This is a genomic window from Paraurantiacibacter namhicola, assembly GCF_001687545.1.
Lineage (GTDB): Bacteria > Pseudomonadota > Alphaproteobacteria > Sphingomonadales > Sphingomonadaceae > Paraurantiacibacter > Paraurantiacibacter namhicola.
In genome coordinates this window covers 1973343-2027905 of the sequence record NZ_CP016545.1, presented here as the reverse complement: position 1 = coordinate 2027905, position 54563 = coordinate 1973343, and the positions used below count along the sequence as shown (strand labels likewise).

General features: G+C 64.5%; 57 protein-coding genes, 3 tRNA genes and 1 other RNA gene. 41 read left to right on the top strand and 20 right to left on the bottom strand.

All coding sequences use genetic code 11. From position 1 onward, the window contains the following. Positions 1 to 204 precede the first annotated feature (204 nt). Both A6F65_RS09910 and A6F65_RS09905 read left to right on the top strand, forming a co-directional pair. On the top strand, positions 205 to 669 hold the full coding sequence (locus tag A6F65_RS09910; protein ID WP_067788299.1) for an Lrp/AsnC family transcriptional regulator: 465 nt from the start codon (positions 205 to 207) through the stop codon (positions 667 to 669). Beyond that, entirely contained in the window at positions 669 to 1028 is a 360-nt protein-coding gene (locus A6F65_RS09905) for a hypothetical protein (protein WP_067788297.1), read from the top strand. The genes A6F65_RS09910 and A6F65_RS09905 overlap by 1 nt, the downstream gene beginning before the upstream one ends. Here A6F65_RS09905 and A6F65_RS09900 read toward each other — a convergent pair whose 3' ends face one another. From A6F65_RS09900 to A6F65_RS09875, 6 genes are all read right to left on the bottom strand, one after another. Continuing rightward, a complete protein-coding gene (locus tag A6F65_RS09900) occupies positions 1029 to 2156 on the bottom strand; it encodes a DUF3616 domain-containing protein (RefSeq protein WP_067788295.1) in 1128 nt (375 codons plus the stop codon). Positions 2157 to 2200: 44 nt separating this feature from the next. Then, on the bottom strand, positions 2201 to 3550 hold the full coding sequence (gene accC, locus A6F65_RS09895; protein ID WP_067788294.1) for an acetyl-CoA carboxylase biotin carboxylase subunit: 1350 nt from the start codon (positions 3548 to 3550) through the stop codon (positions 2201 to 2203). 1 nt (position 3551) lies between these two features. Continuing rightward, the gene (accB, locus tag A6F65_RS09890; protein WP_067788292.1) at positions 3552 to 4046 is read right to left on the bottom strand and encodes an acetyl-CoA carboxylase biotin carboxyl carrier protein; all 495 of its coding nucleotides are present in this window, start codon (positions 4044 to 4046) and stop codon (positions 3552 to 3554) included. Positions 4047 to 4142: 96 nt separating this feature from the next. Further along, positions 4143 to 4577 carry a type II 3-dehydroquinate dehydratase gene (aroQ, locus tag A6F65_RS09885; protein ID WP_067788290.1) on the bottom strand — a complete coding sequence of 145 codons (435 nt, stop codon included), beginning with the start codon at positions 4575 to 4577 and terminating at the stop codon, positions 4143 to 4145. A 116-nt stretch (positions 4578 to 4693) separates the two neighbouring features. Next, positions 4694 to 5107, bottom strand: coding sequence for a holin family protein (locus A6F65_RS09880; RefSeq protein ID WP_067788287.1), 414 nt, complete (start codon positions 5105 to 5107; stop codon positions 4694 to 4696). Positions 5108 to 5328: 221 nt separating this feature from the next. Next, a tRNA-Pro gene (locus tag A6F65_RS09875) sits at positions 5329 to 5405 on the bottom strand. Positions 5406 to 5597: 192 nt separating this feature from the next. Here A6F65_RS09875 and yajC point away from each other — a divergent pair. The 3 genes from yajC to secF are packed head-to-tail and all read left to right on the top strand — an operon-like array spanning position 5598 to position 8535. Next, positions 5598 to 5912, top strand: a complete 315-nt coding sequence (yajC, locus tag A6F65_RS09870; RefSeq protein WP_067788285.1) for a preprotein translocase subunit YajC — start codon at positions 5598 to 5600, stop codon at positions 5910 to 5912. Positions 5913 to 5946: 34 nt separating this feature from the next. Continuing rightward, the gene (gene secD / locus A6F65_RS09865) at positions 5947 to 7539 is read left to right on the top strand and encodes a protein translocase subunit SecD (protein WP_067788283.1); all 1593 of its coding nucleotides are present in this window, start codon (positions 5947 to 5949) and stop codon (positions 7537 to 7539) included. Positions 7540 to 7557: 18 nt separating this feature from the next. Further along, on the top strand, positions 7558 to 8535 hold the full coding sequence (gene secF, locus A6F65_RS09860) for a protein translocase subunit SecF (RefSeq protein WP_067788281.1): 978 nt from the start codon (positions 7558 to 7560) through the stop codon (positions 8533 to 8535). Between the two features lie 21 nt (positions 8536 to 8556). On the opposite strand, the gene A6F65_RS09855 is transcribed toward secF, so the two are convergent. Both A6F65_RS09855 and A6F65_RS09850 read right to left on the bottom strand, forming a co-directional pair. After that, the gene (locus A6F65_RS09855) at positions 8557 to 9738 is read right to left on the bottom strand and encodes a glycosyltransferase (protein ID WP_205631873.1); all 1182 of its coding nucleotides are present in this window, start codon (positions 9736 to 9738) and stop codon (positions 8557 to 8559) included. Beyond that, a complete protein-coding gene (locus A6F65_RS09850) occupies positions 9735 to 10307 on the bottom strand; it encodes a helix-turn-helix domain-containing protein (protein WP_067788277.1) in 573 nt (190 codons plus the stop codon). The genes A6F65_RS09855 and A6F65_RS09850 overlap by 4 nt, the downstream gene beginning before the upstream one ends. Positions 10308 to 10400: 93 nt before the next feature. Between A6F65_RS09850 and A6F65_RS09845 the strand changes: the two genes are divergently transcribed. Further along, positions 10401 to 10874, top strand: coding sequence for a DUF6456 domain-containing protein (locus tag A6F65_RS09845; protein ID WP_067788274.1), 474 nt, complete (start codon positions 10401 to 10403; stop codon positions 10872 to 10874). Here A6F65_RS09845 and A6F65_RS09840 read toward each other — a convergent pair. Together A6F65_RS09840 and A6F65_RS09835 are read right to left on the bottom strand one after the other, a co-directional pair. Then, positions 10859 to 11605: a CDP-alcohol phosphatidyltransferase family protein gene (locus tag A6F65_RS09840; protein WP_067788272.1), complete on the bottom strand. Its 747-nt coding sequence runs from the start codon at positions 11603 to 11605 to the stop codon at positions 10859 to 10861. The two genes, A6F65_RS09845 and A6F65_RS09840, sit on opposite strands and share 16 nt — an antisense overlap. A gap of 71 nt (positions 11606 to 11676) precedes the next feature. Next, complete coding sequence (locus A6F65_RS09835) at positions 11677 to 12033, bottom strand: nuclear transport factor 2 family protein (RefSeq protein WP_067788270.1); 357 nt, start codon at positions 12031 to 12033, stop codon at positions 11677 to 11679. Positions 12034 to 12139: 106 nt separating this feature from the next. Between A6F65_RS09835 and A6F65_RS09830 the strand changes: the two genes are divergently transcribed. Beyond that, the gene (locus A6F65_RS09830; protein ID WP_067788268.1) at positions 12140 to 12553 is read left to right on the top strand and encodes a helix-turn-helix transcriptional regulator; all 414 of its coding nucleotides are present in this window, start codon (positions 12140 to 12142) and stop codon (positions 12551 to 12553) included. A 109-nt stretch (positions 12554 to 12662) separates the two neighbouring features. Next, positions 12663 to 13193: a DUF4199 domain-containing protein gene (locus A6F65_RS09825; protein WP_067788265.1), complete on the top strand. Its 531-nt coding sequence runs from the start codon at positions 12663 to 12665 to the stop codon at positions 13191 to 13193. Between the two features lie 35 nt (positions 13194 to 13228). Here A6F65_RS09825 and A6F65_RS09820 read toward each other — a convergent pair whose 3' ends face one another. Further along, positions 13229 to 15055 carry an ABC-F family ATP-binding cassette domain-containing protein gene (locus tag A6F65_RS09820; RefSeq protein WP_083989427.1) on the bottom strand — a complete coding sequence of 609 codons (1827 nt, stop codon included), beginning with the start codon at positions 15053 to 15055 and terminating at the stop codon, positions 13229 to 13231. A 118-nt stretch (positions 15056 to 15173) separates the two neighbouring features. Between A6F65_RS09820 and A6F65_RS09815 the strand changes: the two genes are divergently transcribed. The 5 genes from A6F65_RS09815 (at position 15174) to A6F65_RS09795 (ending at position 19407) form a co-directional block, all read left to right on the top strand. Next, positions 15174 to 15896: an SIMPL domain-containing protein gene (locus tag A6F65_RS09815; RefSeq protein WP_067788261.1), complete on the top strand. Its 723-nt coding sequence runs from the start codon at positions 15174 to 15176 to the stop codon at positions 15894 to 15896. 79 nt (positions 15897 to 15975) lie between these two features. After that, the gene (locus A6F65_RS09810) at positions 15976 to 16296 is read left to right on the top strand and encodes a hypothetical protein (RefSeq protein WP_067788259.1); all 321 of its coding nucleotides are present in this window, start codon (positions 15976 to 15978) and stop codon (positions 16294 to 16296) included. Between the two features lie 144 nt (positions 16297 to 16440). Beyond that, a complete protein-coding gene (locus tag A6F65_RS09805; RefSeq protein WP_067788257.1) occupies positions 16441 to 17118 on the top strand; it encodes a response regulator transcription factor in 678 nt (225 codons plus the stop codon). 106 nt (positions 17119 to 17224) lie between these two features. Further along, a complete protein-coding gene (locus A6F65_RS09800; protein ID WP_067788256.1) occupies positions 17225 to 18556 on the top strand; it encodes a sensor histidine kinase in 1332 nt (443 codons plus the stop codon). Between the two features lie 101 nt (positions 18557 to 18657). Then, the gene (locus A6F65_RS09795) at positions 18658 to 19407 is read left to right on the top strand and encodes a hypothetical protein (RefSeq protein ID WP_067788254.1); all 750 of its coding nucleotides are present in this window, start codon (positions 18658 to 18660) and stop codon (positions 19405 to 19407) included. A 79-nt stretch (positions 19408 to 19486) separates the two neighbouring features. Here A6F65_RS09795 and A6F65_RS09790 read toward each other — a convergent pair whose 3' ends face one another. From A6F65_RS09790 to A6F65_RS09780, 3 genes are read right to left on the bottom strand one after another with little or no spacing between them, the layout of a single operon-like run. Beyond that, the gene (locus A6F65_RS09790) at positions 19487 to 19858 is read right to left on the bottom strand and encodes a response regulator (protein WP_067788252.1); all 372 of its coding nucleotides are present in this window, start codon (positions 19856 to 19858) and stop codon (positions 19487 to 19489) included. Next, positions 19855 to 20967 (bottom strand): PAS domain-containing protein, encoded by a 1113-nt coding sequence (locus A6F65_RS09785; protein WP_269465808.1) that lies wholly within the window; start codon positions 20965 to 20967, stop codon positions 19855 to 19857. Before A6F65_RS09785 ends, A6F65_RS09790 begins: the two co-directional genes overlap by 4 nt. A gap of 60 nt (positions 20968 to 21027) precedes the next feature. Beyond that, positions 21028 to 21333 (bottom strand): chorismate mutase, encoded by a 306-nt coding sequence (locus A6F65_RS09780; protein WP_067790464.1) that lies wholly within the window; start codon positions 21331 to 21333, stop codon positions 21028 to 21030. Between the two features lie 104 nt (positions 21334 to 21437). On the opposite strand from A6F65_RS09780, the gene A6F65_RS09775 reads away from it, so the two are divergent. From A6F65_RS09775 to A6F65_RS09735, 9 genes are all read left to right on the top strand, one after another. Then, positions 21438 to 22448: a polyprenyl synthetase family protein gene (locus A6F65_RS09775; RefSeq protein WP_067788248.1), complete on the top strand. Its 1011-nt coding sequence runs from the start codon at positions 21438 to 21440 to the stop codon at positions 22446 to 22448. A 108-nt stretch (positions 22449 to 22556) separates the two neighbouring features. Continuing rightward, a complete protein-coding gene (gene hrpB / locus A6F65_RS09770) occupies positions 22557 to 25070 on the top strand; it encodes an ATP-dependent helicase HrpB (RefSeq protein WP_067788246.1) in 2514 nt (837 codons plus the stop codon). Positions 25071 to 25232: 162 nt separating this feature from the next. Beyond that, positions 25233 to 25511, top strand: a complete 279-nt coding sequence (locus tag A6F65_RS09765) for an ETC complex I subunit (protein ID WP_067788244.1) — start codon at positions 25233 to 25235, stop codon at positions 25509 to 25511. A gap of 58 nt (positions 25512 to 25569) precedes the next feature. Beyond that, positions 25570 to 25664, top strand: an RNA gene (gene ffs, locus A6F65_RS09760) — signal recognition particle sRNA small type. A gap of 66 nt (positions 25665 to 25730) precedes the next feature. Continuing rightward, complete coding sequence (locus A6F65_RS09755; protein WP_067788243.1) at positions 25731 to 27608, top strand: DNA polymerase III subunit gamma/tau; 1878 nt, start codon at positions 25731 to 25733, stop codon at positions 27606 to 27608. Positions 27609 to 27619: 11 nt separating this feature from the next. Continuing rightward, the gene (locus tag A6F65_RS09750; RefSeq protein WP_067790461.1) at positions 27620 to 27961 is read left to right on the top strand and encodes a YbaB/EbfC family nucleoid-associated protein; all 342 of its coding nucleotides are present in this window, start codon (positions 27620 to 27622) and stop codon (positions 27959 to 27961) included. A 23-nt stretch (positions 27962 to 27984) separates the two neighbouring features. Then, positions 27985 to 28560 carry an SRPBCC family protein gene (locus A6F65_RS09745; protein WP_083989421.1) on the top strand — a complete coding sequence of 192 codons (576 nt, stop codon included), beginning with the start codon at positions 27985 to 27987 and terminating at the stop codon, positions 28558 to 28560. A 322-nt stretch (positions 28561 to 28882) separates the two neighbouring features. Next, positions 28883 to 31264 (top strand): endopeptidase La, encoded by a 2382-nt coding sequence (gene lon, locus A6F65_RS09740; RefSeq protein ID WP_067788239.1) that lies wholly within the window; start codon positions 28883 to 28885, stop codon positions 31262 to 31264. 257 nt (positions 31265 to 31521) lie between these two features. Next, positions 31522 to 31794: an HU family DNA-binding protein gene (locus tag A6F65_RS09735; protein ID WP_067788236.1), complete on the top strand. Its 273-nt coding sequence runs from the start codon at positions 31522 to 31524 to the stop codon at positions 31792 to 31794. 105 nt (positions 31795 to 31899) lie between these two features. Here the strand turns inward: A6F65_RS09735 and A6F65_RS09730 are convergent, their stop codons facing one another. Continuing rightward, a complete protein-coding gene (locus tag A6F65_RS09730) occupies positions 31900 to 32760 on the bottom strand; it encodes a hypothetical protein (protein ID WP_067788235.1) in 861 nt (286 codons plus the stop codon). 21 nt (positions 32761 to 32781) lie between these two features. Next, complete coding sequence (rlmB, locus tag A6F65_RS09725) at positions 32782 to 33579, bottom strand: 23S rRNA (guanosine(2251)-2'-O)-methyltransferase RlmB (protein ID WP_067788234.1); 798 nt, start codon at positions 33577 to 33579, stop codon at positions 32782 to 32784. Positions 33580 to 33718: 139 nt separating this feature from the next. On the opposite strand from rlmB, the gene A6F65_RS09720 reads away from it, so the two are divergent. The 6 genes from A6F65_RS09720 to A6F65_RS09695 all read left to right on the top strand — a co-directional run bounded on the left by A6F65_RS09720 (position 33719) and on the right by A6F65_RS09695 (position 38613). Beyond that, positions 33719 to 33804: transfer RNA gene (locus A6F65_RS09720), tRNA-Tyr, on the top strand. A 75-nt stretch (positions 33805 to 33879) separates the two neighbouring features. Beyond that, positions 33880 to 34632, top strand: a complete 753-nt coding sequence (locus tag A6F65_RS09715; protein ID WP_067788232.1) for a phosphatidylserine decarboxylase — start codon at positions 33880 to 33882, stop codon at positions 34630 to 34632. Between the two features lie 8 nt (positions 34633 to 34640). Beyond that, positions 34641 to 35534 carry a CDP-diacylglycerol--serine O-phosphatidyltransferase gene (pssA, locus tag A6F65_RS09710; protein ID WP_067788230.1) on the top strand — a complete coding sequence of 298 codons (894 nt, stop codon included), beginning with the start codon at positions 34641 to 34643 and terminating at the stop codon, positions 35532 to 35534. 545 nt (positions 35535 to 36079) lie between these two features. Next, complete coding sequence (rpsB, locus tag A6F65_RS09705) at positions 36080 to 36850, top strand: 30S ribosomal protein S2 (RefSeq protein WP_067788228.1); 771 nt, start codon at positions 36080 to 36082, stop codon at positions 36848 to 36850. Positions 36851 to 36961: 111 nt separating this feature from the next. Then, positions 36962 to 37888 carry a translation elongation factor Ts gene (gene tsf / locus A6F65_RS09700; protein WP_067788225.1) on the top strand — a complete coding sequence of 309 codons (927 nt, stop codon included), beginning with the start codon at positions 36962 to 36964 and terminating at the stop codon, positions 37886 to 37888. A gap of 188 nt (positions 37889 to 38076) precedes the next feature. Next, entirely contained in the window at positions 38077 to 38613 is a 537-nt protein-coding gene (locus A6F65_RS09695; protein ID WP_083989418.1) for a DUF1036 domain-containing protein, read from the top strand. Positions 38614 to 38677: 64 nt separating this feature from the next. Here A6F65_RS09695 and A6F65_RS09690 read toward each other — a convergent pair whose 3' ends face one another. Continuing rightward, positions 38678 to 39541: a metallophosphoesterase gene (locus A6F65_RS09690; RefSeq protein ID WP_067788220.1), complete on the bottom strand. Its 864-nt coding sequence runs from the start codon at positions 39539 to 39541 to the stop codon at positions 38678 to 38680. 121 nt (positions 39542 to 39662) lie between these two features. On the opposite strand from A6F65_RS09690, the gene pyrH reads away from it, so the two are divergent. The 10 genes from pyrH to rpmE all read left to right on the top strand — a co-directional run bounded on the left by pyrH (position 39663) and on the right by rpmE (position 49272). Further along, a complete protein-coding gene (gene pyrH, locus A6F65_RS09685) occupies positions 39663 to 40388 on the top strand; it encodes a UMP kinase (RefSeq protein WP_067788219.1) in 726 nt (241 codons plus the stop codon). Continuing rightward, positions 40388 to 40945 (top strand): ribosome recycling factor, encoded by a 558-nt coding sequence (gene frr / locus A6F65_RS09680; RefSeq protein ID WP_067788217.1) that lies wholly within the window; start codon positions 40388 to 40390, stop codon positions 40943 to 40945. Before pyrH ends, frr begins: the two co-directional genes overlap by 1 nt. Positions 40946 to 41048: 103 nt before the next feature. Continuing rightward, positions 41049 to 41735 carry a polyprenyl diphosphate synthase gene (uppS, locus tag A6F65_RS09675; RefSeq protein WP_067788215.1) on the top strand — a complete coding sequence of 229 codons (687 nt, stop codon included), beginning with the start codon at positions 41049 to 41051 and terminating at the stop codon, positions 41733 to 41735. Then, entirely contained in the window at positions 41722 to 42549 is an 828-nt protein-coding gene (locus A6F65_RS13185; protein WP_083989415.1) for a phosphatidate cytidylyltransferase, read from the top strand. Before uppS ends, A6F65_RS13185 begins: the two co-directional genes overlap by 14 nt. After that, complete coding sequence (locus A6F65_RS09665) at positions 42546 to 43700, top strand: 1-deoxy-D-xylulose-5-phosphate reductoisomerase (RefSeq protein ID WP_067788213.1); 1155 nt, start codon at positions 42546 to 42548, stop codon at positions 43698 to 43700. The genes A6F65_RS13185 and A6F65_RS09665 overlap by 4 nt, the downstream gene beginning before the upstream one ends. 3 nt (positions 43701 to 43703) lie before the next feature. Further along, the gene (gene rseP / locus A6F65_RS09660; RefSeq protein ID WP_067788211.1) at positions 43704 to 44882 is read left to right on the top strand and encodes an RIP metalloprotease RseP; all 1179 of its coding nucleotides are present in this window, start codon (positions 43704 to 43706) and stop codon (positions 44880 to 44882) included. Between the two features lie 190 nt (positions 44883 to 45072). Beyond that, a complete protein-coding gene (gene bamA, locus A6F65_RS09655; protein ID WP_067788209.1) occupies positions 45073 to 47784 on the top strand; it encodes an outer membrane protein assembly factor BamA in 2712 nt (903 codons plus the stop codon). After that, the gene (locus A6F65_RS09650) at positions 47784 to 48461 is read left to right on the top strand and encodes an OmpH family outer membrane protein (RefSeq protein WP_067788207.1); all 678 of its coding nucleotides are present in this window, start codon (positions 47784 to 47786) and stop codon (positions 48459 to 48461) included. The genes bamA and A6F65_RS09650 overlap by 1 nt, the downstream gene beginning before the upstream one ends. 24 nt (positions 48462 to 48485) lie before the next feature. Further along, entirely contained in the window at positions 48486 to 48941 is a 456-nt protein-coding gene (fabZ, locus tag A6F65_RS09645; RefSeq protein WP_067788205.1) for a 3-hydroxyacyl-ACP dehydratase FabZ, read from the top strand. A 103-nt stretch (positions 48942 to 49044) separates the two neighbouring features. After that, positions 49045 to 49272, top strand: coding sequence for a 50S ribosomal protein L31 (gene rpmE, locus A6F65_RS09640; protein WP_067788203.1), 228 nt, complete (start codon positions 49045 to 49047; stop codon positions 49270 to 49272). Between the two features lie 48 nt (positions 49273 to 49320). On the opposite strand, the gene A6F65_RS09635 is transcribed toward rpmE, so the two are convergent. Together A6F65_RS09635 and A6F65_RS09630 are read right to left on the bottom strand one after the other, a co-directional pair. After that, a complete protein-coding gene (locus tag A6F65_RS09635; protein ID WP_237164808.1) occupies positions 49321 to 49746 on the bottom strand; it encodes a GFA family protein in 426 nt (141 codons plus the stop codon). Beyond that, positions 49743 to 50375 (bottom strand): prolyl hydroxylase family protein, encoded by a 633-nt coding sequence (locus A6F65_RS09630; protein ID WP_067788201.1) that lies wholly within the window; start codon positions 50373 to 50375, stop codon positions 49743 to 49745. Before A6F65_RS09630 ends, A6F65_RS09635 begins: the two co-directional genes overlap by 4 nt. 182 nt (positions 50376 to 50557) lie before the next feature. On the opposite strand from A6F65_RS09630, the gene A6F65_RS09625 reads away from it, so the two are divergent. The 3 genes from A6F65_RS09625 to A6F65_RS09615 all read left to right on the top strand — a co-directional run bounded on the left by A6F65_RS09625 (position 50558) and on the right by A6F65_RS09615 (position 53792). Further along, a tRNA-His gene (locus tag A6F65_RS09625) sits at positions 50558 to 50634 on the top strand. Between the two features lie 51 nt (positions 50635 to 50685). Further along, a complete protein-coding gene (locus A6F65_RS09620; protein ID WP_067788199.1) occupies positions 50686 to 51750 on the top strand; it encodes a Leu/Phe/Val dehydrogenase in 1065 nt (354 codons plus the stop codon). Positions 51751 to 51884: 134 nt separating this feature from the next. Beyond that, on the top strand, positions 51885 to 53792 hold the full coding sequence (locus tag A6F65_RS09615) for a potassium transporter Kup (protein WP_067788197.1): 1908 nt from the start codon (positions 51885 to 51887) through the stop codon (positions 53790 to 53792). Between the two features lie 12 nt (positions 53793 to 53804). On the opposite strand, the gene A6F65_RS09610 is transcribed toward A6F65_RS09615, so the two are convergent. Next, entirely contained in the window at positions 53805 to 54467 is a 663-nt protein-coding gene (locus tag A6F65_RS09610; protein ID WP_067788195.1) for an inner membrane-spanning protein YciB, read from the bottom strand. Positions 54468 to 54563 lie beyond the last annotated feature (96 nt).

The following is a 54563-nucleotide window of genomic DNA, read 5'->3' as shown; positions in this document are numbered from 1 at the left end:
CCGGCACGGGTTACGCATCCGGCGCGCGCAGGGCGCACCGGGGCATGGTGTCCCAATACGGGTTTTCCGCGAGGCTGCTCCCGCCCAGTACCGCTGCGTTGCAAAGCGGGACAATTGCGGGCATACATAATAATGTTACTGTCCGGCGCGCGATTATGTGTGGATAATTGCCGCAGTGTGATGTTCTTGGAGGGGTCTGGGGCGATGGCGACACTCGATACGATCGACCGGCGGCTGCTGGCCGAATTGCAGGATGAAGGCCGCGTCACGAATGTGGAGCTGGCGCAGCGCGTTGGCCTGACCGCGCCGCCCTGCCTGCGCCGCGTCCGCACACTGGAAGAAGAAGGCGTCATCAAGGGCTACCATGCGGAGCTCGACGCATCGAAGCTGGGCTTCGCCATCACCGTCTTCGCCATGGTCAGCCTGAAGAGCCAAGCCGAGGAAGACCTCCGTGCGTTCGAAGAGCATATCATGACGCTGCCCGAAGTGCGCGAATGCCACATGCTGAACGGCGAGATCGACTTCATCCTGAAGATCGTGAGCCGCGACCTGCAGAGCTTCCAGGAATTCCTGACCGGCAAGCTGACGCCTGCGCCGAATGTGTCGAGCGTGAAGACCAGCCTGACCATCCGCACCAGCAAGCACGAACCGGGGGTTCCGCTGGGTTGATGCCGTCCACGACGCTGGGCCTTCTGGCCAGCGCGAGCGTGATCCTCGCGCTGCAATTCTGGCATGCGAATTATCTCGACCGGACGCTACCGAAACGGCGCAAACTGCCTGTCTGGCTGCGCGGCCGGGCGGACTACAAACGCCGGACGGCGCTGCGGATGCATGCCTATTACCAGATCTTCCTGACGGTCCTGCTGCTGCTCATCGCGATCAAGCAGGATATGAACCCCGGCCCGCGCACGAACCTTGAAATGGTGATTGCATTCACGGGTGTGCTGCTGATGTTCGCGCTGCTCCAAGTGATCAATTGGTGGCTGCTGATGCGCTGGTTCCGCAAGGGCGAGCCGCCACTGCGCTGATCAGTCGAGGTCGAACAGGTCGCCCAGGATCGTGGCCTTCTCCGCATCGATGCGGTCCGGGTTGGGACTGTCGTACAGCACCAGCAGCTTCGTCTCGCCGTCCTCGCCGGTCCAGTATTCGATGCCTTCGGGATGGTCGGCGTCCAGCTTCACCGGCAGGTCGAACAGGCGTTCGGGGCGGTGGAGGCGGACAGTTTCCTCGTGTTCAGGCGGCTCGTTTGCCCAGTCCTTCCAGCGATAGATGGCGCAGCGGCCATCCAGGTCCTGCGTCGGGCCGGCCAGGATCAGCAGGTCGTCGCCGTCGTCGCTCGCCAGCAGGTCGCGTATGCCCAGGCCGCCGAGGTCGCACAGGCGAATCATCGGCGCGCTCGGCAGGTGCAGCTTGCCGCTCTTCTTCGGCTCGATCTGCGGTTCCACCAGCACGGCAAAGGTCTGGATCGTCGGCCCGCGCAGGCCCAGCGCCACGCGCTCGGCCTTGACCGCAATGCCTTCGATATCGAGCCCGCCCTCCTTGGCCGCCAGCGCGCAGGACGGGCCGAGGAGGGGGTGTTTGGCCAGATAGCGTTTCAGTTTGCTGCCTTGGTCCTTGCGCTGGCGAACGAGGCCGGCGTGGCGATCGCCATCGTCCTTCACAGGGATGGCATGGCCTTCCTCGTCGAACAGCAGCGGGATGCGCGCCAGCACGCAGCGCGGCCGCGTGTCCTTCAAATCCGCGATATGGGCGATATCGATGCAGTCGGGCGTATCGCCATCGTCGCGCGGGTCCGGTCGGGTGCGCGAATGGCTGCCGGTGACCCAAAGCCAATTGTCGGAAATGGCCATCCCTTCGATGTCCATCTCCTCCTCCGGATCGCGCAATTCCACGAAGTCATGCAGGTGGAACGCCTTGTGGTCGCCCAGCCAGCCGTGCTGCGCCGGGGTCAGCCGCTCGACGCCGTGCGCCTCGTCGCCCGCCACGAACAGCGTCTGCCCGATGACGCCGCAGGCCGAGATGTCCCACAGCGGATGCTCGTCATCCTCGCTGGCATCGCCGCCGAAGGAGAGCTTGATATGGCCGACGGGCTCGCGCGGGGCGGGCAGGTTGTCTGTCTTGGTGAAAGGCTGGGGAGCCAGGATATTCACGCTCATGCCAGACCAATGCCGCAGGCGGCGATTGGTTCATGGCGGCGGCGTCAGCCCTCGCGCTTGGCCAGCCACTCCTCCAGCCACTTGATCGTGTAATCGCCGCTCAGCACGTCGGGTTCGCGGATCAGTTCCTGGTGCATGGGGATGGAGGTCTTCACCCCTTCCACCACCATTTCTTCCAGCGCGCGGCGCAGGCGCATGATGCAGCGCTCGCGCGTGCGGCCGAAAACGATCAGCTTGGCGATCATGGAATCGTAATAGGGCGGGATGGAATAGCCTGCGTAAAGGCCGCTATCCACGCGCACATGCATGCCGCCGGCGGCGTGGTAATAGGTCACCTTCCCGGGGCTGGGGGCGAAGGTCCAAGGGTCTTCCGCATTGATGCGGCATTCGATGGCGTGGCCCTGGAATTCGATTTCGTCCTGCGTCACGGACAGGTCGCGCCCATCGGCGATGCGGATCTGTTCGCGCACCAGGTCCATGCCGGTGATGGCTTCCGTGACCGGGTGTTCCACCTGCAGGCGGGTGTTCATTTCGATGAAATAGAACTCGCCGTTTTCCCACAGGAATTCGATCGTGCCCGCGCCGCGATACTGCATGTCGCGCATGGCCTGCGCGCAGACCTCGCCCATGCGCATCCGGTCTTCTTCGGTGATGACGGGGCTGGGCGCTTCTTCGAACACCTTCTGGTGGCGGCGCTGCAAGGAACAGTCGCGCTCGCCAAGGTGGATCGCCCCGCCGCGCCCGTCGCCGAACACCTGGAATTCGATGTGGCGCGGATTGCCGAGGTATTTCTCGATATAGACGGTGGCATCGCCAAAGGCGGCCTTCGCCTCGCTGCCCGCCTGCTGCATCAGCGTTTCGAGCTTTTCGGGGCTGTCGCACACCTTCATGCCGCGCCCGCCGCCGCCGCTCGCGGCCTTGATGATCACGGGATAGCCGATTTCAGCCGCGATCTTGCGCGCCTCTTCCACTTCGGAGACGGCGCCGTCGCTGCCCGGGACCAGCGGCAGGCCGAGCTCGCCCGCGGTCTTCTTGGCGGCAACCTTGTCGCCCATGGTGCGGATATGTTCGGGCTTGGGGCCGACCCACACCACATCATGCGCTTCCACCACTTCGGCGAATTGCGCATTTTCGGACAGGAAGCCGTAACCGGGATGGATGGCATCTGCACCGCTGATTTCCGCAGCGGAGATGATCGCGGCCTGGTTCAGGTAGCTGTCCGTGGCAGGCGGCGGGCCGATGCACACGGCATGGTCGGCCAGCCGCACATGCATGGCATCGGCATCGGCGGTGGAGTGCACCGCGACCGTCTCGATACCCATTTCATGGGCGGCGCGGTGGATGCGCAGGGCAATTTCCCCGCGATTGGCAATCAGCAGGCGCGAAATGCCCATGTCAGGAAATCACCACCAGCGGCTGGTCGAACTCGACGGGTCCGGCGTTCTCGACCAGAATTTCCGTGACCTTCCCGGCCTTTGGTGCGGTGATCGGGTTCATTACCTTCATGGCTTCGACGATCAGCAGCGTGTCGCCTTCCTTCACCGTGTCGCCGACGGACACGAAGGGCGGGCTTCCCGGCTCGCCGGATAGATAGGCAGTGCCGACCATGGGCGACTTCACGGCATCGGCATGGGAGGCCGGTGCGGCATCCGCAGCCGGGGCGGCGGAGGCGGCAGCGGGGGCGGGCGCAGCGGCAGGTGCGGCGGCGATCATCGCAGGCGCCGGTGCAGCAGCGGCAACCGCTCCGCGCGAGACGCGGATTTTGCGGTCCCCGTCCTCTACCTCGATTTCGGTCAGGCCGGTTTCGGCCAGCATATCGGCCAGTTCACGAACCAGCGCGCTATCGATTTTCATGCCGGCAGAGCCGGACTTTCCCTTGGTGTCGGCCATAAGGTCCTCTTGAGGGGGTCTGTTGCAGAACCGGCTATTCCGCGCGCGCTGGCTTGGCAAGCCTTGCCGCGAATTGCCGTCCTGCGATTTCCTGGGTCAGAGGCGCGCGGCGGCGTCCAGCGCCATTTCATAGCCCACCGCGCCGAAGCCCGCGATTGTGCCGCTTGCCGCCATCGCGACGAAACTCTTGTGGCGATAGGCCTCGCGCGCATGCGGATTGGACAGGTGCACTTCGATCACCGGCACGCGGATGGCGCGGATGGCGTCGTAGAGCGCAAGCGAGGTGTGGGTGAGGGCACCGGCGTTCAGGATGACGGCTTTCGCCTCCACGCCCTGCGCCTCGTGCAGCCAGTCGCACAGGTGGCCTTCGTGATTCGACTGGCGCATTTCGATCTCGATATCGAGCGCGGCTGCCTGGTCGTGCAGCTTGCCGGCAATATCGTCGAGCGTTTCGGAGCCGTAGATGTCGGGCTCGCGCGTGCCCAGCAGGTTCAGGTTGGGTCCGTTGAGGATGTATACGGTGGAAGCCATGATGTCCCTTGCATCGCCACGCCTTGTTGCGTGATTTGCCAGCGGCATAGCGATGCAAGGGCCCATGGCCAAGGGTTTGCGGGGATGGGCCGGTGTGCGGCGTGCGCGGCGGCGGCCTAGCGCTCCACGCCCTTGATCTTCCCCCACTGGCGCGCGGCGGTGTAGCCGAGGTAACCCGTGCCGAAGAGGGCATAGAGCGGCTCCGGCAGGCCAGCGAGATAACTGTTCATGCCTGATGCGATGTCCTGCGCCACCTGCGGCTTGAAGGCGGCGAGCAGGCCCATCGGGATGGCCGAGAGCAGCAGCACATACATGACATAGAGGAAGCTGGGCCGGGCGCGGCTGGTCCACGGATCCTTCGAGTTTGCCTCCGCCACGATGGCGGCAATCTGCACTTCCAGAGCCTTCAGCTCCTGCGTGCCCTGCAACTCCAGCAGCTCGAGCTTGGCCCGCGCGCGGGCTTCCTTGTCGGGGATGATCTTGTCGATGATGGAGGCGATGGGGCCGATCAGGGTCTCTATGATGGACATGGCGTTTCCTAGCGAAGCGGTTCAAGGGAATCGCGCCGGTGAACCGTATTGGTTCGTGTAGGAAAGGAGATTGAGCTTGCGCCGATGACACGAGCCATATCGGCGCAACGCGCCGCAAGGGCGACCGCCCGCCCGCAGGCGCCCCGCAGCGCAGCGGAGGGGACAGCGCCGAGGAGGAGCGCGCGGACGCGCGCTCTAAACCAACAAGAAACTAAAACCACTGGTCGGGAAGACAGGATTCGAACCTGCGACCCCCACACCCCCAGTGTGATGCGCTACCAGGCTGCGCTACTTCCCGAGACCAGTGGAGCGCGCGCCTATAGGGCGGGTATATCGGCATGGCAAGCGTTGCCACGCGTGCACTCGATTGCCAGCCATTTGCTTTGCTGCTAGGCGCGGCGCCGACGGGAAAACGCGATGGCTTTACCTTCGCGGCAACGCTTCCCACATCCGCGCACCAACCGCATTACTGGACCAAGGCCGCCGTTTCATGATCGAGTTTCTTATCGCCGCCGCACCCCAGGGCTCCGGGCTCATGGGTTTCGTTCCCATCATCGGCATGATCGCCATCTTCTGGTTCCTGCTGATCCGTCCGCAGATGAAGCGGCAGAAGGAGCACCAGGCGAAGGTTGCCGGCCTGAAGAAGGGAGACCAGGTCGTCACCGCAGGCGGGCTGATCGGCAAGGTCGTGAAGGTGGATGAGAATTACGCCGACATCGAACTGGCGCAGGGCGTCCGCGTCAAGGCCGTAAAGGCCACCATCGGCGACATCATCCCGCCCGGTGGCACGGCCGCAAACGACTGATCCGGCACACCAGACTTTCAAGGCCAGACCCGACATGCTCGACTTCCCCCGCTGGAAAAAGATCTTCCTCTGGGCGATTACGCTGGTGGCGATCGCCGCGGCGCTCCCCTCCATCACCTCGCTCAGCGGCCTGAAATGGCCGTCCTCGCTTCCCGATCCGGAAGTGAATCTCGGGCTCGACCTTGCAGGTGGCAGCCACATCCTCCTGGAAGCGGACCCGGCGGAAGTCGCCGCCACCCGGCTGGAAAAGCTGGAGGAGCAGGTGCGCGACGCGCTGCGCCGTAACGAGCCGCGCATCGCAATCGGCGACATCTCCACGCGCGGCAACCGGCTGACCTTCATGCTGGAAGACCCGTCCATGGTGGACGCGGCGCGCGAGGCGATCCTGCCGTTTACGGACGGTGCGGGCACGGTGCGCGACTGGAATATCGAAGTTGTCGACGGCAGCCGCTTTATCCTGACGCCGACCGAGGCCGGGCTGGAGAATGCTATCCAGACGGCGATGGAGTCCGCAACAGACGTGGTACGCCGCCGTATCGACGGGCTTGGCACGCGCGAGCCGACCATCATCCGCCAGGGGGACACCCGCATCGTGGTGCAGGTCCCCGGTCTGGGCGATCCCGAAGCGCTGAAGGAATTGCTGGGCAAGACCGCCGCACTGGAATTCAAGCTGGTCGTGCGCGAAGCAAGCCAGGACGAGGTCCTCTCCGGCCTCGCTGCCGAAGGCCAGGTCTTCCCTTACGCGGAAAGCGCCGGCCTGCCGGGCGGCGTGGTCGTGGAGCGGCTGGGCGGCATCAGCGGCGAGACGCTGACCGAGGCGCAGCAGAGCTTCGATGCGCAGGACAATTCGCCGGTGGTGGACATCACCTTCGATCCCGATGGCGCGCGCAAGTTCAGCCGCATGACCACGCAGAACACGGGCGAGCGTTTCGCCATCATCCTTGACGATGAAGTGATCTCCGCCCCCGTCATGCGCGAACCCATCCGCGGTGGCCGTTCCCAGATTTCCGGCGGTTTCACGGTGGAAAGCGCCAACCAGCTGGCCATCCAGCTGCAATCGGGCGCGCTGCCCGTGGCGCTGGAAGTCGTGGAAGAACGCACTGTCGGGCCGGACCTTGGTGCCGATTCGATCCGCAAGGGCATGCTGGCCATGGGCGTCGGTTCGCTGCTGGTGGTGGTGCTGATGATCGCGACCTATGGCCGCTTCGGCGTCTATGCCACGGCCGCACTGGTCCTGAACGTGGGCATGATCCTGGGCATCATGGCGGTGATGAACACCACGCTGACGCTGCCCGGCATCGCGGGTTTCGTGCTGACGATCGGCGCGGCGGTGGACGCCAACGTGCTGATCAATGAGCGAATACGTGAGGAGCGAAAGCGTGGGCGGCGCGTCGTTGCGGCGGTGGAAAATGGCTACAAGGAAGCCAGCCGCGCGATTTACGATGCCAACATCACCAACTTCATCGCCGGTATGCTGCTGTTCCTTTTCGGCTCCGGCCCGATCCGCGGCTTCGCGGTCGTGCTGATCATCGGCCTTTTCACTTCGGTCTTCACGGCCGTCACGCTCACCCGCATGTGGGTTGCCGGATGGCTTCGCAAGAAGCGCCCGAGCGAGCTGCACGTCTGAGGCGGGGAGGACGAAACCATGAAACTCCTGAAACTCGTACCCGACGATACGAACATCCGCTTCCTGCGGTGGCGCGTGCCTTTCTACGTCGTCAGCCTGATCCTGATCGCTGCCAGCTGGGGGCTGGTAATGACCAAGGGCCTGAATTACGGCGTCGATTTTGCGGGCGGACAGGAAGTGCGCCTGACCTTCGAACAGCGTGAAGAGGCACCGATCCCGGCGCTGCGCGATCTGGTTGGCGGGCTTGGCTATGGCGAACCGACCATCCAGCGTTTCGGCGATGCGAACCAGGTTTCGATCCGCATCCGGCTTCCCGAAAATATCGAGGCAATCGAGGGCGGCGCGAACGCTGTCGGCAACGAGGTGATCGCCGCTATCGACGCCGAATATCCCAACGTTCGGCGGGACGGGAACGAGACGGTTTCGGGCAAGGTCGCCAGCGAATTCCGCGAGAAGGCCGTCTATGCGTTGCTCGCCGCCATGCTGGCCATTGCGCTGTATATCTGGGTGCGGTTCGAGTGGCAGTTCGGCGTGGGCGCGCTGTTTGCGCTGTTCCACGACGTCAGTCTCGCGCTGGGCATGTTCGCGCTGTTCCAGATGGAATTCAGCCTGCAGATCATCGCCGCCATCCTTGCGATCATCGGTTACTCGCTGAACGACACCATCGTGGTCTATGACCGTATTCGCGAGAACCTGAAGAAGTATCGCAAGATGCCGCTTCCAGAGCTGCTCGACCGGTCCGTGAACGAGACGCTGGCGCGTACCGTGATGACCAGCCTGACGCTGCTGATCGCGCTGCTGCCGCTGCTGCTTTTCGGCCCTGCCAGCCTGTTCGGCCTTGTGGCCGCGATTACGCTGGGCATCTTCGTGGGTACCTACAGCTCGGTCTACATGGCCGCGCCGATCCTGATCTGGCTGGGCGTGAACAGCAACAGCTTCGTCCCCGAGGAAAGCGTCGCGGACAGGCAGGAGCGGCTGGCACGCGGCGAGGCCTGAGCGCCTCCGCCGCGCGCGGCTTCAGCCCGTCAATCTGTCGCAATGGTCGGCCAGCGCCTGCGCGTTGGCCTGCCAGCTGAACCGCTCGGCCATGGCCGCAACGGCTTCGCGCTCCGGCGGATTGTCGAGCAGGCTGGTGATACCGCGGGCAATCGCCCCCGTATCGCGATCCACGATCACGCCTGCGTCCGGGCTGGTGACAACTTCGCGTGCACCGCCCGCATCGGTGATGACCAGCGGCGTGCCGCAGGCCAGCGCCTCCACCCAGGCATTGGCCAGGCCTTCGCTGGCTGACGGCAGCACCATCGCATCGGCGGCGGAGAGGACGGGCGGCAGCAGGTCGTGGTCAAGCAGGCCCAGGAAATGCACCCGGTCGGCGACGCCCAGCTCCTGTGCCAGCGCCGCCAGGGAGGGCTGATCCTCGCCCTTGCCGACCAGCAGCAGGCGGGCAGGGCGCTCCAGCATGGCGAGTGCGCGAATCACGAATTCCTGCCCCTTGCGCGGGATCAACGCGCCGACTGTCACCAGCAACGGCTCTTCCGGCGCGATGGCAATGCCAAGAGCCTCTGCCACCTGGCCGCGCAGACCGGGGTGTTGCAGCGGGCGGAACCGGTCGCGGTCCAGCCCGGTGTAATGCAGCGTGATTTTCTCGCGCTCCATGCCCAGCGCTGCCATGTCATCCGCCAGCGGGCCGCAGACCGCCAGCAGACCCGCCGCCTGGTCCGATGCTTCCAGCATCTTTGCCTTGGCATACGGCTTTGCGCCCCAGAAATGCACGTCCGCCCCGCGCGCCTTGATGGACAGCGGCAGTTGCAGGCGATGCGCGACCTGCGCGGCGGCAGGCCCGTCCGGATAGAAGAATTGCGCGTCCACCATGTCGAAAGGCTGGCTGGCATGCAGGCTTTCCGCCAGCGGACCCACCGCGCGGGCGATGGCGGAGGGGTTGAGCCTGCCGCCCAGCTTGGGAATGAGCGGGAAGGTGGGGCGCAGCACGCGCACGCCGCCCTCCACGCCGTCCACCGCGGCATCGGCCAGCGCGCGGTATTTGCCGAAGCGGATGGGCGGCACGCCGATGGGGTTCACCACGGTCACGTCCCAGCGCCCGGTGGCGGCAAAGGCTTCCAGCGAGCGCGCGACAAAGGTTCCGAAGCGCGGATTGACGGCGTTAGGATAGAGGGTGGAGATGGACAGGACGCGCTTCACAGCTTGCGCACCAGCATCTCCGCCACGGCGAGCCATTCCGGGTTGTCGATCACGACCTGGCGCTGGCCTGCACCGGGCGGCAACAGGCCAACAAGAGTGCCTTGCCGGTCGATCAACCGGCCGAAGGCGAAGCGCCCGCCGCTGCGCGGGACCAATATGTCGCGGTTTATCAGCCGGCCTGCCTCGCTCGGCGCGAACTGGCGCAGCCACAGCTGGTCGCCGACGCGGTATTCGCCCTGCGGGACCTCCACCACCACGCAGACGAGCGGGCTGCTGGTGTCCAGGTCGGTGGGCAACACGGCATCGTGCGGCTTGGCGAGCGGTTCGGCCCCGGCTTCGGTCAGGCGTGCCACGATCTTGGGATCGTCGCGCTCCTCCCCCTTCAGCAGCATTTCCGGATCCACGCCCAGCGCCGCGCCGATGCGGTTCATCCATGCGAGGGAAAGGTTGCGCATGCCGGTCTCGAGCCGCCCGATGGTCTGCGCCGTGGTCGCGGGCGTGCAGGCGGCGGCCACCTCTGCCAGGGTCATGCCCTTCTGCTTGCGGATGTCGCGGATACGGTTGATCACGATGCTGGCCCCTCAATAACCAATTCGGTTATCTATTTCCTACATCGCTAACCGCTGTCAAGTGGCCCTTCATCTGGCAAGCAGGAGATTCGGATGCAGCGCGAACTGGTGGAACGCGAATTGACGCAGGAAGGCCCGCGGCGCAGGGGCGGCGTGGCCAAGCGCAGGCGGTCGGTGACGGTGAACCTGGCCGAAAACCCGCTGTCATGGCTCCACGCCCGCGGCCACCTTGACGACCGGCTGCTGGCGGCTGGCGAGTGCCTGCGGATGGATTTCGAGCGGGCGCAGCTTGGCCCAAATGTCACCATGCGCTGGGACGCGGTGCGCATTAAGGGGACGGGCGAGACCGGCCTTGCGCCCACCGAGCGGCAGATTGCCGCACGCCAGCGGTTTGACGGGGCCATCGCCCATGCGGGCAAGGGGCTGGAGGATATATTGTGGCGCGTGGTGTGCGCGGGGGAGACGTTGCCCGTGGCGGAAAAGGAGCTGGCCTGGCCCGCGCGCAGCGGGAAGCTGGTCCTGAAAATCGCGCTGGAGCGCGCTGCGGACTTCTACCGCCTCGGCTGACCGGCGTCCTGCCTGGCGTCCTGTTCGGCGCGCGCGGCCATCCTTGCGGCAAGCCTTGCATTGTCTTCCTGCGACAGGCGCCGCCCGACGGACAGTGTGACGACGGCGAATATGCCCAGCATCAGCACGGCGCATCCGCCCACCACGATGTCGTACACCGAATATCCGCCCCAGCTGGGGACGTCCGGCCCGCCGAAGATGATACCCAGAGTCAGCGCGATGAAGATCATGCGGATCTCCGTCGGGCCCAGCCCGCCGTGGGAGAGGTGGAATTCACCCGTCACCTTGGCCAGCAGGAACGTGTGGATCGCCAGCAGGAAATATCCTGCTAGCGCCAGCAGGGCGATCTCTATGCGGACGTATGGGCTAAGCCCCAGTCCGCCCAGGATCACGAAGCCGGCCATCATGTCCGAGCTGTGGTCGATGAAGAAGCCGTAATTGGGCCGTTCCATGCGGCGATAGCGCGCGATGCTGCCGTCCAGCGAATCCCCGAACCAGTGGACCCCGAACAGCGCGATTGACAGCCAGAGCAGCCAGGGATGCTGCCCGCTGAATGCAAAGCAGAGCCCGATGCCGATGGCAGCGAGGGCCGCCAGCAAGGTCAGCTTGTCCGGCGTGACCCATGCGGGCATGCGCTCACAAAGCCAGTCGAGCAGCCGCCGTTCCGCCTTGGTGAACGGCGTCTGCTGGATACGGTCCACCTTCTCGGGATTGTCCTTGGACAGTGCCATGGCGCAGCCTATCGCGGTTTGCCGCTGTCAGGGCAAGCGTTGTCACATGTCCGCTACAATTGGCGCAGCGATTATTCGCCAGTGGGGTAGAAGAAGCGTTCTTCCGCGATCTTCCCGTCGCGCACGGTGTATATGGCGGTTTCGTGGAATTCGTTGCGCTCCCCGTCCATGGTCACATCCATGCTGTAATTCACCGCGAATTGATCGCCCACCACATAAGGCCCGGCACATTCGAAGCTGTGCACTTCGGCATTGGCGTTCCACCAGTCGTGTTTCTGCTGCAATTGCTCGCGTCCCTCGCAGCGGGACATCGGGCCTTCGCCTGGCTCGCAGCTGACGATATCGTCGGCCCACATCGCGGTGTAATCATCGGCACGATCCTCGCGCACGGCGGCGGTAAAGTCTTTGGCAAACTGGTCGATCGACATGGCAAATCCTCTCAAAACTATGCGGCAGGCGTAGCAAAGCCATGTGGTGCGATTGTGGCAGCATACCGCATTGAGCGCGGCGGCGGTTTCTGGCAGCACACAGGCCATGAGAGGGACGGCACTGATATACGGCCTTGCCGCAGGGATCATCGTGATGGTCCTGCAATTCCTGCATTACCTCGATTTCGTGCGCAGCCTGCCGACGCAGGTCTATATCATCGCCATCGCAGTCCTGTTCGGCGCGCTCGGCATATTCGCGGGATATCGCCTTACGCCCCGGCCGCCCGCTGCCGATTTTCGCCGCAATGAGAAGGCGGCCGCATCGCTTGGCCTGACCGCGCGCGAGATCGACGTGCTGGACCGGCTGGCGACGGGGGCGAGCAACAAGGAAATCGCCCGGAAACTTGGCGTGTCCCCGCACACGGTCAAGACGCACATCGCGCATGTCTATGACAAGCTGGGTGTGCACGGGCGCGGCAAGGCGGTGGACATGGCGCGGCGCCTGTCATTGTTGCCCTGAGGCGCTGCATGGCCCGAACGGGCGAAAAGGCCGAAATCACCCATATGGGCGATGGCGCGCGGCCCGGCTTGCGGCATGGACCTGCCACTTGCAGCAAAGGAGGCTTCCCATGTTTCGTTACGCCCTGATCTTCGGCTCCATCGCCGGGGTCGTCGCCATCGCCATCATATCCCTGATCCTGCTGTCGGTAGGGGGTAATCACTCTTCCAGCGAGTTCCTCGGCTACCTCGTCATGCTGGTGGTGATGATGCTCGTCTTCGTGGGCATCAAGCGGTACCGCGACATGGAGCAGGGCGGTGTGATCCGCTTCGGAACCGCTCTGGGGCTGGGCGTGGCCATCACCGCCGTCGCCGGCGTGTTCTACGTGCTGAGCTGGGAGCTATTCCTGGCGGCCACGGATTATGCCTTCATCACGGAATACAGCAACGGCCTGCTGGCAGAGGCGCGCGCCATGCCCGACGCCGTGCAGAGCGCGGAGCGGATCAAGGAAATCGAGGCGTCGGTGACGCTGTACCGCAACCCGGCATTCCGCATGATGATCAGCTTCATCGAACTGTTCCCGGTCGGGCTGTTCGTATCGCTGCTGTCGGCGTTCCTGCTGCGCAAGCCCGGGTTCCTGCCCGCAAATTCGCCCGCCTGAGCCGGTCAATCAGCGGCGCGGGTCGGGGGGGCTTGTTATCCCTCGACCTGCTCCGCCAGCTCCAGCCAGCGTTCCTCTGCCGCGTCCTTTTCGGCACGGGCGTTTTCGAGGCCCTTGGTGATGTTGGCGAATTTCTGCGGATCGGCGGTGAACAGGTCCGGGTCCGATAGGATCTCCTCGCCCCGCGCGATGGCAGCCTCCAGCTCCACGATACGGTCCGGCAGCAATTCGTAATCGCGCTGGTCCTTGTAGGAGAGCTTGGCCGCTTTCGGCGGCGGAGGGGGAGGCGGCGGCGCGGGCGGAGCCGTGTCGCCAGCGGCCTTCTCCTTGCGGCCTGCGCGCTGCGGGCGTTCCTTGCGCTTGCGTTCCCAGTCGGCATAGCCGCCGGCCACCACGTCCACCTTGCCGCTGCCATCAAGGCCCAGAGTGATGGTGACGGTGCGGTCCAGGAAGTCGCGGTCGTGGCTGACCAGCAGCACGGTGCCTTCGTAATCGGCGATCACTTCCTGCAGCAGGTCCAGCGTTTCCAGGTCGAGGTCGTTGGTCGGCTCGTCCAGCACCAGCAGGTTCGATTCGCGGGCGAATTCGCGCGCCAGCAGCAGGCGGCTGCGCTCCCCGCCTGACAGCGTGCCGACCTTGGTGTCGACAAGTCCGGGATCGAACAGGAATTCCTTCAGGTAACCCTGCACATGCTTGCGATTGCCGCGCACGTCGATCCAGTCGCCACCTTCCGCCAGCACCTGCCTTATGGTCTTGTCCGGCTGCATCAGGCTGCGCTGCTGGTCGATCATCACGCCGGAGAGCGTTTTCGCCCGTGTGACTTCGCCCGTGTCGGGCTCCAGCTCGCCCGTCAGCATCTTCAGCAGCGTGGTCTTGCCCGCGCCGTTTCCGCCGACCAGGCCGATCCGGTCGCCGCGCTGGATGCGCAGGGAGAAGTCGCGGATGATCGCCCGGTCGCCATAGGACTTGGAGATTTTCTCCGCCACGATGACGGACTTTGTCTTGTTGTCGTCGCTCGCCAGCTTCAGCTTCGCGCTGCCGGCTGGGCCGATCATGGCGGCGCGCTGGGCGCGCATGTCCCACAGCTTCTCCAGCCGGCCCTGGTTGCGCTTGCGCCGCGCGGTCACGCCGCGCTCCAGCCAGTGCGCCTCGATCTTCAGCTTGGCATCCAGCCGCTCGGCGGCGCGCGCCTCCTCGGCATAGACTTGCTCTTCCCACGCCTCGTAACCGCCGAATCCCACTTCCTTGCGGCGCAGGTTTCCGCGGTCGAGCCACAGGGTCGCGCGCGTCAGGCGCTTCAGGAATTCGCGGTCGTGGCTGATGGCGATGAAGGCGCCGCGATAACGCTCCAGCCAGCCTTCCAGCCAGTCGATGGCGGACAGGTCCAGGTGGTTCGTCGGCTCGTCCAGCAGCAGCAGGTCCGGGTCCAAGGCCAGCGCGCGCGACAGGGCGGCGCGGCGTTTCTCGCCCCCGCTCGCCGTGGCGGCGTCACGCGACATGTCGATGCCGAGCTGGCCTGCGATGGCCTCCACCTCGTGCTCCGCCGGGGCCTGTCCGCCATCGGCAGTGCTGTGCAACGCGAAGTCCATCAGCGTGTCGAAGCCGGTGAAATCCGGCTCCTGCTCCAGCAGCACGATATGCGTGTGCGCCTTGGTCTTACGCGTCCCGCGGTCCGCCTCGATCCGGTCCGCGATCAGGCGGAACAGCGTGGTCTTGCCAGCGCCGTTGCGCCCGATCAGCGCAATGCGATCGCGCGGGCCGATATGCAGGTCCAGTGCCTCGCGATCAGGCCCGCCGAACAGCCAGCGGCCGCCTTGCTGCAAGCCAAGGCCTTCCCAGGAAAGGATTGGTGGTTCCGCCATGCGGGCCAGCTAGGGGCGGGGGCCGGGATAGGCAAGCGCCGAAGCGGCGGAACCGGCCCGTTCAGCCGCGCGTAAGTCCATCGCCCGCAGCTTTCGTGCTGCAACAAGGAGTATCCGCATGTCCCGTTTCGCCATTCCCGCCGCGCTCGCCATCGCCTGTGCGCTTCCCGCCACTGCCCACGCAGCGGAGGTGCAGGTGCAGGCAGCCGGTCCCGTGATCGAACTGACGGTGACCGAGCAGGTGAAGGCCAAGCCCGACATCGCCACCATCCGCACCGGCGTGACCACCCAGGCGCGCACTGCGGTGGAGGCCATGCGGCTCAACGCGCTGGAAATGACCAAGGTGATCGAACGGCTGAAAGCGCTGGGCGTCGATCCGGACGATATCCAGACCACCGGCGTGCGGCTGGGCGCGGAGTATGATTACAACAACCAGACCCGCCGCCAGGTCTTCCGCGGCTATTCCGCCAGCAATGGCGTGATGGTGACGGTGCGCGACGTGGCGAATGTCGGCCCGCTGCTGGATGCGCTGGTGGCGCAGGGCGCGACCGATATCGGTGGACCGGATTTCTCCATCGAGGATGACAGCGCAGCCCGCGAACAGGCGCGCGAGGCCGCCGTGATGAACGGCCGGGCGCAGGCGCTGCAATATGCGCGCTGGAACGGCTATTCCGACGTGCGCCTGATTGCGGTGGAGGAAGTGATCCGGCCCGGTATGCCGCAGCCCGTCGCCCGCATGGCTTCTCTGGACGTGATGGAGGAATCCGCATCCACCCCGATCCAGCCCGGCATGGTTGCCACGGGTGTTACCGTGACGCTGAAGTACGAGATGGTGCGTTAGGGCAACGCCTTAGCTTTCGCATTGTTGGCAACAACATTCACCGGTTGTTCAAAGCCTTTGCATTAGGCAGGTTGTCGAAATGAAACATCTCCTCGCCTCCTGCCTTGCGGCTTCGCTTGCACTGACCGGCCTTGCTGGCGGCGGCTTTGCCGTGGTCGATGCGCATGCGCAGAGCCGCGGCGACCAGAAGAGCGCGCGGGCGGAGATGCAGGCCGGGCGCGGCATGCGCATTTCGGATATCGAACGGCGCATCGTGCCGCAGTTCCCGGATGCGAAATACCTCGGCTTCGAATATGATTCCCGCGCCGGGGTCTATCGCCTGAAGTTCATGCGCGGCACGCGCGTGATCTGGGTCGATGTGGACGCGCAGACAGCGCGCATCCTGCGCGTCCAGCGCTGATCGCGGCTGGCGGTCGCACAATCCTTTCGCTTCCACTGAAACAGGCTGGCGCTTGACGCGTTCATCTTCAAAGCCCATCCCGCATGGCCACCGGATTGGCGGCGCGTGCGGTAAGTTTGCGGCGTGTTTGCAGGGGACAAGATAATGCGCATCCTGATCGTCGAGGACGAACCGACACTGGGCCAGCAGCTGAAAGGCACGCTGGAGCAGAACGGTTACGCCGTCGACCTTTCCACCGATGGCGAAGACGGCCATTTCCTCGGCTCGACCGAGGATTACGATGCCGTCGTGCTCGACCTCGGCCTGCCGGAGATCGACGGGCTGACCGTGCTGGGCATGTGGCGCAAGGAAGGCCGCAACTTCCCCGTGCTGGTGCTGACCGCGCGCGACAGCTGGAGCGACAAGGTCGCCGGGCTGGACGCGGGCGCGGACGATTACCTTGCCAAGCCGTTCCAGACCGAAGAGCTGATCGCCCGCCTGCGCGCGCTGATCCGCCGTGCTTCGGGCAATGCCAGCAGCGAACTGGTGGCAGGCGATGTGCGCCTGGACACCCGCAGCGGCCGCGTGACACTGGCCGGGGAGCCGGTGAAGCTGACCGCGCAGGAATACAAGCTGCTCAGCTACCTGATGCACCACAAGGGCAAGGTCGTCAGCCGGACAGAGCTGATCGAGCATATCTACGACCAGGATTTCGACCGCGATTCGAACACGATCGAGGTCTTCGTCACCCGCATCCGCAAGAAGCTGGGTGCCAATGTCATCACCACGATCCGTGGCCTCGGTTACAGCCTCGACGACCCCGACGATCCCAGCCGCGAGTGATCCTGCGCCTGCTGATGCTGCCCCGCCTGCCGGGGACGGCACGGCTGGCGCTGCGGATGGCAGCGGCGGGTTCTTCGGCGCGCATACGGGCAGCCTTGCCCGGCGCATGATGCTGATTGCAGCGGGGTGGATTTCCATCCTGCTGCTGTTTGGCGGGGTGGCGCTGGACCGCACGCTGACCGCGCTGGTCACCGGCCAGTTCGACGACCGGCTGGAATACCTCCTCAACGCCATGGTCGGATCGGCCGAGATCGGCCCCGATGGCGAGGTCTATTTCAACCGGCCGCTGGGCGACCAGCGCTTCCTTGAGCCCAATAGCGGCCTGTACTGGCAGATCTCCGGCGAAGGCTATGAGGATTGGCCCAGCCGTTCCCTGTGGGACCGGACGCTGGACATTCGCGCAGACGAGCGCGACCCGGACCCCGATTTCTACGACAGCGGCCAGTTTGCTGGTGAGCCGCTGCGCGTGGTCGAGCGCAGCGTGCAGCTGCCGGGCAGCGAGACGACGTGGAAGTTCGCCGTAGCCGGCACGCGCGACGAGCTGGACGAGCAGATCGGCGAGAACCGCCGCATCCTGACCATCTCCTTCGCGATCCTGGGCATCGGCCTGTTCCTGATGGCCATGTTCCAGACGCTGTATGGCCTCGGCCCGCTGCGCCGCATCCGCCGCGCCATCGCGCGCATCCGCACAACCGGCCGCAACCGCGTCACCGACCCGCTGCCGCGCGAGGTCCAGCCCATGGTGGACGAGCTGAACGCCCTGCTGGAGCATTCCGAGCGGCAGGCGCAGGAAGCGCGCACCCATGCAGGCAATCTCGCCCATGCACTGAAGACACCGCTGACCGTGCTCACCAATGCCGCCAGCGCGCGGTCGGAAGATTTGGACGATACCGTGCTGCGCGAAGCGGCCACCATGCGCCGCCAGGTCGACCACCACCTCGCCCGCGCGCGAGCGGTGGGCCGGCGCGCCTACGGTCTCTCCCGCTCCAACGTCATGGAAAGCGCCGAGGCGGTCGAGCGCGCGGTTGCGCGGCTTTACCCCAAGGTCCGATTCGACCTGGACGGGAAGGGCGCCTGCGATGTCGCGATAGAGCGGCAGGATCTCGACGAATTGCTCGGCAACATTATCGAGAATGCCGCGAAATACGGCGGTGGCAGCGTATTCATCACCGTCGATCCCGATCCCGAAGCGCCGCTCGCATCCATCTGGGTGGAAGATGACGGGGCCGGTATCCCGGAAGAGGAACGCTCGCGAATCTTTGGCCGCGGGGCCCGGCTGGACACCGAGAAGCCCGGCACGGGGCTGGGCCTGTCCATCGTGAACGACGTGGTGGGCATTTACGGCGGCACGGTCGAACTGGACGAGAGCGAGGACCTGGGCGGCCTGCTGGTGATCCTGAACCTGCCGCGCGCCGCTGCGGCAACGGCAGCCGACTGACGCTGCAAACCTTTCACCGTTACTACGGCTCGGTTCACCCACCGGTCAGGCTTGTATCGTTAAGTATCAAGCCTAGAAAGCTGAACGCTCCGGAGAACACGATGACCCGTTTCCGCATTGCCCGCCCGCTGCTGATCGCAGCCGCCGCCGCCTCCCTCGGGGGCTGCATGGCCTTTGACGACTATGGCTATGGCGGCGTGTCCGTCGGCTATGGCAGCGGCTATTATGAGCCGTATTACGGCTGGTATGACGAGTATTACTATCCGGGCGTCGGCTACTACGTTTACGACGTCTACGGTTCGCGCCACCGCTGGTCGGATCGCCATCGCCGTTACTGGGAAGGGCGCCGCCACGGACACCGCGAATTCCGCGAGCATTGGGGCGATTACGAGCGCCGCGCCGAGCGCCGCCGTGACCGCCGCGAAGCCCGCCGTGAGGCGCGCCAGGAGGAGCGACGCGATGCCCGCCGCGAGGAGCGCCGCGATGCCCGCCGCGATGCCCGCCGCGAGGAGCGCCGCGATGCCCGCCGCGAAGCGCCTCGTAGCGAGCGCGGTGCTGCCTTCCGCGGTGACCGCCGCAGCGAGCAGCGCGAGGAACGCCGCAACGAACGTCGGACCGAGCGCCGCAGCGAACGACGGGGCAATCGCCGCAATGAGCGGCCTGCACAGCGCCAGCCCCGCGCGGAACGGCCCACGCAGCGCCAGCCCCGCGCGGAACGGCCCACGCAGCGGCAGCCACAGCCGCGGGCAGAGCGTCCTGCTGCACGGCCTCAGACCCGTGAGCGCCCTGCCCGCGTCCAGCGCAAGCAGGATAGGCCGAACCAGCGCGTCCGCCTCCCCGATGAGGATTGAGGGCGGTCAAGCCAAGTAATGAGAAAGGCCCGGAACCGCAAAGGTCCCGGGCCTTTTTCATGTCCGCCATCAGCCCGTATCAGGTGGGCTGGGGTTCGCGCTGGATGAGGCCGATGGCACGCTCGATCACGGTGCGACCGTTGGCCGGCTTCGGGATGATCGGTGCGTCCAGTGACCGGATCGCCTCGCGCAGACGGTCGAGATCGCCCGAGTGCAGCAGGTAAGGCACGGCTCGGCGCTCCAGTTCGCGGGCGACGGGGATGCAATTGCAGTTCTCGGGCAGCGTGAAGTCGAGCACCGCCACGGCAATATCGTGATCCTTTTCGAGCACGTCGAGCGCATCGTCCACGCGCGTGGCAAGCACCGGCTCGCAGCCGAGGTCTTCGGCAGACAGCTCCAGGTCCATCAGGATCAGGGGCTCGTCCTCCAGCAGCAGGATACGCGGTTTCATCGGTTCTTCGTCCCGATCGGGAATTCGATCCGCGCGCGCAGCCCGTCTTCGTGCCAGTCACGCTCTATCGTCCCGCCGGAAATGCGGATCAGCCGGTCCATGACGATATGTCCGGTGCCGCTCGCGTCCGGCTGAGTCGTCACGGGCGGCCCGCCGGTCTCCGTCCAGTGAATCACGACATTGGGCGGGGAGTCGCCATTCTGGCGTTCCCATGCGACCTTTACGTGTCCAGAGCCATTCGACCATGCGCCATGCTGCTTGGCATTATCTGCCAGTTCGTGAAGCACCAGGCCGATGCCAGAAATCAGCGCGAAGGGTACGCTCAGGCCGTTGCCGTCCAGCGTCAGGTGTTCCCCGTCCGGATCGTGCGGCGCGAGGATAGAGCGGATGGCTGTGTTGAGTTCGATGAAGCCGGTCGATGCCTCGTCCAGCGTGGTTTCGTATGCGCGGCCCAGAGCCTGGATACGCTCGTTGATTTCTTGCGCTTCCGCAGTGATCCCGCGTGTCCGGCCCGTGATGTTGACGATTCCGGTAATCACGGAGAACAGGTTCTTCATCCGGTGTGACAGCTCGCGCGCCATCTCCCGTGCGGTATGTTCCTGTGCTCTTGCGGCCCTTACGTTGGATACGTCCCACTGGCTGCCGAAGAAATACAGCAATTCGCCCGCATCATTGTAGATCGGGCCCAGGTGCAGGGCATTCCAGAACGGTTCGCCATTCTTGCGGTAATTGAGCAGCTCCACGACCGTGACATCCTCGGTCTCGATGGCGGTGCGGATTTTCTCGATCGGCTCGGGGTCCGTGTCCGGTCCCTGCAGGAAACGGCAGTTACGGCCGATGATTTCCTCTTCCTCATACCCTGTCAGGTTGCGGAAGGCGCGGTTGGCGAAGACGATGGGCATGTCCGGCTGGTTCGGATCGGTCAGGCAGATCGCCATGCGGGTCTGCGCCATCGCCTGTTCGAACAGCACGCCGGACGATCCGGAGAAGGAGTCGCCCGGGTGATCAGCGCGGAACTGGCCCGGGGCCGCATCATGACGCGGGATGACATCGGCCTGTGCAGGCCTGTCGGTGCGCATCTTGGCGTTTTTGGGATCTTCGCGATTCATAATAGCGTCGCGTTTGGAACACGCCGCAAGCGGGGCTGTTCCCGCTTAAGTTAACTTAGATTAACCCTCGCGGGCCTGTTCGTGATGTCGGATCACTTCCTCGATCACGAAGCGGATGAATTTTTCACTGAATTCAGGGTCCAAATCCGCTTCCACCGCCAGGGCGCGCAGCCGTTCGATCTGCCTTTTTTCTCGCGCCGGGTCGGCCGGGGGCAGCTCCGCGCGCGCCTTGTAATGGCCAACGGCTTGGGTGATGCGAAACCGTTCAGCCAGCATGTGCACCAGCGCGGCATCGATATTGTCGATCGAGCGGCGGAATGCGCCCAGCACCTCTTCCGGAGGGCGGGTGTCGGGATTGCCGTTCATGGACGGCTCGTTCGCCCTCAGGTCATGTGCATTGGCCATTTGCAACGGTTAGCAGGCGCAATCCGCGCTTGCCAAGCGAGTGCTGCAACGCCACATGCCATGCCATGAGCGCACAGGTCGTAGAATTCCCGCGCAAGGAGCCTTCGCTGGCCCCGATCCTGTCGCTGACCGCGACGGCGATGAATTCCGTCAATTCCGTCATCCTGGACCGCATGCAGAGCGAGATCCCGCTGATCCCGGCGCTGGCCGGGCACCTGATCAGCGGCGGAGGCAAGCGCATGCGCCCGATGCTCACGCTCGCCGGGGCGGAGCTGGTGGGATATGGCGGCACGCGCCATCACAGGCTCGCCGCTGCGGTGGAATTCATCCACACCGCCACGCTGCTGCATGACGATGTGGTGGACGGCAGCGAGACGCGGCGCGGCAAGGAAACCGCCAATATCGTGTTCGGCAACCCGGCCACCGTGCTGGTGGGCGATTTCCTGTTCAGCCGCGCGTTCGAGCTGATGGTGGAAGACGGCAGCCTGAAGGTGCTGAAGATCCTGTCCGGTGCCAGCGCCATCATCGCGCAGGGCGAGGTGGACCAGCTGGTCGCACAGCGCCGGATCGAAACGAGCGAGGAACGCTACCTTTCCATCATCGGACGCAAGACCGCCGCACTGTTCGCCGCCGCCAGCCGCATCAGCGCCGTGGTCGCCGAATGCAGCGAGGAAGAGGAAGAGGCGCTAGACGCCTATGGCCGCAACCTCGGCATAGCCTTCCAGCTGGTCGACGATGCGATCGATTACGACACCGGCACGGCCGAGATGGGCAAGGACAAGGGCGACGATTTCCGCGAGGGCAAGATGACCCTGCCCGTGATCCTCGCTTACGCCCGCGGCGACGCGGAAGAACGGCTTTTCTGGCAGGATGCCATCGCCGGCTTCCGGATCGAGGACGAGGACCTGGAGCACGCCACGCGGCTGATCCAGCGCCACGATGCCATCGCCGCCACGCGCGAACGCGCCCGCCATTATGCCCAACGCGCCTGCGACGCGCTCAGCATCTTCCCGGAAAACAAGGCCCGCGCCGCGATGGTGGAAGCCGCGCAATTCGCGGTGAGCCGGGGGTATTGAAAAACACCCGTCATCCCAGCGAAGGCTGGGATCTCTAGCCGCTTGCGCTCCTTCCGAAACAGATCCCAGCTTAGCCTGGGATGACGAAATGGATTAGGGCTCACCATCGTGCCCGACCAACTCCCCATCCACGCCGTCTTGCCGGACCTGCTCGCCGCCCTGCGCGAGCGGCCGGGTGCGGTGCTGGTTGCGCCGCCGGGGGCGGGCAAGACCACCGCGGTCGCGCCTGCGCTGCTGGACGAGCCGTGGTGCAGCGGCACCATCATCCTCACCAGCCCCCGCCGCGTGGCTGCGCGCGCTGCGGCAGAGCGGATGGCCCAGATGCTGGGCGAGAAGCCGGGCGAAACCGTCGGCTATCTCACCCGGCTGGATGCGAAACGCAGCGCGAAGACGCGTATCCTGGTGGTGACCGAGGCGATCTTTGTCTCGCAAATCCTTTCCGATCAGGAGCTTGCAGGCATCTCCGCAGTCCTGTTCGACGAGGCGCATGAGCGGCATCTCGACAGTGATCTCGGCCTTGCGCTGGCGCTTGAGAGCCAGTCTGTCCTGCGTGAAGACTTGCGCGTTCTGGTGATGAGCGCGACGATCGATGGCGCCCGGTTCGCGCGGCTGCTGGGAAAGGGCACGCCTGTTATCGAGAGCGAGGGAAGGGCGCATGACCTGCACGTGGAATGGCTCGGTTCCAGTCCGGAAAAGCGCATAGAGGACGCCATGGCGAGCGCCGTGCTGCGAGCCTGGCGCGAGGAGGAGGGCGACATTCTCGCCTTCCTGCCCGGCGTCGGCGAGATCGAGCGGGTGCGCGAGCGGCTGGAAGCGCGGCTGCCCCAAGCGCCGATCCTGCCGCTGCACGGACAGGTCCAGCCTGCCCAGCAGCGCGCGGCCATCCGCCGCGATGGCGAAGGGCGGCGGCGCATCGTGCTGGCAACGGCCATTGCGGAGACCTCCATCACGCTGGAGGGCGTCTCCGTCGTGGTCGACAGCGGGCTTTCGCGGCGCGCGGAGTTCGACTTGGCGGCCGGCACCACGCACCTGATCACCACACGCGCAAGCCGTGCCGCGGCGGCGCAGCGGGCAGGGCGTGCGGCGCGTACCGGGCCGGGTGTCGCCTATCGCCTGTGGGAGGAGGGCGGCCATGCCGGGCGGCCCGAATTCGACCCGCCGGAAATGCTCACCGCCGATTTGGCGCCGCTGGTCCTGAGTCTCGCAAGCTGGGGCGTGGCGGACCCGGCGAGCCTTGCCTTCCTCGATCCGCCACCGGCGCCTGCCGTGGCCACGGCGCGGCAGCGGCTGGCGGCGCTCGGCGCGCTCCTTCGACAGGCTCAGGATGAGCGGTGGATCGTGACCGAGTTCGGCAAGCAGGTGGCGGCCCTGCCGATGGGGCCTTGGCAGGCTGCCATGCTGCTCCACGGGGCCGCGCGCGGGCAGGCGGAATTGGCGGCGAAACTGGCGCTGCTGCTGCAGGAGCGCGGCCTCGGCGGGCGCGGCGAGGACCTGGCGCAGCGCCTGCAACGCTGGGAGGGCGACCGCTCCCCTCGAGCCGCTGCGAGCCGCAAGCTGGCGCAGGGCTGGGCAAAGCGGGCTGAAAGGCAGTACTCCGCTCATGCTGAGCCTGTCGAAGCAGGGTTGAAAAGCGCCAACCCAATTCGCCCTTCGACAGGCTCAGGACGAGCGGAGCTGGGGCAAGTCCCACCCGCCATCCTCCTCGCCCTCGCGCTGCCGGACAATATCGCGCGCCGCCGTGATCCGTCCGGCGAAATCTGGCTGTCGGCTGGCGGGCGTGGTTATGCGCTCGATCCGGCGAGCCCGATTGGGGCGCAGGAATGGCTTGTCATCGGCGATGCCACCGGTAATGCGAAGGGCGCGCGGATCACCGCAGCGCTGCCGCTGGAGCGCGGCGATATCGACGCGCATCTGGCCCACCGCACAGAGCGGCGCACCGCGCTCAAATGGACGGGCGACCGCGCCGAACCGCGTCTCGAGAGCCGTCTCGGCGCCATTACCCTGGCGAGCGGGCCGGACCCCGAGCCGGACGAGGAGCATATCGCGCAGGCTCTTGTGGACAAGGCTCTGGATAAGTCCGGGGAAAAGCTGTCGGCAATCGTCCCGGCAGACCTCGCCGCCCGCGCGCGCTTTGCAGGGATTGCCGAGCTTTCGGACGAGGCCCTGCGCGCGAGTGCCGCCACATGGCTCGCCCCGCTGCTGCATGGCCGCCGAGACCTGAAGGTGCCGCGCGGCAAGGTGGTCGATGCGCTGCTGGGCCTGGTCGACTGGGACACGCGCCAGCGGCTGGACCGCGCCGCACCGCCCGAATTCACCAGCCCGGCCGGCACGACACATGCGATCGACTACACTGGGCCGGACGCTCCAGCCGTGGAGGTGCGCGTGCAGGCCCTGTTCGGGCTGGACCGGCATCCAATGGTCGGCGACACGCCGCTGCTCCTCAAGCTCACCAGCCCCGCCGGCCGCCCCATCCAGACGACGCGCGACCTGCCCGGCTTTTGGCGCGGCAGCTGGGCCGATGTCGCGAAAGACATGAAGGGCCGGTATCCCAAGCACCGCTGGCCCGAGGAACCCTGGACCGAAAAGCCCAGTTTGAAGACAAAGAACGCGTTTAATCGTTAGCCTCAAGCGCCGGCGCCGGCGTCCGCCCGCTTGGCTATCCTCGCCGCTTTCCCTCCGCTTCGCTATGGGGCGGCTCCGGGCGGGCAGTCGCCCTTGCGGTCGGCTATGCCGACCGATGGTTTAGCATTGAGGCTGTCAGGATTTCGCATTAAGGAGGCCCCCATGCAGGCCCGTATCTACAAACGCCCGAAATCCGCGATGCAGTCTGGCAAGGCGCTGGTCGACCAGTGGATCCTGGAATTCGATCCGGCGGAGGCCAAGAAGGCCGATCCGCTGATGGGCTGGTCCGGCAGCGGCGATACGCAGGCGCAGGTGCAGCTGAAATTTCCCGATTGCGCCGCCGCGCAGGCCTATGCCGAAAAGCACGGCATCAGCGCCCGCGTGCACGCCGTGCCGCCGAAGACGCTGAAGCTGCAGGCCTACGCCGACAACTTCCGGTAATCGGCTGCCACCACGCGCAGGCGCTTGAAATTCGCCGCAACCCACGCCATATGGCCGCCCGGGAGTCGGGTGGACGTTTGCGTTCGCTCACCGGGTCAGGGCCGGAAGGCAGCAGCCCAGGTGGATTGCGGCGGGTCGCCCGGCTCCTTTTCCATTCCATGTGCAGATTTGGTTGCTCCCGGCATGACAAGCGGGCGGCAAGCCCCTACCTAATCATGCATGGGTGATTCACCGGACAACACTGACGGCCTGCCATGGGCGACCGAGCCCGACGAGGAAGCGAAGCCGAGCGCGGCCGAGCTTGAAGCGGCCGGCCAGGATTCGATGTTCGGTGAGCCGCAGCCCGCAGCAGCGCCCGCTCCCGAACCCACACCTGAAGCCGAACCCGCACCGGCAGAGCAGGCCGAAGCCCGGCAGCCCGCCGCCGCCGCGCCGCAGCCCCAAGTCACATCCAAGCCTGCGCCCAAGCCCGATGCCGCGCAGCCTTACCGCGTGCTCGCCCGCAAGTACCGCCCGCAGACCTTCAGCGAGCTGATCGGGCAGGACGCCATGGTCCGCACGCTGGGCAATGCGATCGAGCGTGACCGGCTGGCCCATGCCTTCCTGATGACCGGCGTGCGCGGGGTGGGGAAGACCTCCACCGCGCGCCTCATCGCCAAGGCGCTCAATTGCGTCGGGCCTGACGGGCAGGGCGGGCCGACCATCGATCCGTGCGGCCAGTGCGAACCCTGTACGGCCATCGCGGAAGGCCGCCATATCGACGTGATCGAGATGGACGCCGCCAGCCATACCGGCGTGGACGACATGCGCGATATCATCGAGGCGGTGCGCTACGCCTCTGTCTCCGCGCGCTACAAGATCTACATCATCGACGAAGTCCACATGCTCAGCCGCAACGCCTTCAACGCCATGTTGAAGACGCTGGAGGAGCCGCCCGCGCATGTGAAATTCCTGTTCGCCACCACGGAAGTGGACAAGCTGCCCGTCACGGTGCTCAGCCGCACGCAGCGCTTTGACCTGCGCCGCATCCCGGCCGACATGCTGCAGCAGCATTTTGCCAGCATCTGCCGGCAGGAGGACGTGGAGGCCGAGGACGAGGCGCTGGCGATGATTGCTGCCGCGGCCGAGGGCAGCGTGCGCGACGGGCTTTCCATCCTGGACCAGGCCATCGCCCATGCGGACATGGAAGGCGGAGGCAAGGTCACTGCAGAAAAGGTCCGCGACATGCTGGGCCTGGCTGACAAGGGGGCGCAACGCCGCCTGTTCGCCTGCCTGCTGGAAGGCGATCCGCAGGGGCTGCTTGCCGAAGTGGACAAGCAATATGCGCTGGGGGTGGAGCCGCTCGCCCTGCTGCGCGCCGCCATGGAACTGGCGCACCGCATCGCTCTGACACAGGTGGGCGGCGGCGAATCCGATGCGCCCACGCTGGAAGAGCGCAAGGATATCGAGGGCTGGGCCGGGCAGCTGACGGCAGCGCAGGTCCACCGCCTGTGGCAGCTGCTGCTGAAAGGCTATGACGAGGTAAAGGGCGCGCCCGATCCGCTGGTCAGCGCGCAGATGGCGCTGCTGCGCGTGCTGCATGCGTCCGACATGCCGGACCCGGGCAGCCTGGTGAAGAAGCTGGAAGAGCTGGCCGCCAATGCGCCTGCACCGGGCGCGGCTGGCGCGGCCCCTGCTGGCGGCTCTGCACCCGCCGCCGCCCTCGATTGGGCGCAGCTGGTGGCCACTGTGCGCGATTCCGGCGTCAATGGCGCGATGTCGCTGGCCAGCATGCTGGAAATGCAGGTGCGCGTGGTGGAACTGGCGCCCGGCCGCCTGGTCTATGCGCAGCCCCACGGTTTCGACGACGATATCCTTAAGCCCGTGCGCGAAGGCCTGAAGGCTGCGACCGGCCAGCCCTGGACGGTGGAGAAGTCCTCCGCCGAAGGGTCGCCTACGCTGGTCGAACAGGCCGATGCGGCGCGGCAGGCAGAGGCCGATAGGCTGCGTAACGACCCGATGGTGAAGGCCGCCTTCGCAGCTTTCCCCGATGCCGAACTGATCGAAGACAACGCGCCGGCCGCCGCTGCAGGGCAGGGCTGGAGCCGACGCGCCTGAGGAGCATGACGATGGAAAACATGGAAGAAATGATGAAGGCCGCGCAGGAAGCGGCAGAGCGCATCCAGAAGCAGATGAACGATGCGCAGGTGAAGCTGGACACCATCGAGGTGGAAGGCGCCGCCGGCGGCGGGCTGGTCAAGATCCGCTGCTCCGCCAAGGGCCGCATCCTGGGCGTTTCCATCGATGACAGCCTGATGAAGCTGGAAGAAAAGCAGGTGCTGGAAGACCTTGTGACCGCCGCCTTCAACGACGCGCGCGGCAAGGCGGACCGGGCGGCAAACGACCAGATGCAGGAAATCCAGTCCGGCATGGGCCTGCCGCCGGGCTTCAACTTCCCCGGCATGGGATAGTGGAAAAAAAGAGGAGAGCTGGAATGCCCAGGCACACCGCCCGCACCGTCTTGTGTTCAGCACTGGCGTTCACACTGGCGGCGGCTGTTCCCGCTGCTCCCGCTCTTGCCCTCGACGAGCCCATCGAAATGGTGGTGTCAGAGGATGGCGATCACAAGACGCTGACGCAGTCGGTTATCGTGGATGCGCCGGTCGCCGACGTTTGGGCTGCTTTCGTGACGGAGGAAGGCTATTCGTCCTGGGCCGTGCCGCACGTGAAGATCGACCTGCGCATCGGCGGCATGATGGAATCCAGTTACGGTGAAAGCCTGACGATCGGCGATCCGGCCAATATCAAGAACCAGATCGTCGCCTTCGTGCCCGAACGCATGCTTGTTTTGAAAAATGTGCAGGCACCGGCAGGGTTCGCGGCGCGCGAAACGATGGACCGGCTGACATCCGTTTTCGAGTTCGAGCAGGTGTCGGAAAACCAGACGCGGGTGACCGTCCATGGGATCGGCTACGGATCGGATGAGGAATCCTTGAAGCTGATCGAGTTCTTCAAGGTCGGCAACGCCTGGTCATTCCAGCAGCTACAGAAGAAATTTCCAGGCGACTGAGCGCCGCGCGTTCGGCGCAGAGGCTGGAGGGCGGCAAGCCTTTCCTACCGTCACGGCATGCGGCACGTGCCGGGCATGGCCTCCCAATTCCTCTTTCGCAGCGCCCCTGCCATTCCTTCGAACCGGCCCTGCGGTTTTTGCCCCCTGGACTGTGTAGCACCTGTAACACCTTTCAGCTTCGCCCCGCGAAAGCTGAACGGCAGGGCATCCACAGCTATCGGGCAGTGGCGCATTGCGAGGCGCGGGCAGGCTCCCCATATCCGGTGCAAGACAGCGGGCGCGCTGCGGACAGCCGCCTGCCAGCCAGACGGATATGCATGACATGAGCCAGTACCCCCTCCTCCCCTTGCGCGACATCGTGGTGTTCCCCGGCATGGTCGTCCCCCTCTTCGTGGGGCGCGACAAGTCGGTGGCTGCGCTGGAAGCGGCGATGGATGCAAAGCGCGACATCGTGCTCCTCTCTCAGATCGACCCGGCGACGGACGATCCGGGCCGCGAGGACCTGTTCGACGTGGGCGTCATCGCGCAGGTGCAGCAGATGCTGAAGCTGCCCGACGGTACGGTGCGCGTGCTGGTCGAAGGCATGGCCCGCGTGACCGTGACTGCGATGGAGACGCAGGGCGACCATGTCGTTGCCACGGTCGATGTGCCGGACTTCACCGAGGCGACCGGGCCGGAAGCGGAAGCCGCGATCCGCGGCGCGCTGGAGCAGTTCCTCGAATACGCCAAGCACGACAAGAAGCTGCCCGACGAGCTGGACGACGAACTCGGCAAGATCGAGGATGCGGGCATGCTGGCCGATACGCTGGCTGCCAACATCAACGCCAAGGTGAAGACGAAGCAGGAGATCCTGGCCGAAGCGGACCCGATGAAGCGGCTGGAGCTGGTCTCCGCCGTGATGGATGGCGAGCTGTCCGTTCTGCAGGTGGAGCGCAAGATCCGCGGCCGCGTGAAGCGGCAGATGGAGAAGACGCAGCGCGAATACTACCTCAATGAGCAGCTGAAGGCGATCCAGACGGAGCTGGGCGGCGATGGCGAGGACGGCGACGAGCTGGCCGAACTGGCCGAGAAGATCGAGAAGACGAAGCTGTCCAAGGAAGCCCGCGCCAAGGCCGTGGCCGAGCTCAAGAAGCTGAAGGGCATGCAGCCCATGAGCGCCGAGGCAACCGTCATCCGCAACTACCTCGACGTGCTGCTGGGCCTGCCCTGGGGCAAGAAGAGCAAGCTGAAGAAGGATATCGGCAAGGCGCAGGAAATCCTGGATGCCGACCACTACGCGCTGGACAAGGTGAAGGACCGCATCATCGAGTACCTTGCCGTGCAGGCGCGCACCAACCGCCTGAAGGGCCCGATCCTGTGCCTCGTCGGCCCGCCCGGTGTCGGCAAGACGAGCCTGGGCAAGTCCATCGCACGCGCCACGGGCCGTGCCTTCGTGCGCCAGTCGCTTGGCGGCGTGCGGGACGAGGCGGAGATCCGTGGCCACCGCCGTACTTACATCGGCAGCCTGCCGGGCAAGATCGTCACGAACCTGCGCAAGGCTGGCAAGTCTAACCCGCTCTTCCTGCTCGATGAGATCGACAAGCTGGGCCAGGACTTCCGCGGCGATCCCGCCAGCGCGCTGCTGGAGGTGCTCGACCCCGAACAGAATGCGAAGTTCCAGGATCACTACCTCGAACTCGATATCGACCTTTCGGACATCATGTTCGTGTGCACCGCCAACAGCCTGGACCTGCCGCGCCCGCTGCTGGACCGGATGGAGATCATCCGGCTGGAAGGGTATACGGAGGACGAGAAAGTCGAGATCGCCCAGCGCCACCTCGTCGCCAAGCAGGTCGAGAACCACGGCCTGAAGGACGGCGAGTTCGCGCTGCAGGAAGACGGCCTGCGCGACCTCATCCGCTACTACACGCGCGAGGCCGGTGTCCGCACGCTGGAGCGTGAGATTGCCAAGCTGTGCCGCAAGGTGCTGCGCCGCATCCTGGAAGGCGAGACGGAAGGGGTGACCATCACGCCGGAGAACCTCTCGGATTTCGCAGGCGTGCGCCGCCACAAGCACGGCATGGGCGAGGAAGAGGCGCAGATCGGCGCCGTCACGGGCCTCGCCTGGACGGAGGTGGGCGGCGAATTGCTGACCATCGAAAGCGTTACCACGCCGGGCAAGGGCGAGGTCAAGACCACGGGCAAGCTGGGCGAGGTGATGAATGAAAGCATCGCTGCGGCCTTCAGCTTCGTGAAAGCGCGCGCGCCAGCCTATGGCATCAAGCCCAGCCTGTTCCAGCGCAAGAACGTCCACATCCACCTGCCCGAAGGCGCCGTGCCCAAGGACGGGCCGAGCGCGGGCATCGGTATGGTGACTTCCATCGTCTCCACGCTGGCGGGCATTGCGGTCCGCCCCGACGTGGCGATGACGGGCGAGGTCACACTACGCGGCCGGGTGCTGCCGATTGGCGGCCTGAAGGAGAAGCTGCTGGCTGCCCTTCGCGGCGGCATCACGACCGTGCTGATCCCGCAGGAAAACGAGAAGGACCTCGCGGAAATTCCGGACAATGTGAAGGAAGGGCTCGAGATCGTGCCCGTCAGCCATGTCGACGAGGTGCTGGAGCGCGCACTGGTCGCTCTGCCGGCCGCGATCGAGTGGACGGAGGCGGACGACCTTGCCAGCCAGCCTGCGCCGGCGGACCGGGGCGGGGCGACCGCTCACTGAGCAAATGCGGTAAAAAAGGCGGCCCGATTGCTGCAGCGCAGCGACTCGAATACCGCGCGCGTTTTGATCGCGCTGCGGTCCATGACCTTTGTTATGCGAACCGGCCAAACTCGCCAGCCGATGGTCAAAAAACCATCAAGATTGGCCGATTCTGGCCGGTTTAGCCTTTGACAGCGGGGTCAAAAACGTTTCAAATCCGCCGTCATCGCTTGGCGATTCAGGCACATAACAAACCACAATCGAGGGGCTTACTTCACATGAACAAGAACGAACTTATCGGCGCCGTCGCAGACTCCAGCGGTCTTTCGCGCAGCGATGCGACCAAGGCGGTCGAAGGTGTGTTCGACACGATCACCAGCACGCTGTCCAAGGGTGATGAAGTTCGCCTCGTCGGCTTCGGCACGTTCTCCACGGCAAAGCGCAAGGCCTCCACGGGCCGCAACCCGCGCACTGGCGAGCCGATGACGATCAAGGCTTCCACTCAGCCCAAGTTCAAGGCCGGCAAGGGCTTGAAGGACGCGGTGAACTGATCCGTTTCCGACGGGGTGACCATCACCCCGTCGCAAAGAGAAAGGCCGCACCCCAGCTGGGATGCGGCCTTTCTCTTTGGCTGCTGTATAGGGCAGCCCCTGCCGTCAGAACCCGATCAGGGCTGTCGGCGAAGCGGCGGTCTTTGCATCGATGGACCAGGTCAGGCGCCGCGTTCCATTGCCGAGGTCTTCCGGACCTTCGTCGGTGTTGTTGGCCAGGATCTCGCCGTCGGTCACGATGGCAAACGTGCCTTCGATATTGGCGAACTGCGGCATCTTGTCTCCACCGCTTCCCATCATCGCCATTCCGAGCAGGCCCATATTGGGGCTCATGCCGTTGGACCCGGCGCCGCCTTCGCCGCCGGTGAACGCCGGGGCATCTATCCGCACCTTGCCGCCGTCACGCCGGTAGGTTGCCAGGAAGGGGGTGACAGACGGCATGCCTTCGACGGTAGGAAAGGCAAAATCGTGGCTGAGCGTGCCGCTGATCGAGTAGCGCACATCGAAAATGCCTTCGCCGCGATAGGTCACGCTGTCCCAGCCTGCCTGGCGCTCGAGCCTGGACGCGATCTGGTTGCCGGCTTCGGGATCGGACGGATCGAAACCGAACATGGCCTGCATCTCGGCCATCTCCTTCGCCTCGCGCTCTGCACGCGCCTCGGCCTGGGCGTCCCATTCCTCGCGCTGCTGGGCGATCTCTTCCTCGGTGCAGTCGCGGTCTTCGTAGGTTTCCTCGTCGAAGCAGGACGGTGTGAATTCGGCCGCCGCCTCTCCGTCCAGGTCCTTCGCGAAGTCGGTCAGCATGAAGAATACGATCTCGCCATCATAGGTGTAGGTGAAGCTGCCGTCCTTGTAGAGCGCCAGCTGGCTGCCGAACTTGCCCGGCGAGAAGAGGCAGCCCGTCAGGAGCAGGCTTGCTGCCACCACGAGGCACGCATTGCGCATGCGGTTTAAAGTCTTCGTCATTTGATCCCCCGTCTCTTGTCGTCAATCCAACTTGCGAGTCGATGTAGCATAAAGTGCGATTGCCGCAGCATTCGATACATTGAGGCTTTCCATCGCATCGCTGATAGGCAGGCGCGCGAGGGCATCGCAGTGCTGGCCGATATTGTGGCGCAGGCCTTCGCCTTCTGCGCCGAGAACGAGTGCGACAGGGCCCGCGGGCAGCGCCTCTGCCAGCGTGGCTTCCGCTTCCCCGGCCAGCCCGATGCGCCAGTATCCGGCGTCCGCCATCTCTTCCAGCGCGCGAGACAGGTTGACGACGCGCACCCACGGTACACGTTCGAGCGCGCCGGATGCGGACTTGCCGATCACGCCGCCTTCGGGCGGGGCATGCCTGTCCTGCGTGACGATGGCAGATGCACCGAACGCGGCGGCTGAGCGCAGGATCGCGCCGACATTGTGCGGGTCGGTCACCTGGTCCAGCACCACGATCGGGCGCGCGGCTTCCCCGTCCAGCGCTTCATCCAGGAAGATGTCGGGCAGGGGCTCGCATTCCAGCACGAGGCCCTGGTGCGGCGCGTCCTTCGCCACCAGCCGTGCAAGGTCCTGCACCTCCGCATATTCGACCGGGAAATCTGGCGGCAGCTCGCCGTCCAGCGTCTCGATCCCTTCGCGCGTCGCCCACAGCTTGCGATACTCGCGCCGCGGATTCATCAGGGCAGCTTCTACCGCATGCCGGCCCCACAGGCGCACGGCACTGCTCTTGCGCTTGCCCGAACCGCGCCCGCCTTCCATGCGACCGGCGCGCCCGCGCAGCGCCTTTTGTTTCCCGCGTTTGGCCATCGAATTCCTTCCTTTGTTCCCGCCCTGCCAGCGTGACCATTGACAGGCAAGCGCGGCTTCGCCATTGGGCGGCGCACTCGGCCGGAAGCGCCCCCTTGCGGGGCACTGGCGGGTATCACCCGCAGACCGGCTCTCCGGTGGACAGGTGGCCGAGTGGTTAAAGGCAGCAGACTGTAAATCTGCCCGCGCAAGCGTACGCTGGTTCGAATCCAGCCCTGTCCACCACAGAGCCTTCACTCTCCCGTGCGAATTTCAAACAGCTTCCTTGTCGGCAAATCCCCATCGGCCTAGACGGGAGGCATGTCAGGTGAATTGAGCGACAATCAGGGCCGCGGCGATGCTACGTGGAGCCTGCCAGCAATACATCCCGAAGGCCGGAAATACGGGCTGGCCGCGATCGGCGTAAGCCTCGTTTTCCTGCTCGTCCTGGATTGGGAAATCATCGGCTGGCCGCTGTTGCTGCTTTCCGCAGGCGTCTTCGCATTCTTCCGCGATCCGGAACGGGTGGTGCCGCAGGACGACCGGCTGATCCTGTCGCCCGCCGATGGTCTCGTCACGCAGATTGAGCAGGTGCCACCGCCGCCCGAATTGCAGGGGCCGGGCAATCTTGGCGATGCAGGCCTGGGCACGGAGCCCGCCACGCGCATTTCGATCTTCATGTCTGTGTTCGACGTGCACATCAATCGTAGCCCGGTTTCGGGAACGGTGCAGCGCGTCGTCTATATCCCCGGCCGCTTCATGAATGCGGATCTCGACAAGGCTAGCGAAGAAAATGAGCGCCAGCACGTGCTGGTCAAGCGCCCGGACGGGACGAATATCGGCTTCACGCAGATTGCCGGTCTGATAGCGCGGCGTATCGTGCCCTTCATCAAGCCGGGGGACATGGTTGCGGCCGGGCAGCGGGTCGGCCTGATCCGCTTCGGCAGCCGCGTCGATGTCTACCTGCCGCGCGGCACGGGTTCATCCGTGCTGCTGGGCCAGCGGGTCATCGCCGGCGAAACGGTGCTTGGCGAATTAGGACAGAGAATTTTGATCGAAGGGGTGAGCCAGTGAGCCAGGGTATGCGACCGCAGGACGAGGACCGTCCGATCGATCCGGGCCCCGCATGGCTTGGCCCCAAGGCGAGTGAAGAGGACGAGGGCAAGCCTGCAGGCCGGATCGCGGGCGGGCTCAGCCTGCGCGCTGTCATTCCCAGCGCCATCACCGCCGCCGCAATCTGCGCGGGCCTGACCGGCATCCGCTTTGGCATTTCGGGTGAGTGGGAAAAGGCACTGCTTGCCATCCTTCTCGCCGGCCTGCTCGACGGGATCGACGGGCGCATTGCCCGCTTGCTGAACGCGCAGTCGCGCTTCGGGGCGGAAGTGGACAGCCTGGCGGATTCGATCGACTTCGGTGTCGCCCCCGCGCTCGTCCTGTTCATGTGGAGCCTGCAGGACCTGCCGCGCTTCGGCTGGTTCGCCAGCCTGCTGTTCGCCATCTGCTGCGTGCTTCGCTTGGCACGCTTCAATGCGCGGATCGACTTGGATGAACAGCCGCACAAGTCGGCCGGCTATCTCACCGGAGTTCCGGCGCCGGTCGGGGCGGGGCTTGCCTTCTTCCCGATGTATCTGTGGATCGCCAGCGGCGAGGAGATGTTCCGTCAGCCATGGCTCGTGGCCATCTGGGTCGTTGCCATGGCGGTGCTGATGATTTCCAACATCGCCACGCTGAGCTGGAAATCCTTCCGGCCGCGCCGTTCCATCAGGCTGGAGGCGATAGCCGTTGCCGGCCTGCTGTTCGCAGCCCTGCTGACAGAACCGTGGTGGACGCTGGTTGTGATCTGCGCGATCTACCTCGCGCTGATGCCTTATGCCGTGTGGTCTTACGCCCGGGTCAGGCGGCGGCGCGCCGAGCGCGACGCGGACGCGGAGAAAAAGCCGGTCGAGCCGTTCGATGTGACGGGCGTTCCGCGATAGGGCGCAGGCTTGCGAGCTCCGCAAGAACTGCCTTGGGCGCGTTGACAGCCATCGGCTCCAGCGCAGCAATCTCTCCCTGGATCCGGTTCATGGCAGCAATGCCATGGCGGATCGAGCGCGCCGAAACGGCGATGGCAGCTACGGCGACGAGGCCGATAAACAGGGATGTAACGACTGCCAGCATGACTTTGCCCTTTACCTTGGTGTCGCCGACAAGCCGGTGGACAGCCTGTGGGAGACTTGTGGAAAACACCTATTCCGGTTAACCAGTTCCCGGCTTCGGTGCGTCTGAGCCCTTTGTTCCTGTTTTGTTCTCGCGTGTCAAGCGCGAAGAACGGCAGTGCGAATTATTTTTGCGACAAATTGATGCTGGAATTTGCGCGCCAATGCGCTATGTGCCCCCGCGTCCGGCGGGATTTGGCGCGATTTTCGCTTATCCGTCACGGGCAAATTCACATGGATGGCCATCCATACCGGTGCCGCAGGCGGGATCTCCGCCACGGTTCCCCAGGCTGTCCAGAGGAACAACCGGAAGGAATTATATTATGGCGGCTCCTACCGTCACGATGCAGCAATTGATCGAAGCCGGATCGCATTTCGGCCACCAGACCCACCGCTGGAACCCGCGCATGAAGCCGTACATCTTCGGCGCGCGCAACGGTGTCCACATCATCGACCTGTCGCAGACCGTGCCCCTGATGGCCCGCGCCCTCGACTTCGTGCAGCAGACCGTCCGCGCAGGCGGCAAGGTGCTGTTCGTCGGCACGAAGCGCCAGGCGCAGGATCCGATCCGCGAAGCTGCGCTGCGCAGCGGCCAGCACTTCGTCAACCATCGCTGGCTGGGCGGCATGCTCACCAACTGGAAGACGATCAGCCAGTCCATCAAGCGCCTCAAGGCTCTGGACGAGCAGCTCGCAGGCGAGATGACCGGACTGACCAAGAAGGAAACGCTGCAGCTGACGCGTGAGCGCGACAAGCTGGAAATGTCCCTTGGCGGTATTCGCGACATGGGCGGCATCCCGGACGTGATGTTCGTGATCGACGCCAACAAGGAAGACCTGGCCATCAAGGAAGCCAACGTCCTTGGCATTCCCGTGATCGCCGTGCTCGACACCAATGTCGATCCGGAAGGCATCGCTTTCCCGATCCCCGGCAATGACGATGCCAGCCGCGCTGTGCGCCTGTATTGCGATGCGGTTGCCGAAGCAGCCAGCACCGGCAAGGGCGAAGGCGTTGCGGATTCCGGTGCCGATGTCGGCGCCATGGAAAACCCGCCCGAAGAAGCTGCCGCCGCAGCGGAACCGGCCAAGGCCTGATCATCCCGGTAAGGCCGGCGCCACAGTGCGCCGGCCCCGCCAACAGCAAGCTATCTGCGCCGGACCATCCCTATCGGTCCGGCGCCCCAATCATATTCAGGAGTATACGACATGGCAGGTTACACCGCTGCTGACGTAAAGGCCCTGCGCGAGAAGACCGGCGCGGGCATGATGGACTGCAAGAAGGCGCTGGCCGAAACCGATGGCGACGTGGAAGCCGCGGTTGACGCGCTGCGCGCCAAGGGCCTTGCCGCCGTGCAGAAGAAGTCCAGCCGCACCGCTGCCGAAGGCCTCGTGGGCGTGGCCGTGGAAGGCACCAAGGGCGTTGCCGTCGAGGTGAATTCCGAAACCGACTTCGTCGCCAAGAACGACCAGTTCCAGGACTTCGTGCGCAAGACCACCGAAACCGCGCTGAAGCAGGATTCGGACGATGTCGACGCGCTGAAGGCCGCCGATTACCCCGATGGCGGTACGGTGACCGAGAAGCTGACCAACAATGTCGCCACCATTGGCGAGAACCAGCAGGTTCGCCGCATGAAGACCGTCTCCGTCTCCGACGGCGTGGTCGTGCCTTACATGCACAATGCCGTCACCCCCGGCCTCGGCAAGATCGGCGTGCTTGTCGCGCTGGAAAGCTCGGCCGACAAGGCCATGCTCGAAGGCCTCGGCAAGCAGCTGGCCATGCACATCGCCGCTGCTTTCCCGCAGGCGCTGGACGCTGACGGACTGGATGCGGACGTTATCGAGCGCGAGCGCGCCATCGCCGCCGAAAAGGCTGCCGAATCCGGCAAGCCCGCCGAAGTGCAGGAAAAGATGGTCGAAGGCGCGGTGAAGAAGTTCGCCAAGGAAAACGCGCTGCTCAGCCAGGTCTTCGTGATGGACAACAAGACGCCCGTCGCAGACGTCGTGGCCAAGGCCGGCAAGGAAGCCGGGACCGAAGTGGTCCTGAAGGACTATGTCCGCTTCCAGCTGGGCGAGGGCATCGAGAAGGAAGAAAGCGATTTCGCCGCGGAAGTGGCAGCAGCCGTCAAGGGCTGAGGCTTTCCGCCATTCGCCGATTTTCAGACGGCCGCCGGACACCACGTTCGGCGGCCGTTTCCTTTTTCGGGGCCTGCCCGTTCTGGCCATACCCTTACAATTGCTGACAAACTGGTGCAGCTTGCAGTCATGCGTTGCTGGCTAGGGCCCCAACAGCCGCCACGACCCGGCATTGGAGGGGACCCGAAATGAAACCTGTTTTCCGCCCAGCAATACTCGCATCGGCCGCCATCGCGATGGCCGCAGCGAGCGCAGCTCCGGCCAGTTCGCAGATCCCGCCCGGGGAACTCGAAAACTACTTCCAGATCTACGCCTGCAACAAGATCGACGAGCCTGTTCGGTTCGCGGTCACATCGGGTGTCTCCTACAATGACTGGGAAACCATCGGTTGGTGGACCGTCCAGCCGGGCGAATGCAAGAAGGTCATCTGGAACCGCTGGATCGACATGGAAAAGAAGCAGGGCCAGCGCGCGCTCTTCATTTATGGCGAGACCGACGGCATCCTCGGCGGCGCAATCTATAAATCCTGGGAAGGCGACGGCGTGGAAATCTGCGTTCCGCGCAAGGACCGGAAATCCTTCACGAACTATCGGCTGGAAATGCGGGACGGCGAGCCTGCCGTGCGCAAATGCGATCCCTTACGGGAAAAGCGGGTGACAACGGACACGCTGGAAACCCACCCCGTGGAATACACGCATGCGATCTACAATTTCGGCAAACAGTAAGGCTGTCCGCAATCGATAGCGCGGGCAGATAGCCGCGCCCGCCAATCGCGGGGGGCGGTAATCTTCAGCTGCCTCCTACGGTAACCAGCCATATTTGCGGCCGGGTGAAGAGCCGGAAGGGCAGCACGCTGGTGCCGAGCCCGCCCGATGTGACCAGCATATTGCCTCGCTCGCGCGTGACGCCGCACGCGTAACGCTGGCCGTAGCGCGACATCGTGGCCGGGGAGCCGCCCCATGGCCAGGCAATCTGCCCGCAATGCGTATGCCCGGCGAGCACCAGGCCGCTGCCATCGGGAACCTGCGGGAAGATATCCGGGCTGTGCGTCAGGATGATGAGCGGGCCAGACAATCCGCGTGCCGCGCCCAGCGTCCGTTCAAGGTCGGCACGTCCGGTGAAGTCATCGTCCACGCCCGCGATTGCGAGCGGGCCAGCCTGCACCGCGTCATTGGCCAAGACGGAAACGCCCGCCTTCCCAAAGGCCTCCGTCACCTCGCCAATGTCCAGCCAGTGGTCGTGGTTGCCCGGTACGGCAATGACACCCAGCGGGGCGACTAGCTCGGCAAGTGGCTCGATAGCCTCCTGCGCCGAATACAGCTGCGTCGCCGTTCGCTTCTCGCTGACCATGTCGCCCGCTATCAGCACCAAGTCCGGCTTGAGTGCATTTACCTGCTTTACGATCCCGCGAAGGCGGGAGGGCGGCATGTCCGGGCCGGCAACGTGGATATCGCTCAGGAGCGCAATCCTCACGGGCAGGTTGGCAGAGCCCAATTGGGTGCTGAACGCCACGCTGACCACTTCGGGCACCGCCATCGTATCGGACCAGGCTTTCCCGGCCAGCCCGACCGCCAGGGCAAGGGTTATCGCGAGTGCGAGCTTGCGCTTCCGTTTGCGATATGGTCGCTGCTCTTGGCCGGGCTGGTGGATCATGGGTGCGCAATCGCCGATGGGTGGCTGTGGCGCAAGCCGCATGCCCCCTTGGCAGTCTGCGCACCGCTCTCTAAGGCGCTGTCAGTGCGATAGTTTCGCCAGAGAGGAAATCACGCCCGCCATGTCCGAGATGCCGCCCGTCAAACGCGTCCTGCTGAAACTTTCAGGCGAGGTGCTGATGGGGGAGCAGGGCTTCGGCATCGATCCGGCCTTCGTTCTGGAACTGGCGAAGGAAGTGAAGGCGGCGCAGGAAACCGGCCTTGAAATCTGCCTGGTCATCGGCGGCGGCAATATCTTCCGCGGCATGGCAGGCGCAGCGCAGGGCATGGACCGCGCGCAGGCCGATTACATGGGCATGCTGGCGACCGTGATGAACGCACTGGCCATGCAGAGCGCGCTGGAACAGCTGGGCGTACACACCCGCGTGCAGAGCGCAGTGGAAATGGACCAGGTCTGCGAACCGGTGATCCGCCGCCGTGCGGAACGGCACCTCGAGAAGGGCCGCATCGTGATCTTTGCTGCGGGCGTTGGCGCACCTTATTTCACAACCGACAGCGGCGCGGCCCTACGCGCAGCGGAAATGCGCTGCGACGCGCTGCTGAAGGGCACCAGCGTGGACGGTGTCTATGACAGCGACCCCAAGAAGAACGCGGGTGCAAAGCGTTACGACACGGTCAGTTACGACCGTGTGCTGGCAGACAATCTCAGGGTAATGGACGCCTCCGCCGTGGCGCTGTGCCGCGACAATGATATTCCCATCGTGGTCTTCTCGATCCGCGAAAAGGGCAACCTCGCGCGCGTGCTGGCGGGCGAGGGTGTGCAGACGATAGTGAAGGGAGAGGCCTGATGGCCCAATACGACAAATCCGATATTGAACGGCGGATGGCCGGCGCGGTGGAAAGCCTGAAGGGCGATTTCAGCGGCCTGCGCACCGGGCGCGCCAATGTCTCGCTGCTCGATCCCGTGGTGGCCGAGGTCTATGGCTCCATGATGCCGATCAACCAGGTCGCGACCGTCTCCGCTCCCGAACCGCGCATGCTCAGCGTGCAGGTGTGGGACAAGAGCAATGTCAGCGCGGTGGAGAAGGGGATCGCCAAGGCGAACCTCGGCCTCAACCCGATGACCGACGGCCAGACCATCCGCCTGCCCATGCCCGACCTCAACGAGGAACGCCGCCGCGAGCTGGCGAAGCTGGCCGGCCAGTATGCGGAGAAGGCCAAGATCGCCATCCGCAACGTGCGCCGCGATGGGATGGAAAGCCTGAAGGAAGACGAGAAGAAGAAGGAAATCTCTGAAGACGACCGCAAAAGGTCCGAGGAAGAGGTCCAGAAGCTGACCGACAAATATGTCGCCGAAGTCGATGAAGTGACCGACGCGAAGGAAAAGGAAATCATGACACAGTGATGCCTGGCGAGGCCACACAGCGCCCGCTCATCCTGAGCCTGTCGAAGGATGTCGCGCGCCGCCTGATGGGGCTTCGACAGGCTCAGCCTGAGCGGATTTTCTGATGGGAGACGAAACCGGTAATCGCGCGCGCCACGTCGCCGTCATCATGGATGGCAATGGCCGCTGGGCGAAGCGCAACCACCTGCCGCGCGCCATGGGGCATCGCAAGGGTGTGGAGGCGGTGCGCGCGCTGGTGCGCAGCCTTGGGTCGCTCGGCATCGAATGCATCACGCTTTACGCCTTCAGCTCCGAGAACTGGAAGCGGCCGGAGGAGGAAGTCGGCGACCTGATGCAGCTGATGCGCCGTTTCATCAAATCCGACCTGCCGGAATTCATCGCCAACGATGTGCAGCTGAAGATCCTGGGCGACTGGCGCGGGCTGGATGCCGATATCGTGGCCAGCCTGGAGGATGCGCTGGAGCGCACCAGCGGCGGCAGCCGGACGGTGGCCGTGGCGCTCAATTACGGCAGCCAGCAGGAAATCGCCCGCGCCGCGGCCAAGGCTGCATTAGAGGGTGAGGTGACGACCGAGACGATCTCCGCCAATCTCGACACTGCCGACCTGCCGCCGCTCGACCTGCTCATCCGCACCAGCGGCGAAGTCCGGCTGTCCAATTTCCTGCTATGGCAGGCGGCCTATGCGGAAATGGTCTTCGTCGACACGCTGTGGCCCGATTTCACCGTGGACCACCTGAAAACCGCGCTGGACGACTTCGCTAACCGGGAGCGGCGCTATGGCGGGCGGTGACGAAAAACCCCTCCGCAAGCGCGACCGCTTCAAGGCGGGAATGAAGCGCCTCACCACCGTCCCGCTCTCCGTCCGCACGAGCGACTTGCCCAAGCGCGCGGCGAGCGCAATGGTGATGCTGGCGGTGGCCGGAGCGGCGCTGTGGTTCGGCGGCTGGTTCCTCGACGCATTCATCGCGCTGATTGCGCTTGCGACGGCGTGGGAATTCCTGCGGCTGGTAAAGCGGATCGGCGGTCCGCTTGCCTGGCGTATCGTCGGGATGGCGGCCGGATTGGGCTATATTGGCTTTGCGGCTTGGACACTTGGTGAGTTTCCTGCTTCCAAAGTCGCAATTTGTGTCGGCATTGTCGTTTGTGTCGACACCTTCGCCTATTTTTCTGGACGCACCTTCGGCGGACCGAAGATTGCACCGCGCATTAGCCCGTCGAAGACTTGGGCTGGATTATTCGGTGGCGCGCTCGGCGCGACCATTTTTCTTGCTGTTGCCATGCAGTGGGATCGTTTGAGCTGCGCATGGTTGCAAGAACGCGGGCCGGAATTTGTTACCGTCGGAGCGCATCAGTTCGGTTTCATTGAACCCTTTTGTAGCTATTGGACAGCAGAGTTCAGCGATTACGGCTTGATCGCTCTGATAGGGTTTGTTTTCGCAAGCGTCGCGCAAGCAGGCGACTTTCTTGAAAGCTGGCTGAAAAGGAAAGCCGGTGTGAAGGATTCGTCAAATCTGATCCCCGGTCACGGTGGAGTCTTCGATCGCGTCGATGGCGTGATCGCTGTCGCATTTGCTGTCGGCGTGCTTGGCTTCGTGCTCACATGACCCGCACCATCACCATCCTCGGCGCGACGGGCTCCATCGGGGCATCCACGCTCGATCTTGTCCGGCGCAACCGCGAGGCGTGGCGGGTCGTTGCGCTGACGGCGAATTGCTCGGCGGAGGAGCTGGGCGCGCTGGCGCGGGAATTCGATGCGGAGCTGGCGGTGGTGGGCGACGAGAGCTGCCTGCCGGACCTTCGCGCTGCGCTGGGGGATGCGCGCACAGAAACCGCGGGCGGCGCGCAGGCGCTGTGCGAGGCGGCTTCCCGCCCGGCGGACATGGTGGTGGCAGGCATCGTCGGCACGGCGGGCCTCGCGCCCGTCATGGCGGCGGTGGAGCAGGGCGGGGCCATCGCGCTCGCCAACAAGGAAGCGCTGGTCTCGGCCGGCGAGGTGCTGACCGCTGCCGTCGCGAAGCACGGCGCAACCTTGCTGCCAACCGACAGCGAGCACAACGCCATCTTCCAGTGCCTCGCAGGCAATCGCGTGGAGGATGTGAAGCGCATCACGCTGACGGCCAGCGGCGGACCCCTGCGGACCTGGAGCATGGCCGAACTGGACGCCGCGACCCCCGAGCAGGCCGTCGCCCATCCGAACTGGTCCATGGGCGCGAAGATCAGCGTCGATTCCGCCACGATGATGAACAAGGGCCTCGAGTATATCGAAGCCTTCCACCTGTTCCCCGTGGGCGTGGAGCGGCTTTCCATCGTGGTGCATCCGCAGAGCGTCATCCATTCCATGGTCGAATACCGCGACGGCTCCACGCTGGCGCAGTTGGGGCCGAGCGACATGCGCGTGCCCATCGCCAGCTGCCTCGCCTGGCCGCAGCGCATGGACACGCCGATGGACAGCCTGGACCTTGCTGCCATCGGCCAGCTGACCTTCGAGGCGCCGGACGAGGCGCGCTTCCCTGCCACGCGGCTGGCGCGCGAGGCGCTGCAGGCGGGCGGGGCGGCCCCGGCGGTACTGAACGCAGCGAACGAGGTGGCGGTCGCCGCCTTCCTCGCCGGTCAGGTGAAATTCACGCAAATTTCGTCATTGGTGGCGCAGACCCTGGAAACCGCCATGCCCGATGCACCGGCCACGCTGGACGATGTCCTGGCCGTGGATGCCGAAGCGCGGGCGCGCGCGGGCGAATTGCTGGAGACCGCCTGACCCATGTTCGAATCGACGCCTGTCTGGATGTGGGTCCTCGGCTTCCTGCTGGTGCTGGGGCCGCTGGTGACGCTGCACGAGCTTGGCCATTACCTCGTCGGGCGCTGGTTCGGCGTCGGCGCGCAGGCTTTCTCCGTCGGCTTCGGCAAGGAACTGGCGGGCTTTACGGACAAGCGCGGCACGCGCTGGAAGCTCTCCGCCCTGCCGCTGGGCGGCTATGTCCAGTTCAAGGGCGACATGAATCCCGCCAGCGTCGGCCAGGCCGACGAGGAGGCGGAGGACGCCACCTTCGGCATGGGCACGCCCGAGGCACTTGCCGAAGACGAGCACCGGCCTGTGCAGGGCGCAGGCTTCCATCATGCGAAACTATGGCAGCGTGCGCTGATCGTGGCCGCCGGGCCGGTGATGAATCTGTTGATTGCCATTGTTATTTTTGCTGCTTTTTTCGCGGCTGTTGGCAAGCCAGCGCCAGTAGACCCTGCCGAAACCAATGTGGTGCGGAATTTTGCGCAAGCGTCGGCTGCGAGAGATGCCGGACTTGAGATTGGCGACCGTATTGTAGCGATTGATGGCGATCCGATGGTCGAGTTCCAGAATATCTCTGACAAGGTCATCATGAGGCCCAATAAGCGCATGGTTCTGGAGATCGAGCGCGATGGGAAGTCGTTCGAGATTCCGGTAGTGACTGAAGCCTTTTTGGCGACCGATCAATTTGGGAATAAGTCGATGATCGGTCGGCTCGGTATTTTCAGCAACCAGATCACGTTCGAAGAGGTGGGCGTTCTTGAATCCATCGCTCTCGGTTGGCGGGAGTGCGTGCGCATTACCCGCATGATGATCTTAGGCATCGGCCAGATCATCACGGGAAAGCGCAGCGTGAAGGAGCTGGGCGGCCCGATAAAGATTTCCAAATACGCCGGGGAGCAGCTCAGCCTCGGCGCAATGGCCTTTGTCAGCTTCGCCGCGCTCATCTCTCTTAATTTGGCATTCATTAACCTGCTGCCAATCCCCGCCCTCGATGGTGGGCACCTGGCATTCTATGCGGCGGAAGCGATCCGCCGGAAGCCTGCCAGCCCCCGATCGATGGAATTGGCGTATCGCACCGGGATCGCACTTGTGCTGGCCCTGATGCTGTTTGTCACGGTGAACGACATCGCCTCGCTGCCCGTGTTCGGCGGCTAGGCGGGGAAAAGGAAACACGGCTGACACCTACCGGCAACGGTCCGCTTGATTGCACCGCCACCATCGGGCAAGGGCTTTGGCCTGGGTCCCGGCACGGTCGGGGCTATGTTCCCGGGGGTCGGGAACGGCAAGGGACAGGCAGGAATGCCAACCGCGCCGCAGGAAAAGTCGACACGAGATTGGACGGTATATGAGCCGCAGGGCCAAGACCATCAAAGCCACCCGTTATGCAACCGCCCTGCTGGGCTGCACCGCGCTTGCGGGCATGCCGCTTGGGGTGTCCGCACAGGATGCACCGGCAACGCAGGCACAGCCTGCCGAGACGCAGGCCCAACCTGCACAAAATCCGCCGGCTCCCGCCGCGCAGGATATGACCGTTCGCACGATTGCCGTGGCAGGTGCGCAGCGCCTCGAGCCGCAGACCATCGTCAGCTACATCCAGCTTCAACCCGGTATGGAATACACGGCTGCCGTGGCCGACCAGGTGCTGAAGGACCTTGCCGCGACGGAGCTGTTTGCGGATTATTCGATCACCTTCGATAACGGCAATGTCGTCATCCGCGTGGTGGAAAACCCGGTGATCAACCGTATTGTCCTGGAGGGCAACAAGAAGATCAAGGACGACAAGATCCTGCCGGAAATCAAGCTGGCCCCGCGCCAGATCTTTACCCGGTCCAAGGTTCGCGCCGACGTCACGCGCATCATCGAGCTGTACAAGCGCCAGGGCCGCTTCGCCGCCACGGTCGAGCCGAAGATGGTCCAGCTCAGCCAGAACCGCGTGGATGTCGTCTACGAGATCACGGAAGGGCCCAAGTCCAAGGTCCGCGCCATCAACATCATCGGTAATGAGGCATTCTCCGATGGCGATCTGAAGGGCGAGATGATCACGCAGGAAGCCGGCCTGCTGAAGATTTTCAGCAGCGGCACCAGCTATGACCCGGACCGCCTTGCTTTCGACCAGCAGAAGTTGCGCCAGTTCTACCTGACCGAAGGTTATGCCGACTTCCGCGTCGTTTCCGCCGTTGCGGAGCTGACGCCGGACAAGAAGGACTTCATCATCACTTACGTGGTGGAAGAAGGCGAGCGCTACAAGTTCGGCGAAGTGAAGGTCGACAGCCGCATCCGCGATTTCGACAGCACGCGCCTGACCGCGGGCCTGCCGATGGAAACCGGCGAGTGGTACAATGCCAAGACCGTTGAAGACACTGTCGAGCAGCTGAGCGAGACGGCTGGTGCATTCGGCTATGCCTTTGCCGATGTCCGCCCGGAATTCGAACGCAATCCCGAAACGATGACGATGGACATCACGTTCACCATCAACGAATCCGACCGGACCTATGTCGAGCGTGTCGACATCAACGGCAACACGCTGACGCAGGACAAGGTCATCCGCCGCGAATTCCGCGTGGCAGAGGGCGATGCCTTCAGCTCGCTGGGCGTCAAGCGCACCACGGCCCGCATCAATTCGCTGGGCTATTTCCAGGAAAACTTCGAGGTTACGCAGGTCGAAGGCTCCTCGCCCGACCGGATTGTGCTGGAAGCCAACGTGCAGGAGCAGGCGACAGGCGAACTCTCGCTCTCGGCGGGTTTCTCCAGCCTTGAAAGCTTCATCTTCCAGGGCTCCATCCGCCAGCGCAACTTCCGCGGGCGCGGGCAGACGATCGGCCTCTCGGCGAACTACTCGCGGTTCTCGCAGTCCGCATCGCTGAGCTTCACCGAGCCTTACGTGTTCGACAAGAACATCTCCGCCGGTATCGATATCTACCGCAAGGACTACAACAACGGCTATTTCGACCGCGACAGTGCGACGTTCGAGCAGTCCACCACCGGCTTCCAGCTGCGTGCCGGCCTGCCGCTGACAGAATACAGCTCGGTCCTGGCCCGTTACACGCTGAATATCGACGATATCACCGTGGATGAGTCCCTGTATTTCGCCGACTTCGATGGCGATGGCATCAGCAGCTGCGAACCGCTGCTGGTGGGCCGTTACCTGTGCGATGCGATCGGTTCGCGGACCAGCTCGATCCTCGGCTTGTCGTTCATCTACAACGCGACGGATAACCGCATCCGCCCGACGCGTGGCCAGGCCGGCAGTGTCAGCCTGGATGTGGCCGGCCTCGGTGGGTCCGTCCGCTACGCACGCCTGACGGGTAACGCTGCGAAGTACTGGAACTTCGGCAGCGGCTTCATCTTCTCGCTCAGCCTGGAGACGGGCGTCATCAAGGGCTTGAAGGATCGCGGTGCCAATGCTGACGATGTGCTGCTGAACGACCGTTTCTTCCTTGGCGAGCCGCAGATCCGCGGCTTCGACATCCGCGGCGTCGGCCCGCGCGTGGTGCGGCGCTTCTATACGCAGGACGGCAACGGCAACACGGTCCTGACGCCGATCGATGACGAGCGCCAGAGCTCGACCGACGCCCTTGGCGGTACCGGTTTCTACCTTGGCCGTGCCGAGGTGGAGATCCCGCTGGGCAGCGGTGCGCGTGAACTGGGCCTGCGTCCGTCCGCCTTCATCGACGTGGGCGCCGTCTTCGGCCTCAAGACGCCGCAGCTGGTCAACAGCCCGTTCCCCGCCGGCCTGTTTATTCCCAGCCGGGATGAAAACGGCAACGAGCTGTTCAGGGAAGACACCCTAGATAACATGGGCAATGTCGTGAGCAGCGATGTCGTGACCAACCCGCTTGACCCGGGTGGCAATCCCAACACGCCGCTCGGACGTCGCCTGCCGCCGTTCGTGGAGGAATTCTATGGCAATTCGCCTAGCCCCCGCGTCTCGATCGGTATCGGTGTGAACTGGAACTCGCCGTTCGGCCCGTTCCGGATCGACGTCGCCTATCCCCTGCTGAAGCAGGAAGGCGATGAGACCAAGATATTCTCCTTCAATGTAGGAACGCAATTCTGATGAAAATTCTCCTGAAGTCCGCATTGGCTGCCGGCCTTGCGCTCGGCACGCTTGCAGCACCTCTGGCAACTGCACCGGCAGTCGCACAGACGCGTGCGCCCGGCGTTGCCATCGTGAACATCCCGGCCGTGGTCGCAAACTCCGCCGCCTACAAGCAGGCCGAGCAGCAGCGTCCGGTCACTTACAAGCAGTTCTACGACCAGGCGGAACAGCGCCGCGCAGCCATTGGCGCGCAGCTCCAGCCGCTCTACACCGAACTGCAGACCCTGCAGCAGTCCGCCAATCCGGACCGCAACCGGATGCAGCAGCTGTCCCAGCAGATCCAGCAGATCGAGGCCAATGGCCAGCGCGAACTGCAGCAAATCCTGGCGCCGGTGATCCTGTCGCAGGCCTATGTCGAAGAGCAGATCAACGCCCAGCTTTCGCCCGCCATCAAGACGGCAGCCGACAAGAACGGCATCACGCTGGTCATCAGCCCGGACAATGTCCTCTACGCAGACAGCACGTACAATCTGAACCAGGCTGTGCTGACGGAACTCGACGCGCTCCTGCCGAGCGTGCAGATCGTTCCGCCGCAGGGCTGGCTGCCGGCCGAACTGCGCGAGCAGCAGGCACAGGCGCAGGCCCAGCAGCAGGCTGCTCCGGCAGCAGCTGCACCGGCCGCATCCGGCCGCTAAGGTCCAGAGACGAGGGGCAGGGGCATGAGCGAAGAAGCGTCGTTCGACATCGTGAAGGTGCTGAAGGCCCTTCCGCATCGCTATCCCCTGCTGCTCGTGGACAAGGTGCGTTCCATCACCCTTGGTGAGCGCATCCACGCGGTAAAGGCCGTTTCGTTCAACGAGGAATACTTCCAGGGCCATTTCCCGGGACGCCCGATCATGCCCGGTGTCTTGCAGATCGAGGCCATGGCGCAGGCCGCCGCGATCCTCGGGATCGAGACGCTGGAACTGGCCGGGACCGGCAAGCTGGTCTATTTCATGGGCATCGAAGGCGCGAAGTTCCGCGCCCCGGTGGAGCCGGGCTGCCTGCTCGACCTGCATGTGGAATTCACCCAGAAGCGCAGCCGAATCTACAAGTTCAAGGGCACGGCCAGCGTTGAGGGCAAGACCACCTGCGACGCCGAATTCACCGCGATGATCGCCGACCCGCCGGGTTGACGCGCAACGCTTGCCAAACACTCAAACGCGCCTTAAAGGGCGCGCTTTCCCGCACAACAGCATGTCCGGTCGGAACCGGGCCGCGCTAGCAAGGACTTATGCCATGAAGGCCGATACGCACCCCGATTACCACATGATCACCGTCAAGATGACGGATGGTACCGAATTCCAGACGCGCTCCACTTGGGGCAAGGAAGGCGATACCATGAACCTGGAAATCGACCCGACCAGCCACCCGGCCTGGACCGGCGGCCCGCAGCGCCTGCAGGACGGCGGCCGCGTTGCCCAGTTCAACAAGCGTTTCGGCGGGCTTTCCCTCAAGAAGAAGTAAGCTTTCCGGTTACGGAATATGCAAAGGGCGGTCCCGCGGGGCCGCCCTTTATGATTCGCGCGGCGTCCTTTCGAACCGCATAACCCCGACATAGCTGTATTCACCCGTGTCGGCGGGATGGTTCTGCCCGTCGAAGACAGGCGTATCGGCCAGGTCGTAGATCGACATGCCATCGACGCAGGCAAGGCTGACGCCGCAATTGTCCGGTTCGGACCGCAAATCCTGCAAGACATGGATGCCGCAACGCGAACAGAAGTGATGCTTCGCGATCTCGCTGCCGAATTGATAGGTCGACAGGGCCTGCTGCCCTTTCGTGACTGCGACGTCGCTCTTTGGGACATCGAGCATCACGATGCCCTTCATGGCGCAGATCGTGCAGTTGCAGCGGCGGATCAGCGGCTGTTCGGGCATGGCGAAGCGGAAGCGCACTGCGCCGCAATGGCAGCCGCCTTCGCGGTGGCCGGCCGTGCTCACCCCCACGGCCTTTCGCGGTACCACTTCGTAATCACGTATTTCAGGCCTTTGCGCACCTTCATCGCGTGATGCATCGTCGCGGCGTTCAGCGTCCCGTCGGGGCGCTTGTTGTTCCAGCAGACGAGCCGGCCCTGCTCAGGCTGAAACATCTTCTTGATGACCTTGAACCGCGTCGCGCCGCCGGCTTCCACATCGTTCAGATAAACCATGAAGGTCCAGGTGCGCTGGCCCGCGACATGGGTAAACTTGTGGAAGTCCTGTCCGTTCGGCTCGAAATAGTCGGTGTGCGCCTTGAATTCCTGCCCCGGCTCATACCGCTGCCCCTGCACGGGCTCGCCATGCGCGGGGTCGATGCCATTGATGGCATACAGTTGCCGCTCAAGGTCCTGGATGATGGGATCGGACGGGTCGAGATCGCAGGTCTCGCTGGTGCGGAAATAACTGTCGCCATTGGGATCGGCGATGGTGGAGGGGCGCCGGTCGCGGTCGATCATGTCCATCAGTTGCTGGCACAGTTCCGGCGGGAGGAATCCCGGCACGGTGTACATCTGCAGCCTGTCGCTCGGCACCTTGCGAACGCCGGGCGTGTTGCCCAGCAAAGCGGTGTCGGCTTCTCCCGGATTCGTCATGCCAGCCTGATAACGCGCGTGCAGCGCGCAACCAAGGCTGAAATATTGTTGCGTTTGCAGGCGTATCGCGCAGTTTTCACTTTGCATCGCAGGCCGCTTGTGCAACAGGCTCGCCCGCGCGCCATTCGCCGCTTGACCGGCGGGCGCAGCAGCCTAACAGCCCCCATGCGGCTCAGGCTGTGGCGATCGTAGCTCAGTTGGTTAGAGCGCCGGTTTGTGGTACCGGAGGTCGGGGGTTCGAGACCCCTCGATCGCCCCATTTTCCAGCCTGTCCGCGCAGATTCGAAGCGACAAGGTTGGGGCTCGCAACATGACGGCATTCTGGACCGAAAGCGATTACGACGCGCATGAGCGGGTCGAGCTGGTGCACGATCGCAAGTCCGGCCTGACGGCGATTATCGCCCTGCATTCCACGCATCTCGGCCCCGGCGCGGGCGGCACGCGGTTCTGGCACTATGCCGAGCCGAAGGATGCCATGCGCGATGCCCTGCGCCTCTCCCGCGGGATGAGCTACAAGAACGCCATGGCCGGCCTGCCGATGGGCGGCGGCAAGGCGGTCGTCCTGCTCGACAAGGACCGCACCAAGACGGCTGAGATGCTCCACGCCTTCGGCGACGCCGTCGAGGCGCTTGGCGGCAATTACGTCACCGCCGAAGATGTCGGCGCCAGCGAAGCCGACATGGTCACGATTGCGCAGCGCACGGCGCATGTCTGCGGCCTTCCTGCCGAAGATGGCGATGCCGGCGGCGATCCCGGCCCGTTCACGGCCATGGGCATCTATCACGGCATCAAGGCGGCGGTTCAGCACAAGCTTGGCAAGGACAGTGTGCAGGGCGTCCATGTGGCTCTGCAGGGCACGGGCAGTGTCGGCGGCGGAGTCGCGCGCCTGCTGGCGAAGGACGGGGCGAAGCTGACCCTGGCCGATATCGATCCCGCGCGCGCCGAGCAGCTGGCAAAGGAATTGGGCGCCAATGCCGTGGCTGCGGACGCGATCATGGGCATCGCCTGCGATGTGTTCAGCCCCAACGCGCTGGGCGCGATCCTGGATGACGAAGGCATTGCCCGGCTCGATTGCGCCATCGTGGCCGGCGGGGCGAACAACCAGCTGGCCCGCGCGCATCACGGCAAGGTGCTGGCGGAGCGCGGCATCCTGTATGCACCCGATTACGTGATCAACGCCGGCGGCATCATCAATGTCAGCCTGGAATATCTCTGCCGCCAAAAGGGCGCGCCCTGCGACATCAACGAGGTGCGCCGCCGGATCGCGCAGATTCCCGGCCGCCTGACCGAGATCTGGCAGGAAAGCGAAGACACGGGCGAGCCGTCCGATGTCGTGGCCGACCGCATGGCCCAGGCCCTGATCGGCCGGGGCTAAGCCCGTTCAACCCCTTTCATGGTGCATCGCAAAATGTTGCGGGCTGCGAAGCGCGCTGATACAGGCCGCGCCCTGTTTGCGTGTTGCAGCCACGATGGCCTTGCGGACGCATTGACCAAGGGGCGTCAATCCCGATGAGCGCACAACCCGGCATTGCTGCACACGGCGAAAAGGACAGCGCGAAGCTGAAACTTGCCGTGGGCGCAATCGGTATCGTCTTCGGCGATATCGGCACCAGCCCGCTTTACGCTTTCCGCGAGACATTCGTCGGCCCGCACCCGCTGGCGCTGGACGATCTGCACGTGCTGGGCGTGGTCAGCCTGATTTTCTGGTCCATGACGCTGGTCGTGGCCATCCAGTACGTGTCCATCCTGATGCGGGCGGACAATAACGGGCAGGGCGGTTCGCTGGCCCTGATTGCGCTTATCACGCGCCACCTTGGCAAATCCAAACACAGCTGGCTGATCGTCTTGCTGGGGGTCTTTGCGACAGCGCTTTTCTACGGCGACAGCATGATTACGCCTGCCATTTCGGTCCTGTCGGCCGTGGAAGGCCTGACCGTGGTGGACCACCGGCTGGACCGGATGGTGATCCCCATCGCGCTGGTCCTGCTGATCGGCCTGTTCGTGCTGCAAAAGCGCGGGACGGCGAAGGTCGGCGCGCTCTTTGCGCCTGTCATGATCGTCTATTTCACGATCATCGCCTTCATGGGCATCGTCCAGATCGTCCAGACGCCGGAGATCTTCTACGCGCTCAATCCCTGGTACGCGGTGCAGTTCTTCATCACGGACAAGTGGCTGGCCTTCCTGGCGCTTGGTTCGGTCGTGCTTGCGGTGACCGGCAGCGAGGCGCTGTATTCCGACATGGGCCATTTCGGCCGCGGTCCGATGAAGCTGAGCTGGTTCGGCTTTGTCATGCCCTGCCTGCTGCTGAACTACTTCGGCCAGGGCGCGATGATCATGGGCCTGGACGATGCCGGGGCGGCAGAGGCCATCCAGAGCCCGTTCTTCTACCTGGCGCCCGAGGCCTATCGCTTGCCGCTGGTGATCCTGGCCACATTCGCCACGTTCATCGCCAGCCAGGCCGTGATCAGCGGCGCCTTCAGCATCACCCACCAGGCGATCCAGCTGGGCTTCGTGCCGCGCCTTTCCATCCGCCACACCAGTGATGAGCATTCCGGCCAGATCTACATCCCCAGCATCAACTGGGCGCTGATGATCGCCGTGATCGTGCTGGTGCTGACCTTCCAGAATTCCTCCAACCTCGCCAGTGCATACGGCATTGCGGTTACAGGTGCGGTGACCATCGACACGCTGCTGATGGCGGTGTTGCTGATCGGCGTGTGGAAGTGGCCGAAGTGGATCGCCATTCCGGTGGTCGTCCTGTTCCTGATTGTGGACGGCGCCTATTTTGCCGCGAACCTGACGAAGGTGCCGGAAGGCGGCTGGTTCCCGCTGCTGGTGGGCGCGATTGCGTTCACATTGCTGACGACGTGGTCGAAGGGCAGGTCACTGCTGCGCGGGCGCATGAAGGAAGTCAGCCTGCCGCTGGACATCTTCGCCAAGTCCGCCCGCGGCAGCACTGCGCGCGTCCCCGGCACGGCGATCTTCATGAACTCCGGCAGCACCGGCACGCCATCTGCGCTGCTGCATAACATCAAGCACAACAAGGTGCTGCATGACCGGATCGTGGTGCTGACGGTCCTAATCGACGATGTGCCCTATATCGCTGAGGAAGACCGGATCGAATGCACGTCGCTGGGCGACGGCTTCTACCGCGTGATCCTGCATTACGGCTTCATGCAGGAAACCAACGTACCGCGTGCGCTGGACGATGTGACGATGTGCGATGGGAAGTTCGACATGATGTCGACCAGCTTCTTCCTCAGCCGCCAGACGCTGCTGATGGCGGACAATCCCGGCATGGCCGTGTGGCGCGAGAAGCTGTTTAGCTGGATGATGCGCAACGCGGCAACGCCGATGGAATTCTTCCGCCTGCCCACCAACCGCGTGGTGGAACTGGGCAGCCAGGTCGAGATCTGATCGCGCAGCCCGTCAGTCCACGGGCGGCGTGGTCTCGGCTTCCTTCTTGCCTTCCAGGTCCAACCCGTGGCGCATCAGCATGGGAAGCTGGCTGAAGGTGAAGATAAAGCTCAGCGGCATGAACAGCCACAGCTTGGCCGCCAGCCACGCCTCGAAACTGATCGTGTAGATCAGAACGGTGTTGAGCACGGCCAGCGCCAGGAAGAACCAGGCCCAGTTGCGCGACAGCTTCAGCCAGCCTTCGTCGCTCAGCCCGTCGAAGGCGGCTTCCAGCAAATATTTCAGCAGCGCCTTGCGCTTCGCATATCCGATAAGCAGCGCCGCGCCGAACAGCACGTAAATGATGGTCGGCTTCCACTGGATGAAGCGCTCGTCCCGGAAATATATCGTCAGCGCGCCGAAGCCCACGATCAGCGCGGTGGAGAGCCACAGCATGGGCGAAACCTTGCCCAGCCGCCATTTGCTGACCGCCAGCGCGATGACGGCCGCGACGATAAAGGCGCCCGTGCCGTTGATGACGGCCATGATCTCGCCCGCGGTGTTGTTCCCGTCGGGACTGGTCAGCTTGTAGACGGCAAAGAACACTAGCAGCGGGCCGTAATCGACCAATATGTTGATCCAGCCGGACTTCGGCTTGGCGGCGATGGGCGCCTGTGAGGGGGCTTCTGCTGTCATTTTTCTCAGTCCAATTCCCGCTCATCCTGAGCCTGTCGAAGGATGTTGTGAAAAGCTGCAGGGGGCTTCGACAAGCTCAGCCTGAGCGGATTTGCT

What these genes read in the sequence shown, in the direction of transcription:
- A6F65_RS09820 (WP_083989427.1), bottom strand. Translation starts at nt 15,055, where the DNA reads ATGGCGGAACCACCAATCCTTTCCTGGGAAGGCCTTGGCTTGCAGCAA.
- pssA (WP_067788230.1), top strand. Translation starts at nt 34,641, where the DNA reads ATGCGACCGCAGGACGAGGACCGTCCGATCGATCCGGGCCCCGCATGG.
- A6F65_RS09780 (WP_067790464.1), bottom strand. Translation starts at nt 21,333, where the DNA reads ATGAACGGCAATCCCGACACCCGCCCTCCGGAAGAGGTGCTGGGCGCA.
- secD (WP_067788283.1), top strand. Translation starts at nt 5,947, where the DNA reads ATGCTCGACTTCCCCCGCTGGAAAAAGATCTTCCTCTGGGCGATTACG.
- tsf (WP_067788225.1), top strand. Translation starts at nt 36,962, where the DNA reads ATGGCAGGTTACACCGCTGCTGACGTAAAGGCCCTGCGCGAGAAGACC.
- uppS (WP_067788215.1), top strand. Translation starts at nt 41,049, where the DNA reads ATGGGAGACGAAACCGGTAATCGCGCGCGCCACGTCGCCGTCATCATG.
- A6F65_RS09905 (WP_067788297.1), top strand. Translation starts at nt 669, where the DNA reads ATGCCGTCCACGACGCTGGGCCTTCTGGCCAGCGCGAGCGTGATCCTC.
- rseP (WP_067788211.1), top strand. Translation starts at nt 43,704, where the DNA reads ATGTTCGAATCGACGCCTGTCTGGATGTGGGTCCTCGGCTTCCTGCTG.
- lon (WP_067788239.1), top strand. Translation starts at nt 28,883, where the DNA reads ATGAGCCAGTACCCCCTCCTCCCCTTGCGCGACATCGTGGTGTTCCCC.
- yajC (WP_067788285.1), top strand. Translation starts at nt 5,598, where the DNA reads ATGATCGAGTTTCTTATCGCCGCCGCACCCCAGGGCTCCGGGCTCATG.
- A6F65_RS09810 (WP_067788259.1), top strand. Translation starts at nt 15,976, where the DNA reads ATGAAACATCTCCTCGCCTCCTGCCTTGCGGCTTCGCTTGCACTGACC.
- A6F65_RS09735 (WP_067788236.1), top strand. Translation starts at nt 31,522, where the DNA reads ATGAACAAGAACGAACTTATCGGCGCCGTCGCAGACTCCAGCGGTCTT.
- A6F65_RS09830 (WP_067788268.1), top strand. Translation starts at nt 12,140, where the DNA reads ATGAGAGGGACGGCACTGATATACGGCCTTGCCGCAGGGATCATCGTG.
- A6F65_RS09790 (WP_067788252.1), bottom strand. Translation starts at nt 19,858, where the DNA reads ATGAAACCGCGTATCCTGCTGCTGGAGGACGAGCCCCTGATCCTGATG.
- A6F65_RS13185 (WP_083989415.1), top strand. Translation starts at nt 41,722, where the DNA reads ATGGCGGGCGGTGACGAAAAACCCCTCCGCAAGCGCGACCGCTTCAAG.
- A6F65_RS09795 (WP_067788254.1), top strand. Translation starts at nt 18,658, where the DNA reads ATGACCCGTTTCCGCATTGCCCGCCCGCTGCTGATCGCAGCCGCCGCC.
- A6F65_RS09755 (WP_067788243.1), top strand. Translation starts at nt 25,731, where the DNA reads ATGGGTGATTCACCGGACAACACTGACGGCCTGCCATGGGCGACCGAG.
- A6F65_RS09815 (WP_067788261.1), top strand. Translation starts at nt 15,174, where the DNA reads ATGTCCCGTTTCGCCATTCCCGCCGCGCTCGCCATCGCCTGTGCGCTT.
- rpsB (WP_067788228.1), top strand. Translation starts at nt 36,080, where the DNA reads ATGGCGGCTCCTACCGTCACGATGCAGCAATTGATCGAAGCCGGATCG.
- A6F65_RS09695 (WP_083989418.1), top strand. Translation starts at nt 38,077, where the DNA reads ATGAAACCTGTTTTCCGCCCAGCAATACTCGCATCGGCCGCCATCGCG.
- A6F65_RS09665 (WP_067788213.1), top strand. Translation starts at nt 42,546, where the DNA reads ATGACCCGCACCATCACCATCCTCGGCGCGACGGGCTCCATCGGGGCA.
- A6F65_RS09765 (WP_067788244.1), top strand. Translation starts at nt 25,233, where the DNA reads ATGCAGGCCCGTATCTACAAACGCCCGAAATCCGCGATGCAGTCTGGC.
- A6F65_RS09745 (WP_083989421.1), top strand. Translation starts at nt 27,985, where the DNA reads ATGCCCAGGCACACCGCCCGCACCGTCTTGTGTTCAGCACTGGCGTTC.
- A6F65_RS09615 (WP_067788197.1), top strand. Translation starts at nt 51,885, where the DNA reads ATGAGCGCACAACCCGGCATTGCTGCACACGGCGAAAAGGACAGCGCG.
- A6F65_RS09650 (WP_067788207.1), top strand. Translation starts at nt 47,784, where the DNA reads ATGAAAATTCTCCTGAAGTCCGCATTGGCTGCCGGCCTTGCGCTCGGC.
- A6F65_RS09690 (WP_067788220.1), bottom strand. Translation starts at nt 39,541, where the DNA reads ATGATCCACCAGCCCGGCCAAGAGCAGCGACCATATCGCAAACGGAAG.
- A6F65_RS09880 (WP_067788287.1), bottom strand. Translation starts at nt 5,107, where the DNA reads ATGTCCATCATAGAGACCCTGATCGGCCCCATCGCCTCCATCATCGAC.
- accC (WP_067788294.1), bottom strand. Translation starts at nt 3,550, where the DNA reads ATGGGCATTTCGCGCCTGCTGATTGCCAATCGCGGGGAAATTGCCCTG.
- A6F65_RS09785 (WP_269465808.1), bottom strand. Translation starts at nt 20,967, where the DNA reads ATGAATCGCGAAGATCCCAAAAACGCCAAGATGCGCACCGACAGGCCT.
- frr (WP_067788217.1), top strand. Translation starts at nt 40,388, where the DNA reads ATGGCCCAATACGACAAATCCGATATTGAACGGCGGATGGCCGGCGCG.
- A6F65_RS09620 (WP_067788199.1), top strand. Translation starts at nt 50,686, where the DNA reads ATGACGGCATTCTGGACCGAAAGCGATTACGACGCGCATGAGCGGGTC.
- A6F65_RS09840 (WP_067788272.1), bottom strand. Translation starts at nt 11,605, where the DNA reads ATGGCACTGTCCAAGGACAATCCCGAGAAGGTGGACCGTATCCAGCAG.
- A6F65_RS09630 (WP_067788201.1), bottom strand. Translation starts at nt 50,375, where the DNA reads ATGACGAATCCGGGAGAAGCCGACACCGCTTTGCTGGGCAACACGCCC.
- rlmB (WP_067788234.1), bottom strand. Translation starts at nt 33,579, where the DNA reads ATGGCCAAACGCGGGAAACAAAAGGCGCTGCGCGGGCGCGCCGGTCGC.
- A6F65_RS09750 (WP_067790461.1), top strand. Translation starts at nt 27,620, where the DNA reads ATGGAAAACATGGAAGAAATGATGAAGGCCGCGCAGGAAGCGGCAGAG.
- A6F65_RS09845 (WP_067788274.1), top strand. Translation starts at nt 10,401, where the DNA reads ATGCAGCGCGAACTGGTGGAACGCGAATTGACGCAGGAAGGCCCGCGG.
- A6F65_RS09910 (WP_067788299.1), top strand. Translation starts at nt 205, where the DNA reads ATGGCGACACTCGATACGATCGACCGGCGGCTGCTGGCCGAATTGCAG.
- aroQ (WP_067788290.1), bottom strand. Translation starts at nt 4,577, where the DNA reads ATGGCTTCCACCGTATACATCCTCAACGGACCCAACCTGAACCTGCTG.
- A6F65_RS09715 (WP_067788232.1), top strand. Translation starts at nt 33,880, where the DNA reads ATGTCAGGTGAATTGAGCGACAATCAGGGCCGCGGCGATGCTACGTGG.
- A6F65_RS09730 (WP_067788235.1), bottom strand. Translation starts at nt 32,760, where the DNA reads ATGACGAAGACTTTAAACCGCATGCGCAATGCGTGCCTCGTGGTGGCA.
- pyrH (WP_067788219.1), top strand. Translation starts at nt 39,663, where the DNA reads ATGTCCGAGATGCCGCCCGTCAAACGCGTCCTGCTGAAACTTTCAGGC.
- A6F65_RS09805 (WP_067788257.1), top strand. Translation starts at nt 16,441, where the DNA reads ATGCGCATCCTGATCGTCGAGGACGAACCGACACTGGGCCAGCAGCTG.
- rpmE (WP_067788203.1), top strand. Translation starts at nt 49,045, where the DNA reads ATGAAGGCCGATACGCACCCCGATTACCACATGATCACCGTCAAGATG.
- A6F65_RS09775 (WP_067788248.1), top strand. Translation starts at nt 21,438, where the DNA reads ATGAGCGCACAGGTCGTAGAATTCCCGCGCAAGGAGCCTTCGCTGGCC.
- secF (WP_067788281.1), top strand. Translation starts at nt 7,558, where the DNA reads ATGAAACTCCTGAAACTCGTACCCGACGATACGAACATCCGCTTCCTG.
- A6F65_RS09900 (WP_067788295.1), bottom strand. Translation starts at nt 2,156, where the DNA reads ATGAGCGTGAATATCCTGGCTCCCCAGCCTTTCACCAAGACAGACAAC.
- bamA (WP_067788209.1), top strand. Translation starts at nt 45,073, where the DNA reads ATGAGCCGCAGGGCCAAGACCATCAAAGCCACCCGTTATGCAACCGCC.
- A6F65_RS09800 (WP_067788256.1), top strand. Translation starts at nt 17,225, where the DNA reads ATGATGCTGATTGCAGCGGGGTGGATTTCCATCCTGCTGCTGTTTGGC.
- A6F65_RS09825 (WP_067788265.1), top strand. Translation starts at nt 12,663, where the DNA reads ATGTTTCGTTACGCCCTGATCTTCGGCTCCATCGCCGGGGTCGTCGCC.
- A6F65_RS09835 (WP_067788270.1), bottom strand. Translation starts at nt 12,033, where the DNA reads ATGTCGATCGACCAGTTTGCCAAAGACTTTACCGCCGCCGTGCGCGAG.
- fabZ (WP_067788205.1), top strand. Translation starts at nt 48,486, where the DNA reads ATGAGCGAAGAAGCGTCGTTCGACATCGTGAAGGTGCTGAAGGCCCTT.
- accB (WP_067788292.1), bottom strand. Translation starts at nt 4,046, where the DNA reads ATGGCCGACACCAAGGGAAAGTCCGGCTCTGCCGGCATGAAAATCGAT.
- A6F65_RS09610 (WP_067788195.1), bottom strand. Translation starts at nt 54,467, where the DNA reads ATGACAGCAGAAGCCCCCTCACAGGCGCCCATCGCCGCCAAGCCGAAG.